Origin of the sequence: Mycolicibacter icosiumassiliensis, from assembly GCF_900078685.2 — a bacterium.
Classification (GTDB): Bacteria; Actinomycetota; Actinomycetes; order Mycobacteriales; family Mycobacteriaceae; genus Mycobacterium; species Mycobacterium icosiumassiliensis.
Genome location: NZ_LT546170.1, coordinates 714677 through 767555, shown reverse-complemented (window position 1 = coordinate 767555; position 52879 = coordinate 714677). Strand labels below are relative to the sequence as shown.

46 protein-coding genes and 3 pseudogenes (1 of these 49 only partly in view) are annotated in these 52879 nt (G+C 67.1%); 30 read left to right on the top strand and 19 right to left on the bottom strand.

Translation table 11 applies throughout. From position 1 onward, the window contains the following. Positions 1-830: pseudogene (locus tag BN4346_RS48335) on the bottom strand (hypothetical protein); the annotation flags it as partial. Positions 831-1165: 335 nt separating this feature from the next. Here BN4346_RS48335 and BN4346_RS46240 point away from each other — a divergent pair. Further along, positions 1166-1435: a hypothetical protein gene (locus tag BN4346_RS46240; RefSeq protein ID WP_407695160.1), complete on the top strand. Its 270-nt coding sequence runs from the start codon at positions 1166-1168 to the stop codon at positions 1433-1435. On the opposite strand, the gene BN4346_RS46235 is transcribed toward BN4346_RS46240, so the two are convergent. Both BN4346_RS46235 and pheA read right to left on the bottom strand, forming a co-directional pair. Then, positions 1432-2121, bottom strand: a complete 690-nt coding sequence (locus BN4346_RS46235) for a histidine phosphatase family protein (RefSeq protein ID WP_067976990.1) — start codon at positions 2119-2121, stop codon at positions 1432-1434. The genes BN4346_RS46240 and BN4346_RS46235 overlap by 4 nt on opposite strands. Next, positions 2118-2984, bottom strand: a complete 867-nt coding sequence (gene pheA, locus BN4346_RS46230; RefSeq protein ID WP_067976966.1) for a prephenate dehydratase — start codon at positions 2982-2984, stop codon at positions 2118-2120. The genes BN4346_RS46235 and pheA overlap by 4 nt, the downstream gene beginning before the upstream one ends. 199 nt (positions 2985-3183) lie before the next feature. Between pheA and BN4346_RS46225 the strand changes: the two genes are divergently transcribed. After that, a complete protein-coding gene (locus tag BN4346_RS46225) occupies positions 3184-4023 on the top strand; it encodes a DUF2470 domain-containing protein (protein ID WP_067976965.1) in 840 nt (279 codons plus the stop codon). An 85-nt stretch (positions 4024-4108) separates the two neighbouring features. Further along, on the top strand, positions 4109-4861 hold the full coding sequence (locus tag BN4346_RS46220) for a CPBP family intramembrane glutamic endopeptidase (protein WP_067976964.1): 753 nt from the start codon (positions 4109-4111) through the stop codon (positions 4859-4861). Between the two features lie 127 nt (positions 4862-4988). On the opposite strand, the gene BN4346_RS49590 is transcribed toward BN4346_RS46220, so the two are convergent. Then, entirely contained in the window at positions 4989-7991 is a 3003-nt protein-coding gene (locus BN4346_RS49590; RefSeq protein ID WP_154677683.1) for a glycoside hydrolase family 5 protein, read from the bottom strand. Between the two features lie 194 nt (positions 7992-8185). On the opposite strand from BN4346_RS49590, the gene BN4346_RS46210 reads away from it, so the two are divergent. Together BN4346_RS46210 and BN4346_RS46205 are read left to right on the top strand one after the other, a co-directional pair. Continuing rightward, positions 8186-9364, top strand: a complete 1179-nt coding sequence (locus tag BN4346_RS46210; RefSeq protein WP_067976962.1) for an LCP family protein — start codon at positions 8186-8188, stop codon at positions 9362-9364. Between the two features lie 126 nt (positions 9365-9490). Beyond that, on the top strand, positions 9491-10027 hold the full coding sequence (locus BN4346_RS46205) for a ferritin (protein ID WP_067976961.1): 537 nt from the start codon (positions 9491-9493) through the stop codon (positions 10025-10027). Positions 10028-10043: 16 nt separating this feature from the next. Here the strand turns inward: BN4346_RS46205 and BN4346_RS46200 are convergent. Both BN4346_RS46200 and BN4346_RS46195 read right to left on the bottom strand, forming a co-directional pair. After that, positions 10044-10854: pseudogene (locus BN4346_RS46200) on the bottom strand (glycerophosphodiester phosphodiesterase). A gap of 4 nt (positions 10855-10858) precedes the next feature. Continuing rightward, a complete protein-coding gene (locus BN4346_RS46195; protein WP_067976960.1) occupies positions 10859-11938 on the bottom strand; it encodes a DUF4328 domain-containing protein in 1080 nt (359 codons plus the stop codon). Positions 11939-12495: 557 nt separating this feature from the next. Here BN4346_RS46195 and BN4346_RS48330 point away from each other — a divergent pair. The 12 genes from BN4346_RS48330 (at position 12496) to BN4346_RS49335 (ending at position 19537) form a co-directional block, all read left to right on the top strand. Next, positions 12496-12654 (top strand): hypothetical protein, encoded by a 159-nt coding sequence (locus BN4346_RS48330; RefSeq protein ID WP_167666273.1) that lies wholly within the window; start codon positions 12496-12498, stop codon positions 12652-12654. 209 nt (positions 12655-12863) lie between these two features. Then, on the top strand, positions 12864-13484 hold the full coding sequence (locus BN4346_RS46190; RefSeq protein ID WP_067976989.1) for a superoxide dismutase: 621 nt from the start codon (positions 12864-12866) through the stop codon (positions 13482-13484). Between the two features lie 191 nt (positions 13485-13675). Then, the gene (locus tag BN4346_RS46185; protein ID WP_067976959.1) at positions 13676-14221 is read left to right on the top strand and encodes a peptidase; all 546 of its coding nucleotides are present in this window, start codon (positions 13676-13678) and stop codon (positions 14219-14221) included. A 122-nt stretch (positions 14222-14343) separates the two neighbouring features. Then, a complete protein-coding gene (locus BN4346_RS46180; RefSeq protein WP_067976958.1) occupies positions 14344-15033 on the top strand; it encodes a TMEM165/GDT1 family protein in 690 nt (229 codons plus the stop codon). A gap of 341 nt (positions 15034-15374) precedes the next feature. Beyond that, entirely contained in the window at positions 15375-15773 is a 399-nt protein-coding gene (locus tag BN4346_RS46175; protein WP_067976957.1) for a helix-turn-helix transcriptional regulator, read from the top strand. A 65-nt stretch (positions 15774-15838) separates the two neighbouring features. Beyond that, positions 15839-16507 carry a DUF6474 family protein gene (locus BN4346_RS46170; RefSeq protein WP_067976956.1) on the top strand — a complete coding sequence of 223 codons (669 nt, stop codon included), beginning with the start codon at positions 15839-15841 and terminating at the stop codon, positions 16505-16507. Next, positions 16504-17181, top strand: coding sequence for a YcnI family protein (locus BN4346_RS46165; RefSeq protein WP_067976955.1), 678 nt, complete (start codon positions 16504-16506; stop codon positions 17179-17181). Before BN4346_RS46170 ends, BN4346_RS46165 begins: the two co-directional genes overlap by 4 nt. A gap of 44 nt (positions 17182-17225) precedes the next feature. After that, positions 17226-17714, top strand: coding sequence for a copper resistance CopC family protein (locus BN4346_RS46160; RefSeq protein ID WP_078058885.1), 489 nt, complete (start codon positions 17226-17228; stop codon positions 17712-17714). Positions 17715-17816: 102 nt separating this feature from the next. After that, complete coding sequence (locus BN4346_RS46155; RefSeq protein WP_067976953.1) at positions 17817-18290, top strand: hypothetical protein; 474 nt, start codon at positions 17817-17819, stop codon at positions 18288-18290. A gap of 6 nt (positions 18291-18296) precedes the next feature. After that, positions 18297-18770: a ribonuclease E activity regulator RraA gene (rraA, locus tag BN4346_RS46150; protein WP_067976952.1), complete on the top strand. Its 474-nt coding sequence runs from the start codon at positions 18297-18299 to the stop codon at positions 18768-18770. A 12-nt stretch (positions 18771-18782) separates the two neighbouring features. Beyond that, positions 18783-19166, top strand: coding sequence for a type III PLP-dependent enzyme domain-containing protein (locus BN4346_RS49340; protein WP_235653806.1), 384 nt, complete (start codon positions 18783-18785; stop codon positions 19164-19166). Then, positions 19145-19537 carry an alanine racemase gene (locus tag BN4346_RS49335; RefSeq protein WP_235653805.1) on the top strand — a complete coding sequence of 131 codons (393 nt, stop codon included), beginning with the start codon at positions 19145-19147 and terminating at the stop codon, positions 19535-19537. Before BN4346_RS49340 ends, BN4346_RS49335 begins: the two co-directional genes overlap by 22 nt. On the opposite strand, the gene BN4346_RS46140 is transcribed toward BN4346_RS49335, so the two are convergent. Next, the gene (locus BN4346_RS46140; protein ID WP_067976951.1) at positions 19534-21006 is read right to left on the bottom strand and encodes a flavin-containing monooxygenase; all 1473 of its coding nucleotides are present in this window, start codon (positions 21004-21006) and stop codon (positions 19534-19536) included. The two genes, BN4346_RS49335 and BN4346_RS46140, sit on opposite strands and share 4 nt — an antisense overlap. 76 nt (positions 21007-21082) lie before the next feature. On the opposite strand from BN4346_RS46140, the pseudogene BN4346_RS46135 reads away from it, so the two are divergent. Further along, positions 21083-21717 (top strand): annotated as a pseudogene (locus BN4346_RS46135) (TetR/AcrR family transcriptional regulator). Between the two features lie 7 nt (positions 21718-21724). Here BN4346_RS46135 and BN4346_RS46130 read toward each other — a convergent pair. Next, positions 21725-22147, bottom strand: a complete 423-nt coding sequence (locus BN4346_RS46130) for a hypothetical protein (protein ID WP_067976950.1) — start codon at positions 22145-22147, stop codon at positions 21725-21727. Positions 22148-22246: 99 nt separating this feature from the next. On the opposite strand from BN4346_RS46130, the gene BN4346_RS46125 reads away from it, so the two are divergent. Continuing rightward, on the top strand, positions 22247-23095 hold the full coding sequence (locus BN4346_RS46125) for an LLM class F420-dependent oxidoreductase (RefSeq protein WP_067976949.1): 849 nt from the start codon (positions 22247-22249) through the stop codon (positions 23093-23095). A 352-nt stretch (positions 23096-23447) separates the two neighbouring features. On the opposite strand, the gene BN4346_RS46115 is transcribed toward BN4346_RS46125, so the two are convergent. Further along, positions 23448-24056, bottom strand: coding sequence for a TetR/AcrR family transcriptional regulator (locus BN4346_RS46115; RefSeq protein ID WP_067976948.1), 609 nt, complete (start codon positions 24054-24056; stop codon positions 23448-23450). Between the two features lie 87 nt (positions 24057-24143). Here BN4346_RS46115 and BN4346_RS46110 point away from each other — a divergent pair, with 87 nt between their 5' ends. Genes BN4346_RS46110 through BN4346_RS46090 form a run of 5 tightly spaced genes read left to right on the top strand, consistent with a single transcriptional unit; the run spans position 24144 to position 28423 of the window. Then, positions 24144-24677 (top strand): DUF4242 domain-containing protein, encoded by a 534-nt coding sequence (locus BN4346_RS46110; protein ID WP_067976947.1) that lies wholly within the window; start codon positions 24144-24146, stop codon positions 24675-24677. Beyond that, positions 24674-25720, top strand: a complete 1047-nt coding sequence (locus BN4346_RS46105) for an acyl-CoA dehydrogenase family protein (protein ID WP_067976946.1) — start codon at positions 24674-24676, stop codon at positions 25718-25720. Before BN4346_RS46110 ends, BN4346_RS46105 begins: the two co-directional genes overlap by 4 nt. Continuing rightward, positions 25696-26436 (top strand): ABC transporter ATP-binding protein, encoded by a 741-nt coding sequence (locus BN4346_RS46100; RefSeq protein ID WP_067976945.1) that lies wholly within the window; start codon positions 25696-25698, stop codon positions 26434-26436. Before BN4346_RS46105 ends, BN4346_RS46100 begins: the two co-directional genes overlap by 25 nt. Then, entirely contained in the window at positions 26433-27599 is a 1167-nt protein-coding gene (locus BN4346_RS46095) for an ABC transporter substrate-binding protein (RefSeq protein ID WP_067976944.1), read from the top strand. The genes BN4346_RS46100 and BN4346_RS46095 overlap by 4 nt, the downstream gene beginning before the upstream one ends. Continuing rightward, complete coding sequence (locus BN4346_RS46090) at positions 27596-28423, top strand: ABC transporter permease (protein WP_067976943.1); 828 nt, start codon at positions 27596-27598, stop codon at positions 28421-28423. Before BN4346_RS46095 ends, BN4346_RS46090 begins: the two co-directional genes overlap by 4 nt. A gap of 6 nt (positions 28424-28429) precedes the next feature. Here the strand turns inward: BN4346_RS46090 and BN4346_RS46085 are convergent, their stop codons facing one another. Beyond that, on the bottom strand, positions 28430-29881 hold the full coding sequence (locus BN4346_RS46085) for a glutamate synthase subunit beta (protein WP_067976942.1): 1452 nt from the start codon (positions 29879-29881) through the stop codon (positions 28430-28432). Then, complete coding sequence (gene gltB, locus BN4346_RS46080) at positions 29874-34499, bottom strand: glutamate synthase large subunit (RefSeq protein ID WP_067976988.1); 4626 nt, start codon at positions 34497-34499, stop codon at positions 29874-29876. Before gltB ends, BN4346_RS46085 begins: the two co-directional genes overlap by 8 nt. A 263-nt stretch (positions 34500-34762) precedes the next feature. Between gltB and glnA the strand changes: the two genes are divergently transcribed. Continuing rightward, positions 34763-36187, top strand: a complete 1425-nt coding sequence (gene glnA / locus BN4346_RS46075) for a type I glutamate--ammonia ligase (RefSeq protein WP_067976941.1) — start codon at positions 34763-34765, stop codon at positions 36185-36187. Positions 36188-36287: 100 nt separating this feature from the next. Continuing rightward, positions 36288-37355, top strand: a complete 1068-nt coding sequence (locus BN4346_RS46070; protein WP_407695167.1) for a MinD/ParA family ATP-binding protein — start codon at positions 36288-36290, stop codon at positions 37353-37355. Here the strand turns inward: BN4346_RS46070 and BN4346_RS46065 are convergent. Further along, complete coding sequence (locus BN4346_RS46065) at positions 37343-37798, bottom strand: MaoC family dehydratase (protein ID WP_067976939.1); 456 nt, start codon at positions 37796-37798, stop codon at positions 37343-37345. The genes BN4346_RS46070 and BN4346_RS46065 overlap by 13 nt on opposite strands. 17 nt (positions 37799-37815) lie before the next feature. Then, complete coding sequence (locus tag BN4346_RS46060; RefSeq protein WP_067976938.1) at positions 37816-39039, bottom strand: CoA transferase; 1224 nt, start codon at positions 39037-39039, stop codon at positions 37816-37818. Between the two features lie 200 nt (positions 39040-39239). On the opposite strand from BN4346_RS46060, the gene ag85C reads away from it, so the two are divergent. Continuing rightward, positions 39240-40232: a diacylglycerol acyltransferase/mycolyltransferase Ag85C gene (ag85C, locus tag BN4346_RS46055; protein WP_067976937.1), complete on the top strand. Its 993-nt coding sequence runs from the start codon at positions 39240-39242 to the stop codon at positions 40230-40232. A gap of 78 nt (positions 40233-40310) precedes the next feature. Here the strand turns inward: ag85C and BN4346_RS46050 are convergent, their stop codons facing one another. Both BN4346_RS46050 and BN4346_RS46045 read right to left on the bottom strand, forming a co-directional pair. Further along, positions 40311-40988 (bottom strand): YoaK family protein, encoded by a 678-nt coding sequence (locus BN4346_RS46050; RefSeq protein WP_067976936.1) that lies wholly within the window; start codon positions 40986-40988, stop codon positions 40311-40313. 14 nt (positions 40989-41002) lie between these two features. Continuing rightward, positions 41003-42049, bottom strand: coding sequence for a S1C family serine protease (locus BN4346_RS46045; protein WP_067976935.1), 1047 nt, complete (start codon positions 42047-42049; stop codon positions 41003-41005). A 221-nt stretch (positions 42050-42270) separates the two neighbouring features. Here BN4346_RS46045 and BN4346_RS46040 point away from each other — a divergent pair, with 221 nt between their 5' ends. From BN4346_RS46040 to BN4346_RS46030, 3 genes are read left to right on the top strand one after another with little or no spacing between them, the layout of a single operon-like run. Beyond that, the gene (locus BN4346_RS46040; RefSeq protein WP_067976934.1) at positions 42271-44370 is read left to right on the top strand and encodes an elongation factor G-like protein EF-G2; all 2100 of its coding nucleotides are present in this window, start codon (positions 42271-42273) and stop codon (positions 44368-44370) included. A 20-nt stretch (positions 44371-44390) separates the two neighbouring features. Continuing rightward, positions 44391-44873, top strand: a complete 483-nt coding sequence (locus BN4346_RS46035) for a hypothetical protein (RefSeq protein WP_067976933.1) — start codon at positions 44391-44393, stop codon at positions 44871-44873. Between the two features lie 39 nt (positions 44874-44912). Next, a complete protein-coding gene (locus BN4346_RS46030; RefSeq protein WP_067976987.1) occupies positions 44913-45677 on the top strand; it encodes a L,D-transpeptidase in 765 nt (254 codons plus the stop codon). Here BN4346_RS46030 and BN4346_RS47925 read toward each other — a convergent pair. The 4 genes from BN4346_RS47925 to BN4346_RS46015 all read right to left on the bottom strand — a co-directional run. Next, on the bottom strand, positions 45674-45913 hold the full coding sequence (locus BN4346_RS47925) for a hypothetical protein (protein WP_154677682.1): 240 nt from the start codon (positions 45911-45913) through the stop codon (positions 45674-45676). The two genes, BN4346_RS46030 and BN4346_RS47925, sit on opposite strands and share 4 nt — an antisense overlap. Positions 45914-46291: 378 nt before the next feature. Next, on the bottom strand, positions 46292-49828 hold the full coding sequence (car, locus tag BN4346_RS46025; protein WP_067976932.1) for a carboxylic acid reductase: 3537 nt from the start codon (positions 49826-49828) through the stop codon (positions 46292-46294). A gap of 152 nt (positions 49829-49980) precedes the next feature. Further along, on the bottom strand, positions 49981-52056 hold the full coding sequence (locus BN4346_RS46020) for an acyltransferase family protein (protein WP_078058884.1): 2076 nt from the start codon (positions 52054-52056) through the stop codon (positions 49981-49983). Positions 52057-52202: 146 nt separating this feature from the next. Further along, positions 52203-52879, bottom strand: partial view of a rhomboid family intramembrane serine protease gene (locus tag BN4346_RS46015; protein ID WP_067976931.1) — the 3' portion only. Its footprint extends 124 nt past the window's final position; the window shows 677 of its 801 coding nt (coding positions 125-801); the start codon falls outside the window, past its right edge; it ends in the stop codon at positions 52203-52205.

Below are 52879 nucleotides of genomic sequence, written 5' to 3'. Positions count from 1 at the left end.
GTTCCCGCGGCACCGGTGCCGCCGTTACCACCGACGCCGCCCGCTCCACCGTCACCGAACAAGAAGCCCGCCGCGCCACCGACGCCGCCATTACCACCCGAGGTGTAGGCCGCGAGGGCGCCATCAAGGCCGTTGCCGCCGAGGCCACCGACACCACCGTTGCCCATCAGGATGCCGCCGTTACCGCCGCCGAAGCCGGCTGCAGCCGCCGTGCCGGCCTCACCGTCGAAGGTCGCGTTAGCGCCAGCACCGCCGACGCCGCCATTACCGATCAGGTACGCAGTGCCACCTTCAGAGCCGGCCAGCTGGCCGAGCGAATGGTCGTCGGGGTTGGCCCAGACAATGCCGCTGCCACCATCACCGAACAACCAACCACCGTTGGTCGCCGCCACCAGGTCGCCGTCGCTGTTCAGGTAGGCGCCGGCGCCGTCGCAGACCAGGCCGCACGCGCCACCGAAGGCAAAGAGCGGGTTGACGATGTCGAACAGCGGCATCACCATGTCGCCGATGCTGTGAATGCCGCCGTAGATGCCGCCGTAGATCTCCCACACGGTTTCGTTGATGAAGCCGAACGGGTCATCCGGGAAGCCGTAGTCGGCGGCGGGCATCGGAACGTCACTCAGCGTCAAGTCGCTGATGTCAAAACCCAGCGGCTGCAAGAGCGCGTCGAACATCGTGTCGAGCCCGAAGTCGAAGTCGACCTCCGCGTGCGCCGCCGGCGTAACGGCCAACGGGGTCATCCCCAGTGCCAGAAATGCCCCGACTGCGGTGCCTGCGGCAGCTGCGCGCCGACGGATCTTGCTCGAACGAGCGCCGTGACCTTGAGTCATTTGCTGATTACTCCCCTGTTTGTTTCTTCGGCCGACGTGCGACTGGCCTTTCTCAGCAAGCATTAAACCAGTAGCTAGGTGGGTTGGCCGCCTTAAGGTGGCCAGTTTCGGTCGCGATCACGGCCTCAACCTGGACCAAAGCGCACGGCTTCCTGCGGATATAAGAAATTTAAAAAATTTTCGTGCGAGCAAGATCACTTCTCAAGCTCTCAGGAAACCTGGGAGGTCCGACCTATCCCGCGGCCAAACAGTAATGATTACCTATATATTGACGTGCGGAATCTATGCCGGAGAGGCGGCAGGACGCCCGGTAAAATGAACTAGGGAGCGCCCAGGTGGAGCAGCGTCGGGTGCCCGACACGCTTCGAGAACAGGCCGCGAACAACGATCCGTGGTGGATGATGGCGCTGATGACCAACACCGTCGAATGCCGAGACTGCCGGGCGGGGCTGGAGCACTGCCACGGCACCCTCATCCACCACGTACAGCAGGCTGCGGAGTGCACCGAGGACGGTTGCCCGGGCGAGGTACTGCCACACTCGTTCGCGCTGGACTGCGAGGCGGTCGGGTGCCGCTGCGCGCAGGTGTACGCGCTGGCCGTCTAGCCCATCGGGTCGGTGTCAGACCGCAGCGCGTCGCCGACGGGATCCGGGTGCGGTTCGGGATAGAACGGCGGCGTCAACGAGCCCCACTGCACACAGCTCCACCGGCCGTCGGTGATCGGGGCCAGCACCACGGCGGTGGCGTTCTCCAGGTGGTTCTCCAGCACGAAGCTGCCGTCCACACCCGCCAGCGTCGCTGCCGCCAGGCGAATCGCCGCGCCGTGGCTGACGACGACGATGTCCCCGGTCCAGTCGTCATCGTCGAGGTAGCGCATCCGCAGGTCGGTGACGACCGGTAGGTAGCGGTCGAGCACCTGTTCGGCCGACTCGCCGCCGGGCAAGGCGACTCCCGGCTCGCCGGAGTGCCAACGTTGATAGATCGCGTTGAACTCGGCGATCGCTTCGTCGTCGCTGCGGTTCTCCAGCTCACCGGCCTGTACCTCGTGGATGCCGTCGAGCGCGCGGGCGGTCACGCCGAGCCGGCCGCTGATCTCCGCGGCGGTCTGAACGGCGCGGGTGGCCACCGAATGGGCGACCAGAATCGGACGGTGGATGCCCTCGGCGGCGAACGCCCTGGCCTGGTCACGGCCGAGCGGGGTCAGCTCCGAACCCGGTGGGCGGGTGTCGAGTCGACGGTCGACGTTGCCGTAGGACTGCCCGTGGCGCAGCAGCACCAGCCGCCCGCTCACGAGACCGCCCCGCATCGAGCCGCGGGCCCGATAGGCCAGGAGCCCAGGTAACGGACGTCGGCGCAGCTGCGGCGCAGGGCCTGCAGCGCCTCGGCGACCGCTTCGTCGTCGATGTGTCCGACGCAGTCCAGGAAGAACAGGTAGGTGCCCAGCTCGGTGCGGGTCGGCCGGGACTCGATGCGCGTCAGATCGATTCCTCGACTTCCGAACTCGGTCAGGGCTGCCGCCAGCGCTCCGGGCGCGTTGTCGAGGCGCAGCACCACCGACGTTCGGTCGGAGCCGGTGCGCGCCGGCGGCGACGCCGGGGGGCCCACCAGCACGAAGCGCGTTCGGGCGTTGGGTTCGTCGATGACACCCTCGGCCAGCGTCACCAGCCCGCGCTGCCGAGCAGCCAGCGCGGTACTCACCCCGGCATCCACCTCACCGTCGTAGACCTGCTGCGCCGCAGCGGCATTGGAGTTGGCGGGTACGATCTGAGCCCCGGGTAGGTGCTCGGCTAGCCAGCGCCGCAGCTGGGCGCCCGCCACCGGATGGGCGGCCACCGTACGAATGTCCGCCTCGCCGCGGCCCGGCGCGACAACGACCGAGAACGAGACGTCCAGGGCGGTTTCGGCGAATATCTGTAACGGCGACCCGACCGCGAGCCCGTCCAGGGTGGGCGTCACCCCGCCCTCGATCGAGTTCTCGATCGGCACACACGCGTAGTCGGCGGCGCCGGAGCGCACCGCCTCGAGCGCGGCCGGCGTGCTCTCGGCCGGCACCGGTTGAAGGTCGGCGCCGGGAACCCGTCCGGCGCCCGTCAACGCGAGCAGCGCCGCTTCGGTGAAGGTCCCCGCCGGGCCGAGATAGCTGATGCGGGTCACCGGACAACCCTATCGGCCGCGGCCCGCCGACGCGCTCACCGGCGGTGCGAGCGCGAAGTCAGCTACACGTTCGCCCCTCGAAGGTGCCGCCACCGTCACGTTCGGCGGGAGGCGGCAGCGCGATCGGATTCCGCCATTCCTGTTGCGCCCATCGGGGTCATTAATTAAGTTAGGCTTACCTCACTTCGAAAGGTGATTGATGGCCCCGACTACAGCAGCAACCGTCCCGACGTCCGCCGAGCGGATTCGCAGCGCCTGTATCCGGGGTCAAGCCCTCTTGGCGATCGCCGACGCCGCAGACGCCGCACCGGTCAACGCACCGGTCTGCCACCTGCTGCGGGACGGATCTCTGGTGGTCGCGGTTCCCGTCGAGGACCCGGTCGCGCAGGCCGCGGCTGAGTCCGGCGTGCAGGCGATGCTGGAGCTGACCGATCATGCACCGCTGCAGCTGCGCGAACGAGTGCGTGCGCTGGTGTGGATCCGGGGCCTGCTGCGCCCGGTGCCCGACCGCGAGATCTCCATACTCCTTGACCGGATCGCGGCGGTGGACCCGAATCCTGCTCTGCTCCAGGTGGTCTCGCCGCGCTCGGTATCTCACTGCCGCGATGGGGGCGCACCGGACAGCAGCGATTCCGATGTCGACTACGCCCTGCTGCGGCTGACGCCCGAGTCGGCGGTGCTGGCCGACGCCTCGGGAGCCGAGGCGGTCGACGTGCATGAGCTGCTGGCCGCCCGCCCCGATCCGTTCTGCGCGATCGAGGCGCATTGGCTGCAGCACCTGGACTCGGCGCACCCCGACATGGTCGCCCGACTCGCCGCCGCCAAACTGCCGCCGCAGCTGCGCCGCGGACAGGCCCGCCCACTGGCCGTGGACCGCTACGGCATGTGGTTGCGGGTGGAGGCCCCCGACGGGGACCGCGACGTCCGGCTGAGCTTCCCGCGGCCGGTCGAGGATGTGCTGAGCTTGAACCGGGCGGTGCGCGCACTGATGGGCTGCCCGTTTCTCAACGGGCTGCAGGCCCGCCGCCAGGAGCAGTAGCGGCGATTGCAAGCGTGGCGAAGCCGGGCGAAGCAGGTCGCCGCCATAAGCCCAGCCATCAACCCGGCGGCTACCGTGGCTCAGTGTGACCGAGCCCCAGGCCCCGCGGCGTGCCCTGCGCCTGGAGATCATCCTGGTACTGGCGGTCACCTACGGACTCAGCGCCGTCACCGCGATTCTGCAGCTCGCCGACGCGGTACTGCGTGACCTCAGCGCCCAGCGGATCGCCCTGAACCCGCGCCGGTCCTACTTCGACCTGATCGACCTCGGCCTCAATGCCGCCTGGGCCGTACAGCTGATCGCCTGGGGTGCGCTGGCTATCTATCTGTTGTGGCGCAGCGGCGTCGGGCCCGCCCGCATCGGGCTAAGCAGTCGGCCCAGCCGCACCGACCTGGCCGGCGCACTCGGTCTGGCGGCTCTGATCGGACTGCCCGGCCTGGGCCTGTACCTGCTGGCACGGAGCCTGGGCCTCAACGCCGACGTCATTCCCGCGGCGATCAACGACACCTGGTGGCGCGCTCCGATGCTGATCGTGATCGCGTTCGCCAACGCGTTCGCCGAGGAAGTGATCGTGGTCGGCTACCTGCTGACCCGGCTCCGGCAGCTACGGGTTTCGCCGCGCGTGGCGCTGGCCTGTTCCGCCCTACTCCGCGGCGCCTACCACCTCTATCAAGGTTTCGGCGCCGGGCTGGGCAATGTCGCCATGGGCCTGGTGTTTGGCTACACCTGGCAGCGCACCGGACGGCTGTGGCCGCTGGTCCTGGCGCACGCGCTGATCGACACCGTGGCGTTCGTCGGGTACGCGCTGCTCGCCGACCATTTGAGTTGGCTGCATTAGCCGCGCGGTCGGATGCGGCGGTCCAGCTTCGGCTCTCCTGCGTCGAGCCAGCTAACCGCTCGGTCGGATGCGGCGGTCCAGCTTCGGCTCTCCTGCGTCGAGCCTCGCTAACCGCCGGCGACCGGGCTCACGGGGCCATCGCCGTGGAGTAGCTGAACGAGAAGACACCACCCGAGAACGACCAGCTGTTCGGGATTCCGGCGATCACCTGCGGGTACGGCTGGGCCAGCGCCGCCACGATCGGCTCGTCGACGTTGCTGCCGGTCGGCGGCAGGTTGGTGTTGTGCACCAGCGAGCCCGCCTCGTTGGTGTAGCCCCAGTACAGCCAGCCGAACATGTGGGGGTTGATCGAATTCAGCTGGCTGGCAATGGTCGGGATGTTGTGGGTGGCGCCGAATTCGGTGACCACTGCGGGGACGTCGTAGCGGTCGCTGTACTGCTGTGCGCCGTCGTTGATCCAGCCGTCCCACAGTGAGCAGCCGGTGGCGCTGCCGCCGCCGAGGGCGTCGAAGATGCAGTAGTCGTGGAACGCGAAGACGGCGTTGTCGTCGTCGACCTTGCCTAGGTGGGTGAACCCGATTGCGTTGCCGAACAACACGTTCGGCTCGTAGTACACCGTGGTGCTGGAGTCCACCGACCGGATCGCCGCGATCACCTGGTCGTAGAAGGGCGTCAGCGTCTGGGTGTCGAAGTGCGAGTCGCCGAGCAGGCTGCCCAACCACGACGCGCCGGGCCACGGCTCGTTCATGATCTCGTAGCCGACCACGCCGGGGGTGCCGCCCAGGTAGTCGGCGACGGTCTGCCACATCCGGGCATAGGCGTTCTGCAGCCCGATGCCGTCCGCCTTCTGGTTGTTCCAGAACGCATCCCAAGCCTGATTCTGCGCCGGGTTGAGGGCGTAGACGAACGGGAACGGATGGCCGGTATCGCTGTCCTTGGGGTTGAACAGTGTCGCCCAGTCCGGCGCGCCCTGGCCACCGATCTCCTGGTTGTAGAGGTCCTGGTGCATATCGATGACGCTGACGATGCCGTGCGCCTTGAGAGCGGCGATGGTCTCCCTGACCGATTCCAGGTAGGCGAAGTCGTACACCCCGGGCTGCGGCTCAATCTCAGACCAGTACACGCCCAGCCGCACCGAGGTGAAGCCGTTGGCAGCCAGGAATGCGGCGTCGTCGTCGCCGAAGCCGTTGCCGCCGGGGGTGAACGGAGGCGACTTGTACACCTGGTTGACACCGTGCAGGATCACCACCCGGCCGTCCATATCCACGATCCATTGACCGGCGGTGCCGAGTTCTGCCGGAGCCTTCGCCGGGGAGCCCTCCAGCGTGCCGAAGTGGCCAACCGCGCCGTGAGTGCCCATCGAACCGGCGACGCCGCCGGCCCCACCCAGGGCGGGCAGATCACCCTGTGCTTGGTAGACGCCGTTTCCGGCATCTCCGCCGTCCCCGCCGCTGCCGAACCACATCGAGCCGTTGCCGCCGTCACCACCGTTGCCGCCGATGTGGCTGCCGTCGCCGCCGTCACCACCGGCGCCACCGATACCCAGCATCCAGCCGATCCCAGCGCCGCCGGCGCCACCGACGCCGCCGTTCAGTCCGTCGCCACCGTCACCACCGGCGCCACCGACGCCCATGTACCAACCACCGGTCCCGCCGACACCACCGGCCCCGCCCTCGCCGCCGGCACCGCCAGCCCCGCCGATGCCGAAGAAGCCGCCCGCCCCCCCGGCACCACCGCCACTGGCGCCGTTGCCGCCGTCGCCGCTGGCCCCCCCAGATCCACCGTTGCCGGCGTTGCCGGCACCGAGTGCGTTCCCACCCTTGCCACCGTTACCGCCATCTCCCCCATTGCCGCCGTATCGCCCATCCACATACTTCTGGTCACTGGTACCGTTCCCGCCTGCGCCACCCCTACCCCCTGAGCCACCGGCGCCGCCACTACCCGATCCTTCGGCGGTACCACCGTCGCCGCCGGCACCGCCTTTGCCACCGTTACCTCCGTTGCCGTATGCGGTCCCATTTGTGCCGCCCGCTCCACCCCGGCCGCCGACACCGCCGGCACCAGCGTTACCGGAGCCCGTTGAGCCACCGCCGATTCCGCCTGCCCCCCCTTGGCCTGCAGCACCGCCGTCTCCATTAGCGCGGCCTACACCACCGGTACCGCCGCCGCCTCCGACACCTCCGGCGCCGCCATTGCCGGCATTTCCTGATCCGGTGGTCTGGCCACCGGCACCGCCATTGCCGCCCAAGCCGCCGGTTCCTCCGGCGCCACCGCTGTTGCTGGTAACGCCTTCAGCCACGCCGCCGGTTCCCCCGACGCTCCCAGCGCCCCCGGCGCCACCATTTCCGGCATGCCCTGTTCCCGTAGCGGCACCGCCATTACCGCCGGTACCGCCGGCACCGCCGATTCCTCCGCGTCCTCCGGTTCCGCCAACATGGCTTACATACTCATGCCCGATGCCACCGATACCTGCGGCACCGCCTGCGCCTCCCGCGCCGCCGTCCCCACTATTTCCATCAAGCCCAGCGCCCACTGCCCTGCCGCCAACACCGCCGTTGCCGAAGAATCCGGCCGCTCCCCCGGCACCACCGACACCGTTGACCTCGGTGTTGTCCCAGCCGGCCCCGCCATCACCGAACAGCCAGCCCCCCGCGCCACCAGCGGCAGACTCCGCTGTACCCGCCGCACCGTCGCCGAGCATCTGGCCCAACCCCAGCGCCTCACTGAAGTGGTTGGCCCCGTCGACGATCGGCGCCAACCAAGAGCTGTTGACCAGCCAATCGATACCGGCGTACAGCGGGGTGTACACCCAGTTGTCCATCAACGTCGTCGGGTCCGGGAGGACGAAGCTCGCCGACCCCACAGCCGCGCCGGCCAGCACGTCGTCCCAGTGGGCCGGGTCGAAGAACGCGTCCCAGGCCGCCGGGCTGAACACCGCATCCCAATCCAGCGCGCCAGTAGTCGCATCCACAAAGGGCGCCACCGCCATGTCGAACACGTCGCCGAAGCCCTCGGCGGACGCCACCGGCGCCGATGCCAGCGGCGTCACCCCGAACGCCAGAAATGCCCCCACCGCCGTGCCCAGCCCGGCAACCCGACGATTCCGCTTCGTGCCGCACTGACGAGTCATCTGCGGGTAGACCCCTCTCCATGGTCGCTTCGGCGACTGATGTGGCCAAGATAACGATTTCTTCGGAGAATTACTAATAACAACTGAGAAAAATGCGGAATGGAGGTTGCGGGCTGCGGATCTTCGGCGTCCACGACACACCTGGACTGGCCGCGGAGATCGCCCTGCCGCCGCTCGATACGTAGATTGGGCAGGTGAACGGCGATCGCGGGCCGGGCCAGCCCTGGCACCTTCCACCGCCGCCGCGTCGTGAACCGCCGCCGTTGTTGTACCGCGACCCCCGTGGCCGGCCGGTGACGCCGGCGCCAGCGCCGCGGGTCATCCAGCGACCGGCACCCCCGCCGGCACCGCGACCGTCGGCGCCGCGTCCTCCCACGCCGCGTCCCCGCGCCACGCGGCAACCCGCCTCGCGCCGACGGCGATCTTGGCCACGCCAACTGCTGGCGCTCGCCCTGCTGGTGGGCTTGTTCGGCACTGCGTCCCTGGTCGGCGCCGCAGCCTGGCTCGACACCGCGCTACAACGGACCGCGGCATTCTCCGATTACGCCGACCGCCCGACACCGGGTCTCGGCACGACGTGGCTGCTGGTCGGTTCGGACAGCCGCGCCGACCTCACAGTCCAGGAGCAGCAAGACCTGAGCACCGGCGGGAACATCGGCGACGGCCGCACCGACACCGTGTTGCTCGTCCACCTGCCCAGTCCGGGATCGGAGTCGCCGGCCACCGTGGTTTCGCTGCCGCGCGACTCCTACGTCACGATCCCCGGCTACGGCAAAGACAAGATCAACGCCGCGTACCCCCTCGGCGGCGCTCCCCTGCTGACCCGGACGGTGGAGCAGGCCACCGGCCTGCGGCTGGACCATTATCTCGAGATCGGATTCGGCGGTTTCGCCGCGCTCGTCGACGCCCTCGGCGGCGTCACCCTGTGCCCGGACGAACCGATCGACGACCCACTGGCCGGACTGAATCTGCCGGCCGGCTGCCAGAACCTGACCGGTGCGACCGCCCTGGGCTATGTACGCAGCCGAGCCACGCCGCGCGCCGATCTGGACCGGATGGCCCACCAGCGACTGTTCCTGTCGGCACTGCTGGCCCGCATTGCCGATCCGGTCGTCTGGCTCAATCCGCTGCGCTGGTACACCGCGCCACACGCCGCCGCACGGGCGGTGACGATAGACGACAGCTCCGGCGTCATCGACCTGGCGGCCCTGGGCTGGGCGCTGCGCGGCACCACCACCACGCTGACCGTACCCATCGGCGAGTTCGTCTGGACCGACGTCGGTGACGCGGTGGTTTGGAACCACGCCGAAGCCGCCCAGTTATTCGACGCATTGCGTCGCGATACACCACCCACCCCGAGCACCGACAATTAAGTCAAACCTAATTTCGTCGCGCGATTGCGCAATTTCAGCGTACCCTATCTTTACTTAGGCAACGCTGACCTGAGTAAGCCAGACCTTGGATGCGGACCCCCGCTGACCAGGGGTAGCATCGCGTTCATGATCGAGACCGACAGCCATAAGACGAAATTTCACGCGCTGCTTCAAGAGCAGATCTACCACGAATTCACCGCCGCGCAGCAATACGTCGCGGTCGCGGTTTATTTCGACGGCGAGGATTTACCACAATTGGCGAAATTCTTTTACGCCCAGGCCGTCGAGGAACGCAACCACGCCATGATGCTGGTGCAGTACCTGCTCGACCGTGACATCCGCGTCGAGATTCCCGGCGTCGACTCGGTACGCAACCACTTCGACGCCCCGCGGGATGCCCTGGCGCTGACGCTTGAGCAGGAGCGGACCGTCACCGAGCAGATCAGTCAGCTCACCAGCGCAGCGCGCGACGAGGGCGACTACCTCGGCGAACAGTTCATGCAGTGGTTCCTGCGCGAACAGGTTGAGGAGGTGGCCGTGATGACCCAGCTGCTGCGGGTCGCCGAGCGTGCCGGGCACAACCTGTTCGAGTTGGAGACCTTCGTCGCACGGGAGATCACCGTGGGCCAAGAAGCCGGCGCACCGCGTATCGCCGGCGGGTAAACCTCTCGCCCGCCGATCAGCCCGCCCGCAACCGCGCCTTGGTTCGGGCGGGCTGATTCGTCGCAATCCACGCAACCCCGACATCCCTACAGAAGTCGACGTCCTCGCTGCGGTCGACGGTCCAGCAGTACAGCGCGCGGCCCCGCGCGGCGGCCTGGTCTACCAACTCCGGATGTTCCCGCAGCGTCGCGATCGACGGGCCGATCGCGGTGGCACCGACCGTGGTCGCCGCGCCCCTGCTGCCGACGGTGTTGCTCGGGTCGGGTGCCCGTTATCTGGGGCGCGGCCCGGCGAATCCGCCACACCGCCGCCGCGGAGAACGACATGACTACTGCCCGCGACCGCGAGGCCGATGCCGGCGCGGCGAGCCCAAATCGATGCAACAGCGCGAGCACCTCGCGCTCCACCATCGAGCCGTAGCGCACCGGGTGCTTCGTCTCGATGAAGATCTTCACCGGCCGATGCCAGTCCAGCACCAGCGCAACCAGCGCGTCGAGAGTAAGTAGGCCGGTGTCGCCGATGCTGCCGGCCTCAGGTGAATTGGTTTGCCCGCCACTGTGCCAGGCGCCGTAGTCGAGGCGCTGCAATTGCAACAGTGTCATCTCGCTGACCACCCCGGCACCACTGGAGGTCCGATCCACCCGCCGATCGTGCACACAGACCAGGTGCCCGTCACTGGTCAGCCGCACATCACACTCGACGCCGTCCGCCCCCTCCTGCAACGCCAAGTCGTAGGCAGCCAGGGTGTGTTCCGGGCGGTCGATGGAGGCACCGCGGTGCGCGACCACAAACGGGTGCTCCGAGACGACATCGCCGGCCGGTGTCATGGGCTTATGCTGCCGGTTCCCGTCCGTCGGACTCAAGGACCGGGGCCGGTGTCGTGGCATCTTCCGGCTTTGGCGCGACGGCAGGATCCGGCGGCGACACCGCGGCGGTATCGCGGCCGTCGGCCACCACCACCCAGTGGTGGGCTGGCCGGCCCATCGACCGCCGCTCAAATCCCTCGACTACCCGGGCCGCCGTCACCACAGCTGCCAGGCCGAGGAGGTAAGCCACCACGGTCGCGACCATGTTATTGGCAATGCCCTGGGCCCCGCCGGCCCAACTGGTGGCGGTGGCGAAGATAGCGACCGCAGTGCTGGCCGCCCACACGGCCCACCACACAATGATGGGTTTGCGCAGCCGCTCCAGCCGGTCCTCCCGCTTGGCCAGCTCCATGACAAAGACTGGCGCCCAGGCCAGGTTGACCACCGGCACCAAGCACCCCGCCCACACCGCCCAGGCCGGGCGCGTCTCGGGCAGATGCAGTCGAGCGAAGGCCACCGAACGCCGGGCGAGCAGCCACCTGGTCAACACCACGGCACAGCTGACCACCGCCGCGATCGCGGCCAACCCGGCCAGCCGGCCCAGCCACACCGCGCCACCGGCGATCAGGGGGTTCAGCAGCATGGTGCGGTTGATGATCATCAGCACATAGATCAGGGCGTGCACCAGGGCCGCGACACCAAGCGCGGCGACCGCAGCAGCGAGCGTCTTCTCCAGTGAGCGCGCCGTTGGCGCCTGTCGCTCCCCCGGTTTCGACTGCGCCGCAGCGCGAATCGGCCCGCCCATCAGCGTCCAGCGGGGCATCACCGAGTAGCGCGGGGTGGGGCCGAGCGGGCGCCGTACCGGCGATTGCGGAGGCGGCGGGCCGGGCCGCACCGCGATCCAGCGGTAGCCGGGACCCAGCCGTGGCGGCGCTTCCCCCGATGCTGGAGGCGGTGCGGGGGGCCCGGGTTGGGTCCACTGCAGCTCGGCTTCTTGCTCGGGTGTGAGCGGCGCCCACAGCGCACCGTTGCAGCGTGGGCACCAGGCCCGCTGGCGGTCGCGCACGTTCCACCGCGTGTTGCAGCGGGAACACACCTGAATCACCGCCCCAGCCTAGCGGCGACCGCAAGGTCAGCGGAGCCGACCGCAGTCGGGTCGACGCCCTCAGTCCTGCGGCGACCGCAAGGTCGGCGAGCATCCTCAGGCACGCGGCGACCGCAAGGTCAGCGCAGCCACGGCCAGAGCCCTCGGTAAACGGTGTCGAAGACCATCCCTATGGCCCGCTGGCGATCCGGCAGCTACCTCCGGCTATCCACAGTTTCCACAGGTTTATCCACATACCCGTCGACGGTCACACGGGGCGTGATGTGCTTTTTACATACCGAAAGACGCATCGGTTGTGGATAACGCAGCGTGATCGACACGGACCGACTAACAGTGTCGAGCGAAATCGCTTGATCGGCTAAGCAGCGACTTACCACCCACACTCAACGGCCGGCATGCCCCGGAACGCATCAGTGCAGGTAAGTCGGGTTATCTCAGTGAATTTTTCCACTGGGCGGACAAAGCGCTATGATCGCCGTCACAGAACGGATGTGATGCGCCTCACGTAGGTGGGCGCACGGTGAAGTTGGGGGCACAGGGATGCTGAGGACAGGGGAATGACGGCACGGCCGATCGGACCCGGGCCCGTCGCAGCGGCGTCGGGCTGGCATGCGGGATCGTCCACTTATAAGCGCGCCTACTTACTGGCGTCGCTGCGCGCCGGCGTGATCGCACTGGTGCTGCTGACTTTCCTGCTTGTGCTCGTCCTGACCTGAACCGCTGCCTGAGCATGGTGAGCGGCTGACGCCTTGCGTTAGCTCCACCCGTTGTTGCGGTACACCCGGCGTTGGAGCAATGTGGTTGAAGGTGGCCCCACCACACCGCGACCGTGCTGGGAGTGGGGTGCCGCTAGACCGTGAACGCCTGTCGACAATGATCAACGGTGATCGACACCGGATCAGTACTGACCGAAGGAAGGAACCCCGTGGCCGACTACACCTTGCCGGACTTGGACTGGGATTACGGAGCCCTTGAGCCGCATATCTCGGGTCAGATCAACGAACTGCACCACAGCAAGCACCACGCTGCATACGTGGCTGGCGTCAACTCCGCAGTGGAGAAGCTCGCGGAGGCTCGAGCCAACGACGACCACGGCGCGATCTTCCTGAACGAAAAGAACCTGGCCTTCCATCTCGGCGGACACGTCAACCACTCGATCTGGTGGAAGAACCTGTCCCCCAACGGCGGTGACAAGCCGACGGGCGAACTGGCCGCGGCCATCGACGACGCCTTCGGCTCGTTCGACAAGTTCCGTGCGCAGTTCACCGCGGCCGCCAACGGCCTCCAGGGTTCGGGCTGGGCGGTGCTCGGCTACGACACCCTGGGCGGGAAGCTACTGACCTTCCAGCTCTACGACCAGCAAGCCAACGTGCCACTGGGCATCATTCCGCTGCTGCAGGTCGACATGTGGGAGCACGCCTTCTACCTGCAGTACAAGAACGTCAAAGCCGACTACGTCAAGGCGTTCTGGAACGTAGTCAACTGGGCCGATGTGCAGTCGCGTTTCGCGGCCGCCACCTCGAAGACTTCGGGGCTGATCTTCTAGCCGCACTGCCGGCATGGTGGGGTGTCGCGCCGTTGGCGTGGCGCCCCACTTGCTTTTCACCGTTTCGTTATCCGCCACTTCGCCGTGTCACCTTGAATCCGCTGTGCGGGTGCCGCATGCTGCCAGACAACCCACCCGCTGAAATGCGAGCAGGCTCAGCCGATAAGCCAGAATGTCGCGGAGGGTGCGCGATGGAGACGACAGGGTCCGGAGGGTCCGGCCGGGCGATCGAAGTCGCCCCGTTTCACTCCCGTGGCGAGCTGCACGGCTTCGTGATCTTCGGCCGCTGGCCGGATTCGACCAAGGAATGGGCACAGCTGCTCAGCATCGCCGTGCGAGTCGCTTCGATGCCCGGATTGCTGCCCACCACAACAGTGTTCGGCACGCACGAGGAACTCCCCGACAATCCCGGTCCAGGCACTGTCGGATTGTTGCTGGCCGAAGGCACCGTCACCGGTGAATCGGCGATCGCACCGGGGTACTTCGCCGGCCGCCAACCCTCCGCGCTGCTGATGCTGCACCCGCCGTCGGAGACCGTTCCCTCACTACCCGAATGCCGAGGCGCGGCTTCTGGCTGCATATTGCTGCCCGGTCTGCCCTACCTGGGCCTGGAGCACCGGGCGGCCTGGGTCGAAGCCGAATCCGACGGCACCGTCACCTCGATGGTGAGCCGGGTCGGTGTTGACCCGGTCAGCCATCCCGACACCGCGATATTGGCCATGCTGCTTGCCGCATAAAGCAATTCACGGTGGTTTGTGCGGTCACCGGATCATAGAATTCGGGCCGCCGAAATCCCTTGTCGGCTGGCGGCCGGGCCTGGGAGTCACTAGCCTCGGCAGCTGACGAAAGGGCGTCTCGCATGCTTGCCGCCATGCTGATCAGCCTGGGCGTGGTCTTCCTCGCCGAACTCGGCGACAAATCGCAACTGATCACCATGACCTACGCGCTGCGGCACCGCTGGTGGGTGGTTCTCAGTGGGGTGGCTATCGCGGCTTTCGCCATCCATGGCATCTCAGTCACGGTGGGGCACTTTCTCGGGCTGACATTGCCGGCCCGCCCGATCGCCGCCGTCGCCGGCGTCGCCTTCATCGGTTTCGCGGCGTGGACGTGGCGCGAGGGAACCAACTCCGCGCCCGGCGAAACCGCCGTCCGCGAGCCTCGATTCGCACTGTTCGCGGTGGTGTCTTCGGTGCTGTTGGCCGAACTCGGGGACAAGACGATGTTGGCGACGGTCGCGCTGGCCAGTGACCGCAACTGGCTGGGCGTGTGGCTGGGCGCGACGATCGGGATGGTGCTGGCTGACGCGGTCGCGATCGCGGTCGGGACGGTACTGCACCGGCGATTGCCCGAACACTTGCTGCACGCCGCGGCAGGACTGCTCTTCCTGGCATGCGGCTTGTGGATGTTGTTCGACGAAGCGCTGGGATGGCGTCCGGTGGCCATCGCCTCGGTCGCCGTATTGGTGTCGGTGGCATTGGGGTCCGCGCTGTGGCGGGCTTCCCTTCCCCGTTCCGGACAGACCGCCGGAGACGATTCCACCACCCGTTAGCAAATCCCGCCGTCAGCTCAACACACGGTGGAAACTTCACTTCACCGGAGGGCCGTCCAGCAGTGAGGACCAACGGACCGGTGTTCGTGGATCTCTTCGTTCGCCGACGCCGACGCAATAGTGCTTGGTACGACACGAAAATCCGGCCACAGCGATCTCTACGGTGAGCCGAATGAACTGCACCCAGCCCGATCTCGTGGCCCAAGGTCGAATTCGCTACGGAAACACCCTTGGTTGTGTCGGTAACTATCGCTACGATGATCAGCAAATCATCAGGCGCTACCGCTCGCCCCTCGCGGAGCGCCTGTCGGCCGCCTGCCTACCCCCTGGAGGTCCTATCGATGAGCGCGACGTTCGCTGTCCGCTTGAATCGCCTTTTCGATGTGGTCTATCCACCCGGCCGCGGACCGCATACGTCCGCCGAGGTAATCGCGGCACTCAAAGCGGAGGGCGTCACGATGTCGGCCCCCTACCTCTCTCAGTTGCGCTCGGGTAATCGGACGAACCCCTCCACCGCCACCATGGCAGCGCTGGCCAACTTCTTCCGAATCAAACCGGCGTTCTTCACCGACGACGACTACTACGCCAAGCTTGACGCCGAGTTGTCGTGGCTGGACAGCATCCGCGACGCCGGGGTACGGCGCATCGCGACCCAGTCCGTCGGGCTCTCGCCCGAGGCCCAGGAGGACATCTTGGCCCGCATCGATGAGCTCCGCCGCAAGGAGCACCTCAGCGACTGAGGCGCCGGCACCGCGGATTAGGGTGGCTTGATCGGTTCCAGCGAGACACCGGGGAGGCGGCCGCGATGGGCCTGTTCAGAAAACGAAAGAGCCGCGCGACCCGGCGTGCCGAAGCACGGGCGCTGAAGGCCGGCGCCAAGCTTGAGGCACGACTGGCCGCCAAGGGTGAGGCGAAACGCTTCAAGGCCAGCCAACGCGCGGAAGCCCGTGCACTCAAGGCCCAGATCCAGTCGGACCGCAACCGCGACCGCACCGCGCGCAAGGCCGCTGAAAGCCAGCTCAAAGCTGCCCGCGACGGCCGGATCCTCTCGCCCGCCCGCATCCGCCGGACGCTGGTGGTCAGCAGAATGCTGGCGCCGGTCGTAGTACCGCTGGTGTACCGGGCCGCGATGGCGGTGCGCGGCCTGATCGACGAGCAGCGAGCCGCCCGGCTCGGGGTCCCGCTCGCTCGTATCGGCGAGTTCTCCGGACCCGCAAGAAACACAGCCCACCTCTCGGCGCGTATCGCCGGAGCAGAGAAGACCATGCGCCTGGTGCAGGACCGCAAGCCCAAGGATTCCGAGACCAAGCAGTTCGTCTCGGCGATCACCGAACGGTTGTCGGACCTCTCGACAGCCGTGACCGCCATTGAGACTATGCCGGGAGATCGTCGCCGAGTCGCCTCCGCCTCGATCAGCGACCAGCTCGATGGGATCGATGCCGACCTGATGGCCCGCCTGGGACTGCCCTCATGAACGCCCGTACGTGCGCCACAGCACTGGCCGCGGCGATCACCGCAGCGTCCTTGGTCGGCGCCGCGCCGGCCTGGGCACATGTGCACGCCAGCAGCCCCGGCGCGGTGCGCGGCGGCGTTGCGATGGTCACTTTTGAGGTCCCCAATGAGTCGCCGAGTGGTTCTGCCACAACGGAACTCACCGTGACGCTGCCCGACGTGGCCTCGGCTCGCACCGAAACCAAGCCCGGCTGGACAGCGCGCCTGGACCGCGACCCGAAATCCGGGGCGGTGCGCGCGGTGACCTGGACAGCCACTGCTGGCGCCGGCATCGGCGCCGACCAGTTCGGGCTGTTCCGGATCGCGATGCGACTGCCCGACACCGAGACGGTGAACTTCCCGTCGGCACAGCGGTACGCCGACGGCACCGAGGTGCGTTGGGACCAAATCCCCCCACCCGGCGGCGGTGAGGCGCAGCACCCGGTGCCCACTCTGCAGCTGGGGACCGGCCCGGCATCGGCAGCCGAACACCACGCGCAGCACCCGGAGCCGGCGGTCTCCGCCGGCCCGGCGCCAGAGGCGGGATCGGAGGCCGGCGAGCAGCGCGCCGACAATGCGGCTCGGCTGCTGGGCGGCGCCGCACTGCTGGTCGCTGCGCTGGCGGCCACGATCGCCCTGGGTAGGCGGCGGGCGTGAGGCGGGCGCCGCGCGTCGTACTGGCGGGCGTCTTTGTGCTGGGGATGCTGTTCGCGGCCACCGGGGTGGCCGCCGCGCACGCCGTGCTGGTGTCGACGGACCCGGCGCGTGGCGCGGAACTGTCGCGTGGGCCGGAGCGGGTCAGCGCCACTTTCAATGAGCAACTGCAGTCCGACTTCGCGGCCATGACGGTGGTGGGGCCCGACGGGCATCTGTGGTCCACCGGGGACACCCGGGTGGACGGCGCGGTCGCCAGCGTCGCCGTGCGTCCGTTGGGGCCCACCGGCACCTACACGGTCCACTATCGGGTCACCTCCGCCGACGGGCATGTGGTGTCCGGTTCGTGGCCGTTCCAGCTGACGGTGGCCGGCACTGGGGAGCCCGGCCCCGCGGTCACCGACCGCAACGACGCGCCCCCTGCCATCCCGCGCCGCTACGCCGACCCCCAGGGTGACCTGCCGATTTGGCCGTTCGTTGCCGGTGCGGTGGCGCTCGTCGGGGCCGGTGTGTGGTTCAACCGGCCTCGATCCTGACTTTTGGCTAGCAGTCACCGCTGGCAGATGCTGGCATGATGGGAACGTTGCCGGTGAAGCCCAGTTGATCTGAGACGAGAACCCCGCCAGAGGAGCAGCCGTATGACCGAACCGCAAGGCCAGCCCGACCACGAATCCGCCGCTGCGGCCGAGCCGGTTGCGCCGGCTGGAGCTGACCTGCCGGCCGAGTCGCCGGCGCCGGCGCCGCAGAAGACTCCCGCTAAGAAGGCACCCGCCAAGAAGGCCCCGGCTAAGAAGGCCACTGCTAAGAAGGCTCCGGCCAAGGCCGCCAAGAAGGCACCCGCGAAAAAGGCACCCGCCAAGAGTGCTCCCGCGGCGCCTGCCCCGGCCCCCACGGTCCCCACTCCGTCGGCGGTCGCCGCCAACGGCTCGGGCCACCTCGCCGAGGGCGCCAAAGAAACGGCCGCCCAAGCGAAGTCCACGGTGGAGACGGCGCGCAACCCGCTGAGCCCGCCGGCGTCAGGCCGTTCGCCCGGTCCGCTGCTGGCCGCTGGAATCCTTGGCGTGTTCGCACTGCTGCTGCTTCGCCGGCTGCGGCGTGCGCGCCGAGGCTGACCGGCGGTGACCGCACGCTTCCGACCCACCGCCGACCTGGTCGACGAGATCGGTCCCGGCGTCCGCAGCTGCGACGTTCAGTTCCGCCAGCTCGGCGGCCGTACGGAATTCGCCGGTCGCATCAGCACCGTGCGCTGTTTCCAGGACAACGCGCTGCTCAAATCGATGCTCTCTGAGCCCGGCGACGGCGGGGTGCTGGTGATCGATGGCGGCGGCTCGCTGCACACCGCGCTGGTCGGTGACGTCATCGCCGAGCTGGCCCGAAGCAACGCCTGGGCAGGGCTGATCGTGCACGGCGCGGTACGTGACGCTTCGACCCTGCGCACCCTCGACATCGGTATCAAGGCGCTGGGCACCAATCCCCGCAAGAGCACCAAGACCGGCGACGGCGAGCGCGACGTCGTCGTCGAGTTCGGCGGCATTGCCTTTGTGCCCGGTGCGATCGCCCACAGCGACGACGACGGCATCGTCGTCGTCTAGGCCAGCACACCGATGGACGCCACCTTGCGGGCGCGCTGGGAACATCTCCGCGCGCGCGTCGACGACGCGTGTCGCGCCGCGGGGCGTTCGCCCGAGGAAGTCGCCGTGCTGCCGGTGAGCAAGACCTTCGGTCCCGAGCTGATCCGAGAAGCCTTCGATCTGGGCTTGCACCGGTTCGGCGAGAACAAGGTCCAAGAGATCAAGGACAAGGCGATGGCTTTGGTCGGCCAGGTGCCCGACCCGGGGATCGACTGGGTGATGATCGGACACCTGCAGACGAACAAGGCCGGCGTGGTGGCGCGGCTGGCTGCCGAGGTGCAGTCGCTGGACCGGTCCAGACTGGCCGTGGCGCTGGACCGACACCTGCACGCCCGGTGTCGGGGTCAACTGCGTTGATCGCCAGCGTCATCGACGTGCTGGTGCAGGTCAAGACCTCCGATGAGCCGAGCAAGTACGGTCTAGATCCCGACCAGCTGCTGCCGTTCCTCGACGAGCTGGCCGGCTACTCCACCATGCGGGTCCGAGGTTTGATGACGCTGGCGATCAACGCAGATGACCCCGACACCGTCCGCGGCTGCTTCCGCCGGCTGCGCCAGCTACGCGATACCGCGGCCGAACATGGCCACGACGTGCCGCGCTTGTCGATGGGCATGAGCGGCGACTTTGCCCTGGCGATCGCCGAGGGCGCTACCGAAGTACGGATCGGGACCGCGCTGTTCGGGTCCCGACCCTACCCCGACTCCTACTATTGGCCGGAAAACGGCTAGACGCTCACCGGCGCCCGGTGCTTGCTGAACTTCAGCGACTTCTCGTCCACCTTGCCGCGCCGGATGATCCGCACGTCCAGTAGATAGTTCTGCTTGAGCCGCCACGGAAAGCGGTCGCCGGCCTGAGGCAGATAGTCCAGCGCCCGCAGCACGTATCCCGGGGTGAAGTCCATCAGCGGACGCTCCTCCACTGTATTGCCGGGATGCTGCGGCACCACGGTGTCGAAACCGTTGGTGTCCATGTAATTCAGCAACCGGCAGACGAACTCGGAGACCAGGTCCGCCTTCAGGGTCCAGGACGCATTGGTGTAGCCGACCGTGAACGCCATGTTCGGCATCCCGGTCAGCATCAGGCCCTTGTAGCACATGGTGTCGTGCAGTTCTATCGGCTCACCGTTACGCCGGATCTCCGCGCCACCGAACAGCTGCAGGTTCAAACCCGTTGCGGTGATGATGATGTCGGCGTCCAGCTCCGCACCCGAGTTCAGCTTGATACCGGTCTTGGTGAACGTCTCGATGGTGTCGGTGACGACGTCTGCCTTGCCGCTGCGGATGGTCTTGAACAGGTCGCCGTTGGGCGCCAGGCACAACCGCTGATCCCACGGCTTGTAGTCCGGGCCGAAGTGCTTTTCGACGTCGTAGCCCTCCGGCAGCCGACGCTTGGCCATCGTCAGCAACGTCTTACGCATGAATGCGGGGAACTTCTGGGAGAGCTGGTACTGGCTGGTGGAGAAGCCGATCGCCTTCCAGCGGTTCACGAAATGTGCCGCCCGCGCCGGCAGCAGCTTGTTGGTCTGCTCGGCGATTGGGTCCACCAGAGGCAGCGATCCCACGTAGGTCGGCGTCCGCTGCAGCATGGTCACATGGCCCGCGCCGGCGTTCACCAGCGACGGGATCAGCGTCACCGCGGTGGCTCCGGAACCGATGACGACGATCTTCTTGCCGGCGTAGTCCAGGTCCTCCGGCCAGTGCTGCGGGTGCACGATGGTGCCGCCGAAATCGGCTGCGCCGGGGAACTCCGGCGAGTAGCCCTCGTCGTAGTTGTAGTAGCCGCTGCACGCGAACAGGAACGAACAGGTGATCTCCCGGGTCCCCCCGTCCGCCTGTGCCACGGTCAGCGTCCACTGATTGTCGGCGTCGGACCAGTCTGCCGCCACCACCCGCTGGCCGTAGCGGATGTGCTGGTCGATGCCGTTCTCGGTGGCAGCTTCGCGGATGTAGTTCTTGATCGACGGTCCGTCGGCGATCGCCTGAGCTGAACGCCACGGCTTGAACCGGAAGCCCAGGGTGAACATGTCGGAGTCGGAGCGGATTCCCGGGTACTTGAACAGGTCCCAGGTGCCGCCGAGGTCCTCGCGACGCTCCAAGATCACGTAGCTCTTGTTCGGGCAACGGTTCTGCAGGTGCCAGGCCGCGCTGATACCGGAGATGCCGGCGCCGACGATCACAACATCGTGGTGTTCAGTCATGGCGCCAGGTTATCAACGGTGTGTTGAGTCAGTCAACACCCTGTTGATTAAGTCGACATCGTGTAAAGTGGCCCCCATGACCAGCCCAAATGCGACCCGCCATGGACGCCGCGGGACGCGGCCGTCCGGGGACGATCGCGAGCAGGCGATCCTGGCCACCGCCGAACGGCTGCTGGAGCAACGTCCGCTGGGCGAGATCTCCGTCGACGACCTGGCCAAAGGTGCCGGAATCTCGCGGCCCACGTTCTACTTCTATTTCAAGTCGAAGGACGCGGTGCTGCTCTCGCTGCTGGAGCCGCTCATCGCGGCGGCCGACTCGGAGTTCATCGGGGCGGTGCAACGGCTGCCGACCGACCCGCGCCGGATCTGGCGCAACGGCATCAAAGCGTTCTTCATCGCGTTCAGCTCGCACCGGGCGATCGCCGGGCCGGCACCGAGGCGCTGTCCACCAGCCCGGAGTTCCGGGCGACGTGGAACGCTTTCATGCAGAAATGGATCCGCCAAACCGCCACGATGATCACCGCCGAACGCGACCGCGGCGCCGCCCCAACGACCATCGACGCTCTGGATCTCGCGACGTCACTGAATCAGATGAACGAGCGCACGATGATGGCCGCGCTGATGGCCGAGCAACCGTCGGTGCCGCACGATCAGGTTGTCGACACGCTGACTCACGTCTGGGTCAGCAGTATCTACGGCCAGGCGTGCTGAGGCACCCTCAGAACTGGGCAGCGCCGAATCCGGCCAGCAGCACCGAGAAGCCACCGATCTCACCCAGGATGAGCAACACCATGCCGATGCGCAGGAACCAGCCGCCTGACTCGAATTGGTTGGTGGTGTCGCGTAAGGCGCCGTGCAGCATGTAGCTGCCTATCGCGGTGACAAAGAAATACACCACCACCATCGCCGCGGTCAGGTTCACCCAGGTCGGCCAGCCGCTGAGTTCGACGAACACCGCGACCAACAGGGTGGCGAAGGAGTACATCAGCGCCGCCCGATGTGCGATGTCGACGTAGACGTGCGCCCTGTGATCCTTCGACGTGGCGATCTGCTGGTACTTCCATACCCCCAACAGCAGGGCCAGTAGAAATATCAGGCCGGCCGACAACAAGGTCACCTTGGTGTCGATGCCCAGATTCATAACCACCGGGTGAGCCTACTGCCCACCGCCAGGGATTTCGCAGCTCCCACAAAGAATCGCCCGCTGGGTTCATGGCGGCGACCCGCTAAGCTCGGCGGGATGCGCTTTGCGTTCAAGACGTCACCGCAGAACACCACCTGGGCCGACATGCTGGCCGTCTGGCAAGCCGCGGACGACATCGACGTCTACGAGTCCGGCTGGACCTTCGACCACTTCTACCCGATCTTTTCCGATCCGACCGGACCGTGCCTGGAGGGCTGGACCACCCTGACCGCCTTGGCCCAGGCGACCACCCGGCTGCGAGTGGGCACGTTGGTGACCGGCATCCACTACCGCCATCCCGCCGTGCTGGCCAACATGGCTGCCGCGCTCGACATCATCTCCGGCGGACGATTGGAGCTGGGCATCGGCGCGGGCTGGAACGAAGAGGAGTCGGGCGCCTACGGGATCGAGCTGGGCAGCATCTCCGAGCGCTTCGACCGCTTCGAGGAGGCCTGTCAGGTCCTCATCGGCCTGTTGAGCGCGGACACCACTACCTTTTCCGGCAGCTATTACCAACTCACCGACGCCCGCAACGAGCCCAAGGGACCGCAGCGCCCACACCCGCCGATCTGCATCGGAGGCAACGGCGAGAAGCGCACGCTGAAGATCACCGCGAAATACGCCCAGCACTGGAACTTCGTCGGCGGAACACCTGCCGAGTTCGCCCGCAAGCGCGACGTGCTGGCCGCGCATTGCGCCGACATCGGGCGCGACCCGAAGCAGATCACCTTGTCGGCGCATCTGCGGTTGCAGCCGGATCTCGATTACGGCCGGGTAATCGAGGAAGCCGCAGCGCTCGGCGCCGAGGGCTTGGATCTGGCGATCGTCTATCTGCCGGCGCCCCATGACCCGGCAGTTCTGGAGCCCTTGGCCGACGCGATCCGTGCATCCGGGTTACTGGCGTAGATTACGAACTGATAACGGTCAGCAAACTCTTCGCGGAGACCCACGCCCGCGGGCGTGAGCAGACCTATGTCGCGAAGCGCAAGAGTTCGTCGGAGGTGATCAAGCGTTCGTGTTTGGCCGGGAACTCTCGACTTCGACGCGGATGTCGCAGCAGTGACCAGGCCATACGGCCCATTCGATATCGGTATATCGGGTTGATGTACACGGCGCTGACCCCCGCCCCGGTTCGGACCAGATTGGAATAATGCGGACCATGTTAACACGTTGTTAACGCGGATCACATAGCTGTCCATTAGACACCCGCCGCATGGCAAACAAAACCCGACTCGCCGAAGCTTGATACAAAAGTTGCTTAAGTGATATGTGGGACTGTTGACGTGATTCCCTCGGCCGCCAATCGGCGAGCCCGGACGATCGGCGCGACAGACCGTTCGATTTTAGAGCCGACCAGCGCGCCGTCATAGAGCAACTGAAGGTCACCTGCCCGCTCCGACGCATCGGCAACGCCGACTTGAGCGAGTAGCCCCGCCAACGTCGTATGCATCCAGCGGCGATGAGCCACCACCGGCTCGAGGTCGGTACCGGCATACGCGCCGGCCGCGTTGACGTACAGGCATCCGCGGTAGCGGCGCTTCTTGGCAGCCGCCGCGGCCAAGTCGAAGAACAGCAGGATCTGCTCGACGGGGTCGTCCAGCCGCGCCGCGGCCCCGTGGTATCGCTTGCGATCAGCCAGATCCAAAGCAGTCAGATAGGCCAGCACGAGCGCTTCCTTCGAGCCGTAGAGACTGTAAAGACTCGCCTTCGCCACCCCGGCTTCGGCCAAGATACGGTCGATACCTACTTCTCGAATATCTTGTGCTGCAAAGAGTTCCGTTGCCGTTTCGAGCAGACGCTGCGCGGGAGGCGCAGTGCGCGTGGCGCGCGGGGCCTGCTCTCGGCCCGGTCCCGTGGTGCGCGTCATGGCAGCAGAGTAGCCCAGTCGCTTCGATAGACAGGGTTGTCTATCGCTGGCACCGTCGTAGTCATCCGACGGCGAAAGGACAACCCCATGACTTTGTACCTCTACGAGATCGCTCCGCTGCGTCTCGACCGCTCCGACGCCGACCGCGTGATCAAGGAACTCGACGCTGTCATCCATCAAGACGGCGGTGAACTGATCGAGGCCCAGGTGACCGGTGAGGCACACCGGATCTTCGCGATCGCGGAATTCGGCTCCTGTCAGGCACCTTCGGTCGACGCCGCAACATTGTCGGTGGCCGAGGTCAGCGGCCCGCACCCGGTCCGGCTGGTCGGTGCCGAGCTCGCGCAACTCAAGGCGGCCCGCCCCGCCGCCGGTTATCTCGTCGAATGGGACCTGCCCGCCGATCTGGACATGGACACCTACCTGGCTCGCAAGAAGGCCAAGTCACCCAGGTATGCCGATGTTCCCGAGGTGACCTTCTTGCGCACCTACGTACGTGAAGACATGGACAAGTGCCTGTGTTTCTACGACGCCCCCGACGAAACCGCGGTCCGCCGGGCTCGGGAAGCCGTCACCACCCCGATCGACCGACTGCACCGCCTGGAAGGCGAGCAGCGGTGAGCGCTCCGGTACACCTCGTGCATACCGCGCTGGCCGACCTGACCGCGATCGTGGCGGACCGCGCCGAGGCGCTCGACACCGGTGGCCTCGACGTCCGCGCCGACCTGGCTCGGTTCGGGGCGGCGGGATTCTTCGAGGCGGCACTGCGCGACGACGGTCTGCCGGAGTTGGTCTCCATGATCGAACACACCGCGGCGGCGAGCCTGGCGGTCGGATTCTCGTTGTGGGCGCACACCATGGCGGTGACCTACCTGGCCCACGCACCGGCACCGGTACACCAGGACCGCCTGGACTCGCTGAGCAGCGGTGCCCGCGCCGGAGTGACGGCGATGGCGGCCGGACTCAAGCAGGTCGCCGGCCTGGGGCCGGTTCCGCTGGTCGCCGAGGGCTCCGGTGACGACCTGCGGATCACCGGACCGATTCACTGGGCGTCCAACGTCTTCGACGATTCCCTGATCGTGTTGCCGGCCCGCCGCCCCGACGGCACAACCCTGGTTGCGGTGGTCGATGCGAATCTTCCGGGCATCACGGTCAACCCGGCGCCCGACCTGATGGCGCTGGGGGCCACCGCCTCGACCTCGCTGCGCCTCCACGAGGTCCCGGTCTCACCGGAGCAGATCCTCACCGACGACCTGGCATCCTTCGTGAGCACGATCCGACCGACATTTCTGTTGCTGCAGACCGCCTTCTGTGTCGGGGTGGCCGCCGCTGCGCTCGAAGGCGCCCGCCAAGCCAGCGGCCGGCTGGCCGAGCAGTTCGGTACCGAGCGCACGGAACTCGGCCAACAACTGCACGGGCTGCGCGACAAACTGTTCACGCTGGCCGGCCGCTCGCACGTGGCCGGCCTGGCCGAGATCATTCGGCTGCGCCTGGACGCCGCGACGACCGCGGTGGACGCCACCCGGCTCGAATCGACATTGGCCGGCGGGGCCGGCTACGCCACCCGCAGCGCGGCCAACCGACGCTTCCGGGAAGCGGCTTTTCTCCCTATCCAATCACCATCGGAAGGACAACTGCGGTGGGAACTGAGTCGGTACGGGTAGCTCAGGGCAGCAAACGGTTTGGGTCCGTCACCGTCTTGCGCGATATCAATATCTCGGTCGGCGATGGTGAATTCGTCGCGGTCCTGGGCAGCAGTGGCAGCGGCAAGTCGACGCTGCTGCGGGTGCTGGCCGGGCTGGAGCCACTGGATGGCGGCACCGTCACCTGGAATTCCGACGGCAACCGGCCCCGCACCGGTGTGGTGTTCCAGCGGCCGTTACTGATGCCCTGGCTGAACGTCGCCGAAAATGTGGCCTACGCAAGGCGATTCGCTGCCCACCGGGCCGACTTCGACCAGGCGCGCGCCACCGACTTGATGGCCCGTTTCGGTGTCGACCAGCTGGCCGATCGCTATCCCGATCAGTTGTCCGGAGGTCAGGCGCAACGCGTCGCCATTCTGCGGGCGGTGGCCACCAACCCGCGACTGTTGCTGCTCGACGAACCGTTCAGCGCACTGGATCCGACCACCCGTACCGACTTACAGGGCTGGCTGGCGCAGTTGGCGGCCGAGCTGCAAGTGACCGTTGTCCTGGTGACGCACGATGTCGACGAGGCATTGCGGCTGGCCCAGCGAGTCGTGCTACTCGGCGTCGACGGGCGGCTGCGCAACCAATGGGCGGTCGCCGGGGCCACTCCCGAAGGTCACGTCGGCCTGCATCAGGAGATCCTGGCGCACTACGACGCCGACCGCGTCGACGTCGCCGGAGTGCGGTCGTGACCACGCTGACGCGACGCGGCTTGCTGATCGGGGCGGCGGCAGCCGCAGCGGCCGGCGGCGTCTTCGGGATCGGTGACCTGGCCCGCAGCTCCACCAGCCGCGCGGCCGATACCGGCGGCCCGCTGCGGATCGGTTACCTGCCGATCACCGACGCGGCGCCGCTGTTGCTGGCGCACAGCGCCGCGCTGTATCCGGCGGGGCTGGTCAGTTCGGCCAAACCGGTGCTGTTCCGCAGCTGGGCTTCACTGGGTGAGGCCTTCGTGACGGGCAAGGTGGATGTGGTGCATCTGTTGATGCCGATGGCCGTCCAACTGCGCTACGCCTTGGGCGGTGGCGTTCGGGTGTTGGGCTGGAATCACACCAACGGCTCGGCGCTGACCGTGGCACCGCACATCAAGGACCTGGCAGACCTGGCCGGTACCCAGGTGGCGATCCCGTTCTGGTGGTCCATCCACAACATCGTGCTGCAGCAGCTGCTGCGGGCACACGGCCTGCGACCGGTGGTGCGGCGCAGCGCTTCACGTGCCGCCCGCACCGTGGAGCTGATCGTGATGAGCCCGTCGGACATGGTGCCCGCGCTGGCCAACCGCTCGATCGGTGGCTACGTCGTCGCCGACCCATTCAACGCGGTCGCCCAGATCAAGAAGATCGGTCGCATCCACACCTTCCTCGGCGACATCTGGCGGGACCACGCCTGCTGCGTGCTCATCACCCGCGACGACGTGATCGCCCAGCGGCCCAACGCCATCCAACAGCTAACCGATGCCGTGGTCGGCGCGCAGTTACTGCTGAACGATGACCGTGTCAAGGCGGCCAAAGCCCTTGGCGGGGGCCACTACCTACCCCAACCGGTGCCTGCGGTGCAGCTGGCCCTGACCTATCCCGATCCCCCGTATCCCCTGGCGCATCCGGACTGGCAGCCGCAGCGGCTGGGCTTCACCCCGTTTCCCTTTGCCAGCTTCACCCACCGCCTCGTGGAAGCCATGGGCGAGACGGTCATCGACGGCGATCGTCGCTTCCTGGAGGGTTTGGATCCCGCCCGGGTGCACGCGGACCTCGTCGACGACCAGTTCGTGCGATCCGCCCTGGCACACCACGGCGGGCCCGCAGCGTTCGGCTTGGCCGCATCACTCACCCGGGAAGAACAGGTACACGCCTTATGACGACCATCGCAGTGCAGCGCAGTGACCAGCCCGCCCCCGATGCCGATGCGGGCGTGCGGTCTCGGTGGTGGCCGCGGGTATGGCCCCCGATCGCCAGTGTCGGCGTTGCCATCACGCTGTGGTGGGCCGCGACGTCGACACTCTGCGCCCCGCAATCACTGCTGCGACAGACCTCGCCGCCGCATGTCCTTGCGGCGCTGGCGGATCTGATCGGCCGGGGTGTGCTGGTATCCGATACCGCCGTCAGCCTCTACCGTCTGCTGATCGGCCTGCTGATCGCCGCGCTGGTCGGCGTCCCGGCCGGCCTACTCATCGGCTTGAGCCGCACCGCGGAGCGCGCGGCCGGGCCGGTGGTGGGTTTCCTGCGAATGATCTCTCCGCTGTCGTGGACCCCGATCACCGTGGCGGTGTTCGGCATCGGCAGCCAGCCGGTGATCTTCCTGATCGCCGTCGCGGCGGTCTGGCCGGTGCTGCTCGGAACGGTCGCCGGAGTCCACGCGATCGACCCCGGCTACCTGCATGTCGCACGGTCTTTGCACGCCAGCCGGTTCGAGCAGTTGACCGCCGTGGTGCTGCCGGCGGTCCGCGTACCGATACAGAACGGTTTGCGCCTGGCCCTCGGCATCGCCTGGGTGGTGCTGGTGCCCGCCGAAATGCTCGGCGTGCGATCAGGTCTGGGGTATCAGATTCTCAATGCCCGCGATCAGCTCGCTTACGACCAGGTCGTCGCCGTGATTGCCGTGATCGGCGTCCTCGGCTACCTGCTCGACCTGGCGGCCCGTCGCCTGCTCGCGCCGCGCCGTAGCGCCGCGAGCCGACCGTAAGCCGACTCAGCGAAGCTGTGTCGCTGTCGCGGTGATCGGCGACGGCAACGCGGTCCGGCCCATCAGGTACCGGTCGACGCTCGCCGCGGCACCGCGCCCTTCGGCGATGGCCCAGACGATCAGGGACTGACCTCGCCCCATGTCCCCGGCAACGTAGACACCCGGCACCGCGGTGGCGTAGTCGGCATCGCGGGCCACGCTGCCGCGTTCGGTGAACTCCATGCCCAGATCGGCCAGCAGCGGCGAACGTTCCGGCCCGACGAATCCCATCGCCAGCAGCACCAGATCGGCTTCGAGCTCGAAGTCGGTGCCTTCCACCTTCTCGAAGCCACCGCCCTGGCGGCGCACCTCGTGGGCCCGCAACCCGGTCACCCGGCCGTCGCGGCCGATGAACGCCTCGGTGTTGACCGAGAACACCCGGTCACCGCCCTCTTCGTGCGCAGAGGTGGTCCGCATGATCAACGGGTATGTCGGCCACGGTGTGGAGGGGTCACGGATCTCCGGAGGACGCGGCATGATCTCGAACTGGTGCACGCATGTCCCGCCCTGGCGGTGCACCGTGCCCAGACAGTCGGCGCCGGTGTCACCCCCGCCGATGATGACCACCTTCTTGCCGTGCGCGGTGATGGGCGGCTCGGCCAGATCACCGGCCTGCACCCGGTTCGCCCACGGCAGGTATTCCATCGCCTGATGAATGCCGTCGAGCTCCCGGCCCGGGACCGGCAGGTCCCGCCAGGCGGTAGCGCCGCCGGCCAACACTACCGCATCGAAGTCTTCGCGCAGCTGCTCGACCGTCAGATCCACCCCGACGTTGACACTCGTCTTGAATATTGTTCCCTCGCCGGCCATCTGCTCCAGGCGCCGGTCCACGATGCGCTTCTCCATCTTGAATTCCGGGATGCCGTAACGCAGCAGCCCACCGATACGGTCATCGCGTTCGAAAACCGTGACCGCGTGGCCACCCCGGGTGAGTTGCTGGGCAGCGGCCAGGCCGGCCGGCCCGGATCCCACCACCGCGACCGACTTCCCGGTGCGGACAGACGGCGGGATCGGTTGCGCCCAGCCCTCGGCGAAGCCGCGCTCGACGATCTCGTACTCGACCTGCTTGATGGTCACCGGCGGCTGGTTGATGCCCAGCACACAGGCCGGTTCGCACGGCGCGGGGCAGAGCCGCCCGGTGAAGTCCGGGAAGTTGTTCGTGGCATGCAGCCTGTCGAACGCCTCACGCCAGCGCCCGGTACGCACCAGATCGTTCCACTCCGGGATGAGATTTCCCAACGGACAGCCGTTGTGGCAGAACGGAATACCGCAGTCCATGCAGCGTCCGGCCTGCTGACGCAGGGTGTCCTCGGCGAACTCCTGATACACCTCGTTCCAGTCGCCCACCCGCTCCGAGACCGGGCGGCGCAACGGCAAGATGCGCTTGGTGTTGGTGATGAATCCTCTCGGGTCAGCCATGAGCCGCCGCCATAATTGCCTCCTCCGGATCTGTGCCGCTGGCTTTCGCCTCGGCGACCGCGGCGAGCACCCGCCGGTAGTCGCGCGGCATCACTTTGACGAAGTCCCTTCCGCGGTTGGCCCAATCGACCAGGATCGCGCGGGCCGGCACCGAGTCGGTGGCGGCGACGTGTGCCGCCAGCACGTCCCGCAGCCAGGCCACATCGTCGGCGTCGAAAGCGTCGAATGTGTCCAGGTCCACCATCTCGGTGTTCAGCCGGTCACCCAGCTGCCGGTCCGGGTCGTAGACGTAGGCCACCCCCCCGGACATGCCGGCGGCGAAGTTGCGCCCGGTCGGGCCCAACACCACCACTTTGCCCCCGGTCATGTACTCACAGCCGTGGTCGCCGACTCCCTCGACCACTGCCACCGCACCGGAGTTGCGGACCGCGAATCGTTCTCCGACCACCCCGCGCAGGAACACCTCGCCGGAGGTGGCGCCGAACAGGATCACGTTGCCGCCGATGATGTTTTCTTCGGCGACGTAGCCGTCGGGTGCGTCCAGCGGCGGGCGGACCACGATCCGGCCACCGGATAGGCCCTTGGCGACGTAGTCGTTGGCATCGCCAAAGACCCGCAGGGTGATCCCCGGCGGCAGGAATGCCCCGAAGCTGTTGCCGGCCGACCCGGTGAAGGTGATGTCGATGGTTCCGTCCGGCAACCCCTGCGCACCATAGGCTTTGGTGACCTCATAACCCAGCATGGTGCCGACGGTCCGGTTGACGTTGGATATCGCGCTGGTGAACTTGACCGGGATTCCCGCATCGAGAGCCTCGCGGCTCATGGCGATCAGCTGCTGGTCCAACGCTTTATCCAGACCGTGATCCTGACCGGAGGTGCAGTACAGGCCCTGGTTCATGAATGCTGACTCCGGTTCGTGCAGGACCGGCGCCAGGTCGAGCTTGTGGGCCTTCCAGTGGGCGCGGGCCAGCGTGGTGTCCAGCGCATTCACTTGCCCGACTGCCTCGTTGATGGTGCGGAATCCGAGTGCGGCAAGGTACTCGCGAACCTCTTCGGCGATGAACCAGAAGAAGTTCTCGACGAACTCCGGTTGACCGCTGAACCGTTCACGCAGCTCCGGGTTCTGAGTTGCCACCCCGACCGGGCAGGTATCCAGGTGACAGACCCGCATCATGATGCAACCCGACACCACCAACGGCGCGGTGGCGAAGCCGAATTCCTCGGCTCCCAGCAGTGCCGCGATCACCACGTCGCGACCGGTCTTGAGCTGGCCGTCCACCTGCACCACAATCCGGTCCCGAAGTCCGTTGAGCAGCAAGGTCTGCTGGGTTTCGGCCAGCCCGAGCTCCCACGGCGCTCCGGCGTGCTTGAGCGAGGTCAACGGAGCCGCCCCGGTGCCCCCGTCGTGGCCGGAGATCAACACCACGTCGGCGTGTGCCTTGGACACTCCCGCTGCCACTGTTCCGACACCGTTCTCGGCGACCAGCTTCACATGGATGCGAGCCTCCGGGTTGGCGTTCTTCAGGTCGTGGATCAGCTGCTTGAGGTCCTCGATGGAGTAGATGTCGTGGTGCGGCGGCGGAGAAATCAGGCCGACACCCGGGGTGGCATGCCGGACCTCGGCGATCCACGGATACACCTTGTTGCCGGGCAGCTGACCGCCCTCGCCGGGCTTGGCCCCCTGCGCGATCTTGATCTGCAGGTCGGTGCAGTTGACCAGGTACTCACTCGTCACGCCGAAACGCGCCGAGGCGACCTGCTTGATGGCACTGCGCCGCCAGGACCCGTCGGCGTCGGGAAGGAAGCGGTCGGCATGCTCGCCGCCCTCACCGCAGTTGGAGCGGCCGCCGATCCGATTCATCGCGATCGCGAGGGTTTCGTGTGCCTCCGCGGAGATCGAGCCGTAGCTCATCGCGCCGGTCGCAAAGCGTTTGACGATCTCGGTGGCTGGTTCCACCTCGTCCAGGGGCACCGGTGGCCGCTCCCCGGCCTTGAATCGCAACAGCCCACGCAGCGTGGCCAGACGCTCGCTCTGGTCGTCGACCAGTTTGGTGTACTCCTTGAAGACCGTGTACTGGCCCGTTCGGGTGGAGTGCTGCAGTTTGAACACCGTCTCGGGGTTGAACAGGTGGTGTTCGCCCTCGCGGCGCCACTGGTATTCCCCGCCCACCGGCAATTCGCGGTATGCCCGCTCTTCCGGGCGATCCAGGTAGGCCAGCGCGTGGCGGGCTGCGACATCAGTGGCGATGTCGTCGAGGGTGATCCCACCGATCGGGCAGTACAGGCCGGTGAAGCATTCGTCGAGAACGTCTTGGGAGATACCGATCGGCTGGAACAGCTGCGCTCCGGTGTAGGACGCCCGCGTCGAGATCCCCATCTTGGACATGACTTTCAGCACGCCCTTGCCGGCGGCCTTGGCGTAGTTGGACAACGCCTTGTCACGGTCTTGGGGTTGGTTCAAGCCTTCGATCAGGCCCCGGTCGAGCATCTCCTCGACGGACTCAAACGCCAGGTACGGGTTGACCGCGGCGGCCCCGAACCCGATCAGCGCCGCCATGTGGTGCACCTCGCGGGCGTCACCGGACTCCACCACTAAGCCCACCTTGGTACGGGTTCGCTCGGCAACCAGATGGTGGTGCACCGCGGCCGTGGCCAACAGCGACGGAATGGGGGCCATCGTCTCGTCGGACTCCCGGTCGGAGATCACCAAGAAGCTGGCACCCTCGGCGATCGCCGCCGAGGCCCGTGCGCACACCTGCTTGAGCGCTGCCCGCAACCCGGCACCGCCTGCCGCGGGCGGATACAGGCAGCTGATGACGGCAGTGGACAGTCCGTGCGGGCCCCGGGAGCCGATCCGCTGCTCCGGGCTGAGCTTCAGCAGCTTTGCCAGGTCGGAGTTGCTCAGGATCGGCTGCTGCAACACGATCTGCCGCCAGGTGGGTTCGTCGGTGTTGAGCAGGTCGCCTTCCGGCCCGAGCGCACCTTGCAGGCTGGTGATCACCTCTTCGCGGATAGCGTCCAACGGCGGGTTGGTGACCTGGGCGAACAACTGCTGAAAGTAGTCGAACAGCAGCCGGGGTCGCGCCGAGAGCACCGCCACCGGGGTGTCGGTACCCATCGACCCGATCGGCTCAGCGCCGGTGCGTGCCATGGGCGCGAGCACCAGATTGAGCTCTTCGTAGGTGTAGCCGAACATCTGCTGCCGCAACAGAACCCGGTGACGCTCCATCCGCGGCGCATCACCGGGGGGAAGCTCGCTGATTCCGATCAAGCACTCGTCGATCCACTGCTGGTACGGCCGTTCGGCGGCCAGCGTCGACTTGATCTCGCGATCGGAGATGATCCGCCCGGCGGCGGTGTCCACCAGGAACATCTTGCCGGGCTGCAGCCGCTGCCGGTGCACCACGGTGGCCGGGTCCAGGTCGAGAACCCCAGCCTCGGACGCCATCACCACCAGCCCGTCTTCGGTGACCCAGATGCGCGAGGGACGCAGACCGTTGCGGTCCAGCACCGCGCCCACCACGGTGCCGTCGGTGAAGGTCATCGAGGCAGGGCCGTCCCAGGGCTCCATGAGCGAGTCGTGGTACTCATAAAAAGCTCGGGTTGGCGCATCCATATTCTCGTGCCGTTCCCAGGCCTCCGGAATCATCATCAGCACCGCGTGCGGCAGGCTGCGGCCCCCCAGATGCAGCAGCTCGAGCACCTCGTCGAACCGAGCCGTGTCGGAGGCGCCCGGTGTGCAGATCGGAAACAGCTTGTCAGCTGTGCTTTTCGCGCTCCTGGAGCGTCCGTCGCCGAAGACGTCGGTTCGGATCAGCGCCTCCCGGGCGCGCATCCAGTTCTCGTTGCCGGTGACGGTGTTGATCTCGCCGTTGTGCGCGATACGACGAAACGGGTGGGCCAGCGGCCACGACGGAAACGTGTTGGTGGAGAACCGAGAATGCACAAGGCCCAGCGCGCTCTGCATCCGCTCGTCGGCCAGGTCGGGATAGAACGCCTTGAGCTGCGGCGTGGTCAACATGCCCTTGTACACCATGGTCCGACTGGAAAGGCTTGGAAAGTAGACGGATTCCCGTCCTGGCCCATCCTGGCCAGGCCCCTTGCTGCCCAGCTCGTGTTCGGCGCGCTTGCGCACCACGTAGGCGCGGCGCTCCAGAGCCATGCCGGATGCCCCGCCGATGAACAGCTGCCGGAAGGTCGGCATCGCATCACGAGCCAGCGCGCCCAACGACGAGTCGTCGATCGGCACCTCGCGCCAGCCGAGCACCGTTAGTCCCTCGGCCTCGACGATCTTCTCCAGGCCGACACATGCTGCCGCCGACTCTTTGGCCGACTGCGGCAGAAATGCGATCCCGGTGGCATAGCTGCCTTCGGGCGGCAGGTCGAAATCGGTTACGGCACGCAGGAACTCATCCGGAATCTGGATCAGGATCCCTGCGCCGTCACCACTGTTCGGTTCGGCTCCGGCAGCGCCGCGGTGCTCCAGGTTGAGCAGTGCCGTGATCGACTTATCGACGATGTCGCGACTGCGCCGGCCATGGATATCGACCACCATGGCCACCCCACACGCGTCATGTTCGAACGCGGGGTTGTAGAGCCCCACCCGACTGGGTGCCATCGCCACCTGACCCTTCGCACGTCCTTGCCCGTTGCCCGATCGGACAGGCGGTCAAGGGTATTGGTCCGTGCGACATTGAACGGCGCTGCTGCCTGAAAAGTTTCACAGGCAACGCCACGATATACCCCGACCTAGCAAACGTGCTAGTTCGCTGGACAGCGAGCTTGCCGTGAGGTTTGTGTTACGCCAACGCAATAACTGGATGATGTCCAGGAAATGTGTACTGCCTATCGTTTGGCTGTCTGCACGCGAAGGAGACCAATATGGCCGTCGATATTTTCAAGCTCGTCGCCGACGAGTCCGTTGAGTACGTCGACATTCGATTCTGCGACCTGCCGGGGGTTATGCAGCATTTCTCGATCCCGGCCACTGCGCTCGACGAAAGCGTATTCGAGGACGGGCTTGCGTTCGACGGGTCGTCGATCCGCGGTTTCCAGTCCATCCACGAGTCGGACATGCTGCTGCTGCCCGACTCCGAAACCGCCCGCATCGATCCGTTCCGGGCCGCAAAGACGCTGAACCTCAACTTTTTCGTCCACGACCCGTTCACCCGCGAGCCTTATTCGCGCGACCCGCGCAACATCGCCCGCAAGGCCGAGAGCTACCTCACCAGCACCGGCATTGCCGACACCGCCTACTTCGGCGCCGAAGCCGAGTTCTACATCTTCGACTCCGTGAGCTTCGACTCACAGATCAACGGCTCTTTCCACAAAGTGGATTCGATCTCCGGCTGGTGGAACACCGGCCGGACAACCGAACCCGACGGCAGCCCCAACCTCGGATACAAGGTTCGCCCTAAGGGCGGCTATTTCCCGGTCGCGCCGACTGATCAATACGTCGATCTGCGCGACGCAATGGCGACCAACCTCACCAATGCCGGATTCACTGTCGAACGCGGCCACCACGAGGTCGGCACCGGCGGGCAAACCGAGATCAACTACAAGTTCAACACCCTGCTGCACGCCGCTGACGACCTGATGTTGTTCAAATACCTCATCAAGAACACCGCCTGGGCCAACGGCAAGACCGTCACGTTCATGCCCAAGCCACTGTTCGGCGACAACGGCTCCGGCATGCACGTCCACCAATCTTTGTGGCAGGACGGTGCTCCGCTGTTCTACGACGAGATCGGCTATGCCGGACTCTCCGACACCGCCCGGCACTACATCGGCGGCATCCTGCACCACGCGCCGTCGCTACTGGCGTTCACCAACCCCACCATCAACTCCTACAAGCGGCTGGTCCCGGGCTATGAGGCGCCGATCAACCTGGTCTACAGCCAGCGCAACCGCTCGGCTTGTGTTCGGATCCCGATCACCGGCACCAACCCCAAGGCCAAGCGGCTGGAGTTCCGCTGCCCGGACTCCTCCGGCAACCCCTACCTGGCGTTCTCGGCCATGTTGATGGCCGGCATCGACGGCATCAAGAACAAGATCGAGCCGGCCGCGCCGGTCGACAAGGACCTCTATGACCTTCCCGCCGACGAGGCGGCCGCGATCTCGCAGGCCCCCACCACGCTGGCCGAGGTGATAGACAATCTCGAGGCCGACCACGAATACCTCACCGAAGGTGGGGTGTTCACCCCGGACGTGATCCAGACCTGGATCACCTACAAACGGGACAACGAGATCACCCCGATCAACCTGCGCCCGCACCCCTACGAGTTCGCGCTCTACTACGACTGCTGACCCCGAGCGAGGCCCAGCTCGACTCACGCTTCTCGGCTGGGCTGATCGGTGCTGGGCACCTCCACGACTAGGCTGCGGTGTTATTGGGCCACCTGGCCGTATCGCTGCCGTATGCCTCGAGGAGCCGATGAACGCAGACGACGACTTTCTGCGGCCGCGGGTGCCGCCGCAGCAACAACAGCCGGGGCCCTGGACGCCGCCTCCGCAGCATCGACCGCCCCCGCCCTACCCCCCGCCGGGTCCGATGCCGCGGCCGCAGCCGGCCCGGGGCTGGCGGCGCGTGGTCCTGTCCGCGACGCTGGGGCTGGTCAACCTGGGTCCCTCACCGGCTGAGCGGGAGGAAATGGCCTACCAAACGGTCATCCGATCCCTGCCCAACGGCGGCTACAAGGTCGGCGTACTCGGTAAGGGCGGGGTCGGCAAGACGACGGTGGCGGCCAGCGTCGGGTCGGTGTTCGCCGCATTGCGCCGGGCCGATCACGTGGTGGCCGTGGACGCCGACACCGCGTTCGGCCGGCTCGGCAGCCGCATCGACCCGCACGCCACCAGCTCCTATTGGGATCTGGCCGCCGATCAGGGCATGCAGTCGTTCGCCGACATCAGCAGCCGAGTGGGCGCCAACGCGGCGGGACTCTACGTTCTGGTGGGCGAGCCGGCTGCCGGGCGTCGCCGGATCCTCGACGCGGCGTTGTACCGGGAGGCCGCGCTGCGCCTGGACCGCCATTTCACCATCTCGATCATCGACTGTGGTTCGACGATGGACTCTCCGGTGACCCAGGAGGCGCTGCGCGACCTGGACGCCCTAATCGTGGTCTCTTCGCCGTGGGCAGACGGTGCGGGCGCGGCCGCCAAGACCATGGAGTGGCTGGCCGACCGCGGCCAGGGCGGGCTGCTGCAGCGCACCGTAGTGGTGCTCAACGACTCCGACGGCCATGCCGACCGGCGCACCCGGTCGGCATTGACCGCGCAGTTCCTGCGGCACGGCCAAGCCGTGGTGGAGGTGCCGTTCGACCCGCACCTGCGCCCGGGCGGGGTGATCGACGTCATGACCGAGATGGCACCGGCGACCCGGCGCCGATTTCTCCAGATCGCGGCGATCGTCGCGCATTACTTCGCGTCCCGCCCCCGAGGCCGGGACGCGAAGCCGGGCCGCGCTCAGAGCACGTAACGCACGACGCTCTCGGCGACGCAGGCCGGCTTGGCGCTGCCATCGATGGACACCGTGGTCGAGAACGTGACCTGGTGGGCACCCCCGCCCACATCGGCGACCTCGACCAGGGAGGTCTCGGCCCGGATCTTGGAGCCGACCGGTACTGGCGCCGGGAAGCGCACCTTGTTCAGCCCGTAGTTGATCGCCAGCTTGACCCCGTCGAGGCGGCTGATCTGCGCCATCAGCTGCGGCAACATGGCCAGGGTCAGGTATCCGTGAGCGATCGTGGTGCCGAAGGGCCCGGTGGCCGCACGCTCGGGGTCGACGTGAATCCACTGATGGTCACCTGTGGCGTCGGCGAACAGGTTGACGGCGTCTTGGGTGATGGTCACCCAGTCGCTGTGCCCGATTACCTGGCCCTGGCATGCGGCAAGTTCGTCGATCGATCCAAAAGTACGCACGTGCTTTCGCTCCTTTGCTAATCCGTTGCCACCGAACCGCTTTGGCGCAGCCGGTCGATTTCGTCGGTGCTCATACCCAGACGGGCGGCCAGCACCTGTTCGGTGTCGGCTCCCAGCGCTGGGGCCGCGACGGCAGGCGGGTGGGCACCGTCGATCGACGCCGGCAGCCCCGCCGCCAAGTACTCCCCCACCCGGGGCTGATGCAGCGGCGTGAACATCGGGTTGTCGTATAGACGCTCGTCTGCGACCACCTCGGCAAAGCTGCGGTACCGGTCCCAGAGCAGCGACGTTTCCGTCAAGGCGGCTTCGATCTGCGCCGCGGGCCGCTCGGCAAACCAGCCGCTGAACAGTCCGGTCAGCAGGTCGCGGTGACGATAGCGCTGTCCTTCGTCGCCGAAGTCGATGCCGCGCGCTTGAGACAGTGCCGCAAGGACTTTCGTCGAGCCGGTCAGCTCGGCCAAATCACGGAAGTGCCGATCGGTCAGGGTGACGACCATGAACGTCGCCCCGTCACCGCTGGCAAAGCTCTGCCCGTACTGCCCGTAGACCGCATTGCCGATGCGTTCCCGCCGGTCGCCGTTCACCATGGCCTCGGTGAGGAAGCCCAGGGCGCTGGCGGTACCCAATGCGACGTCCTCCAGCGCCAGCCGAATCCGGCAGCCCTCGCCGGTGTGATCGCGGCGGTACAGTGCGGCGGACACCGCCAGCGCGGCGTGCAGCCCGCAGGCGATGTCCCAGGCCGGCAGCACGTGGTTGATCGGTGCGGCGTGGTCGCTGGGCCCGGTGACCAGCGGAAAGCCGACACCAGCGTTGATCGTGTAGTCCACCGCGGTGGAGCCGTCGGCCCGCCCGAGCACCTCAAGGTGGATCAGGTCGGGACGCTCTGCCACTAGCGTGTCGTAGGAAAGCCATTGCCGGCCAGCCATATTGGTCAGCAACACGCCACTGTCGGCGATCAGTTGCTGCACCACACGCTGGCCCTCGGGCGCGCGCAGATCGGCGACCACCGAGCGTTTGCCCTTATTGAGGCCTGTCCAGTAGATCGAGGTGCCGTCTTCGGTGACGGGCCAGCGCCGGTAGTCGGCCGCACCGCCGATCGGGTCGATGCGCACCACGTCGCAGCCCAGTTGTGCCAGCGTCATTCCAGCGAGCGGGACGGCGACGAAGCTGGCGATCTCGACGACACGCACCCCGGCCAACGGAGCCCCAGCGGTCCCCCAGACCCGAGCACTCGCCTGCATGACCAGCCCTTCGTCGATGATTACGTCGACTATATGCCTACCCAAACGCCCACTCGGTCGGTGGCGAGTCCGCGCTGAATCTCAATCGTTGCCGAACCGCGATATGAAAACCCGTGGCGGCGAACAGGTCACGGCGGCGGCCCGTGTTTGACTCCGTTCAGAAGGGCTAGACCGCACGACATTGGGATGGGACAAAGGCTATGAAGAGCGTTGAGAAGTTGCGTAACGCGGCGAGTCGGCTGCCGCGCCGGCTGACGGTCGCGGCGGTGGGGGCCGCGCTGCTGAGCGGCCTCGTCGGGGCTGTCGGTGATGCGGGTGACGCGTCCGCATTCTCCCGCCCGGGCCTGCCGGTGGAGTACCTACAGGTGCCCTCGGCCGCGATGGGCCGGGACATCAAGGTGCAGTTCCAGCCGGGCGGCACCCACGCGGTGTACCTGCTCGACGGGCTGCGCGCCCAGGACGACTTCAACGGTTGGGACATCAACACCCCGGCGTTCGAGGAGTACTACCAGTCCGGGTTGTCGGTGATCATGCCGGTCGGCGGGCAGTCCAGCTTCTACTCGGACTGGTACCAGCCGTCGCAGGGCAACGGCCAGAACTACACCTACAAGTGGGAGACCTTCCTGACCCGGGAGCTGCCCACCTGGCTGCAGGCCAACAAGAGCGTCTCGCCCTACGGCAACGCGGTGGTGGGCTTGTCGATGGCGGGCGGTTCGGCGCTGATCCTGGCTGCCTACTACCCGCAACAGTTCCCTTACGCAGCAGCGCTTTCGGGCTTCCTGAACCCGTCAGAGGGCTGGTGGCCGACGCTGATCGGGCTGGCGATGAACGACGCCGGCGGTTACAACGCCAACAGCATGTGGGGCCCGTCGTCCGACCCGGCCTGGAAGCGTAACGACGCGATGGTGCAGATCCCGCGGCTGGTGGCCAACCGCACCCGGATCTGGGTCTACTGCGGCAACGGCACCCCGAGCGACCTCGGCGGCAACAACCTGCCCGCCAAGTTCCTGGAGAGCCTGACGCTGCGCACCAACCAGCAGTTCCAGCAGAACTACGCCGCGGCCGGCGGCAACAACGGCGTGTTCAACTTCCCGGCCAACGGGACGCACGACTGGCCGTACTGGAACGAGCAGCTGGTCGCGATGAAGCCCGACATCCAGCGCACGCTGGGCGTGGGCATCGACCCGACCTGATCGACCCCCCAACACGTCGGCGGCAGTGCAATCCAGCACTGCCGCCGACGTGTTGGTAGGCCTAAAGCGGACGAGCGGTCAGCGCCACAACCCGCGACGGTCGACGTAGCGGTGGCTGTACCAGGTGGCCAGCACGCAGATCACCGTGGCGGTAGCCAGCATCCAGGTACCACCGACGAACAGGCTGATAACGCCACCGACGGCCGCCCCGGAGATGTATCCGGTCAGCAGCATGAAATTGAAGAACCAATCGTGAATCGTTCCGCCGCTGATGTGGCGCTCAATGCCTTGGCCCAGCTTCACCACCGTGCCGGTCACATAGCTCAACGGAATCGACACTTCGCCGTCCCGGACGAACGTGGTGTTCAGCGCGCCGACCCCGAACGCAACAAGCAGAATCGGCAGCAGTGGCACCGGCAGCGCGGGCCCGCCCTCGATCCAGTCGGTCACGGTCGCGGCCAGCAGCGACACCGCGGTCAGCCGCAAGGCGCCGTGCGGCCGGCTGCGCCACACGTGACGGTGGCACAGCGAAGCGATCACCACACCGGAGATGAAGGACACCAGCAGGGCTGCAGCCGAAATCGACATCCACTGGCTGTCCGTGAACAAGCCCAGCGCCGCACGCCCGGCGTTGCCGGTCATGAAGGTGACGAAGTAGCCCTCGGAATGGGTGTAGGCCGTGGCAGCCAGCACACCGGCCAGCCCAGCAAGAACCCACGACAGTCTTGCTTCACTGCCATAGCGCTTGGCTAGCACGCGCGCCTAGTACGTCAGCCGACCGGACCGGGAACCAACGTCACGTTGGCACTGTGGTCGCCGCCGGTCGCACTGCGCCACGTCAGCGTGACGCTGTCGCCCGGGTGGCACTGGTCGAGCACGTCGGTCAGGTCGGTGGCCGAGTTCACCGGCCGGCCGTTGACCGAGGTGATGATGTCGTCTCGGGCGATACCACTCGCGGCGGCCGGGGTGCCGTCAAGTACCTGGGCGACTCGCGCGCCGCCGTTGTTGTCCACCACGCCGACACCCATGAACGCCGTTTCACCGATGTGCACGGTGTTCGACGAGACACCGGACCGGATCTGGCCGGCGATCGCCATCGCCTGGTCGATCGGGATCGCGTAGCCTTCGCCGCCGGGCTGGGCGAACTTGTAGTTGTCCGACGCGGCGGTGTTCATCCCGATCACCTGGCCGGCAGCGTTCACCATCGGACCGCCCGAGTCACCGGGACGGATAGCGGTGTCGGCTTTGATCATGTTGGTCAGCGTTTCGGTGCTGCCGGTCAGCTCGTCGGCGGCCGAAACGGTCTGGTTCAGGCCGATGACGCGCCCCGGGACCGCACTCGGCGTACCGCCGTGGCCGCCGGCATTGCCCATCGAGACCACTGGGTCACCGACGGCGACTCGCGACGAGTTGCCGATGTTGGCAGCCGGCAAGCCGTCGGCACCGCGCAACTGCAGCACCGCGACGTCGTGGCTGCGGTCGAAACCGAGCACGTCAACGTCATAGGTCTGGCCGTTGGCGACCGAGACCGCCGTGAGGCTGGTGGCGCCGGCGACGACGTGGTTGTTGGTCAGCACCACGCCGCTGGGGTCCAACACGATGCCGGTTCCGGCCCCGACCGCGCTCTGGTAGTTCATCTGGGCGTCGATATTGACCACTGCCGGGCCGACCTGGGCAACCATCGCCGACGGGTCGAGCGGGAAAGCGGGCAGGCTGGGCGACGCCTGGGCCGGCACCGTTACCAGCGCCGTGGTGGCCATCGCTGCCGTCATCGCACTGAGCAGCCGCCACCGGCCGGGGCGATGCGCTCCGCTCATACGTCATTCCTCCTGCAGTCAGAGCCACGGTCCAGGCATCGTTGACCCGGCACGTCCCGGGACGTCGCAGACGCTGGACTCGCGAAACAAGAATGCCTAGCTTACCGGAACCGCCAGTCCGGCTGGCAAACGCTATACGCCAGCAGGGCGAATGCCGTCGGGGCGCAACTCTTGTGCTCAGCGCCTGTTGAGGGAAGGCTGAACTCTGCGAGGAGGCTGCCATGGCGGACAAGACCGGAACCTCACGGGGCGGCGGCGCCGCCCCGACCGCGGCCACGCCGGCCGCCATCCGCAATGTCGTTCTGGTCGGTCCGCCAGGCTCCGGGAAAACCACGCTGGTCGAGGCGATGCTCGTGACGGCAGGGGTGTTGTCCCGGGCCGGCTGCATCACCGAGGGCAGCACGATCTGCGACTACGACGAGGCGGAGATCCGTCAGCAGCGTTCGGTAGGGGTCGCGTGCGCCTCGCTGGCGCACCACGGTGTCAAGGTCAACCTGATCGACACCCCGGGCTACGCCGACTTCGTCGGAGAACTGCGGGCCGGGTTGCGGGCCGCTGACGCGGCGCTGTTCGTCATCGCGGCCAACGAGGATGTCGACGACACGACCGCGGCGCTGTGGCAGGAGTGCAGCCGGGTCGCCATGCCGCGTGCGGTCGTCGTCACCAAGCTGGACCACGCCCGGGCCGACTTTCCGGCCCGCCTGGCCGCCGCCCAGGCGGCATTCGGCGACACCGTGCTGCCGCTGTATCTGCCTGCGCCGGCCGCGGACGGCGGCCTGGTCGATCTACTGGCGGCTGCCTCCTTTCCCGGCACCGAGCAGCAGCGCGGCGCGTTGATCGAGGCCATCATCGAGGAGTCCGAGGACGAGTCGCTGCTGGACCGCTACCTGGGCGGCGAGCAGATCGACCCAGCGCTGCTCACCGCTGATCTGGAGCGGGCGGTGTCGCGCGGGTCGTTCTTCCCGGTCATCCCGGCATGCAGCGTCAGCGGCAGCGGCATTCCCGAACTGCTCGATGTCGTCACCACCGGATTCCCGGCCCCTCCCGAACATCTGCTTCCGGAGGTGTTCAACCCCGACGGTGTGGCGCGTACCGGGCTGAGATGCGATCCGGACGGGCCACTGCTGGCCGAAGTCGTCCGGACGACATCGGACCCGTATCTCGGCCGGGTCAGCCTGGTGCGAGTGTTCTCCGGAACCATCAAGCCCGACAGTGGAATCCATGTCAGCGGTCATTGCGCCGGATTTTTCGGCGACAGGACCGGTCGCTCCGACCACGACGAAGACGATCGGATCGGGACCCTGGCGTTTCCGCTCGGCAGACAGCAGCGCCCGGCCACCGAAGTGATGGCCGGGGATATCTGTACCGTCGGCCGACTCAGCCACGCCGAGACCGGAGACACCCTGTCCGGCAAGGACGAACCCCTGGTGTGCAAACCCTGGTCGATGCCGGATCCGCTACTGCCCGTGGCGGTCATTCCGCACGCCAAGACCGACGAGGACAAGCTGGCGGTCGGGCTGGCCCGGCTGGCTGCCGAGGACCCCAGCCTGCGTATCGAGCGGAACCCGGAGACCCATCAGACCGTGCTGTGGTGCATGGGCGAGGCGCACTCCGGAATCGTGCTTGACGCACTGGCGCACCGCTATGCGGTATCGGTGGACACCGTCGGCCTGCGCGTGGCACTGCGAGAGACGTTCTCTACCAAGGCCAAAGGCCACGGCCGTCATGTGAAGCAGTCCGGCGGACACGGCCAGTACGCGATCTGCGACATCGAAGTGGAGCCGCTGATGCAGGGCGCCGGCTTCGAGTTCGTCGACCGCGTGGTCGGCGGCGCCGTGCCCCGCTCGTTCATCCCCAGCGTGGAGAAGGGCATTCGTGCCCAGATGGAGCGCGGGCTGACCGGCGACGCCGGCGGCGGTTATCCGGTGGTCGACATCCGGGTCACCCTGATCGACGGCAAGGCGCACAGCGTCGACTCCTCAGATTTTGCTTTCCAGATGGCCGGCGCAGCCGCATTACGTGATGCCGCGACCAACGCGGCGGTGCGACTGCTCGAGCCGATCGACGATGTCACCGTGCTGATACCCGACGAACTGGTCGGTGCGGTGATGGGCGATCTGTCCGCCCGCCGCGCCCGGGTGTTGGGCACCGATAAAGTCGGGGCCGACCGCACCTGCGTGAAGGCCGAAGTACCGCAGACCGAGCTCATCCGGTACGCGGTCGACCTGCGATCGTTGACCCACGGCGCCGGTTCGTTCACCCGCGGCTTCGCCCGCTACGAACCGCTGTCGGCGGCCGCGCACGCTGCCGGCGCCACCTGATCGCCGCAGAGAGGACGTCCATGTCGACAATCGCCGGGTTGCCCGCCCACGTCGTGCTGCTGCATGTGGTGGTGTCGCTGGTTCCCCTGACCGCGGTCCTGCTGATCGTGTGCGCGGTGTGGCCGGCGGCTCGACGGCGATTGGTCTGGCTGGTGGTGACATTTTCCGCCATCACGCTGCTGGTGACACCGCTGACGGTCACCGCCGGCGAGTGGCTGGCCGACACCGGCAAGATCGCCCCGTCTCCCAAGCTGGACGCGCACATGGCTGCCGGCGAGTACGGCCTCTACATGGCCGTGGGCCTAGCGGTCGCCGCGGTGTTGCTGGCGGGGCTGCACGTGGCGCTGTCGCGCGGCAGCAAAGTCGGTTCACTGCTGCGGCTGGGGATCGTCACCGTGGTGATCGCGCTGGCCGGCGGCTCGATGTTCGCGATCCACACCATCGGCTCGACCGGGACCGAGGCGGCCTGGGGAGACCTGCTCAGCGCGTCAGACGACGGCTAAAACTGCGCTGATGGCGTTGCAGTTGGCACAATGGATGCCATGCGCAATGTGAGGCGGGGAATTGTGGCGATTGCCGGGTCGGTGACCCTGGCTGTCGTAGCTATAGGGGTGTCGGCCGGCATCAGCGAAGCGGCTCAGACATCGCCGGCACGGGGGCTGGCCGTGGCGGCGATCGAGCCGGCTGCCGGCTCTGTCGTGGGGGTGGCCTACCCGGTGATCGTGACCTTCAACGGACCGGTCGTGGACCGGGCGGCCGCCGAACGTGGGATCCACATCAACTCCACGGGCAACAATGCCGGTCACTTCGAGTGGACCAGCAGCGATGTCGTGCAGTGGGTCCCGGACGGCTACTGGTCACCGCACAGCAAGATCAGTGTCGACGCCCACGGGATGTCAACGGGTTTCGATACCGGCGACGCGGTCGTGGGGCTCGCCGACATCTCCGACCACACCTTCACCGTCAGCGTCAATGGCGAGATCCAGCGGATCATGGCGGCGTCCATGGGTAAACCCAAGCGCCCCACGCCAATCGGCTCCTTCACTGCACTGTCGAAAGAGCGCACCATCAAGTTCGATTCGCGCACCATCGGCATCCCGCTCAATGACCCGGAGGGCTACCTGCTCAACGGCGAATACGCCGTTCGGGTTACCTGGAGCGGCGTCTACGTGCACTCTGCCCCCTGGTCGGTGGGCTCGCAGGGCTACTCGAACGTCAGCCACGGCTGCATCAACCTAAGCCCCGACGACGCCGCGTGGTACTTCAACTCGGTACACCTGGGCGACCCAATCATCGTGCAGGCCTAAAGGCTTGGGCGATCGTAAACGCGGCGACCCGCGGTTACGATCGCCCAAACCTTTAGGCCTGCACAGGCGCCGAGGACCGCCGTGGGCATGTGCGCCACGTAGCGCTGAGCACGCAGCTCACGACGCAGTTCACGACGAGCGGCCAGGCGGTTACGCAGTCGGCTCACCATGCGGTTACCCGCCTGGTGGTCCGTCGAGCCGTCGAGAGCCAGAACACTGATGGTGATGAAAGCCATGATTTTCTCCTGCCGGGAAACTCACCGGCCGACACAACCCTTAGGGGTCGGCGGAACTCGTGGTTCAGGCCTTCAAAAAAACCGAAAAAACTTGAGCGGAGGCGCCGGAACCGGTGAGGAACAGATCGATCGTGGAACACGGATACGGATGCGGACCGTCACTAGAACTCACTTCGCCCTCACCTCCTTCCGGTCGGGACACACGGGCATGTCGTGGCATTGTCCACCATGGTGGCATCGAAATACGGGACCGTCAAACGCAAACGTGCGAGAGCCCTTAAGCGCGAGAGCCTTTAAGCGCAAGCAGTCGCGAAAGCCCGCTGCGGAGGCTCCGTCAGGGGCTTTCGCGACTGCTCGCGGCGAGAACATCCCGCCGGGTCAGAGCAGCCCGAGCAGTTGCAGATCGGTGACGTACTTGACGATCACCGCCGGCGTGACATGCGGAATGTCGGGATGCTTGGGGTCAGGCCCAATCCCGGCCGACTGCACCGCAGCCCGGAACCTGTCCGTCGGTGCGATCGATCCGCAGATCGGCTGCTGCGGCTTCTGGTAGTTGTGCAGCAGCGGCAGCAGCGACGCCTGGCGCTGGTTTTCCGGCAGCGCACGCAGCGTGGTCTCGAACCGCTGCAACCAGTCGCCGTAGTCGGCGATCCGCCGGATCGGATAGCCGGCCTCGATCAACCAGTCGACGAATTCGTCCATCCCCAGACCGTCGTCGTACGGGTTCATCACGTGATAGGTGGTGTACCCGCCGGTCGCAAAGGACCCCAGCGTGGTGGAAGCCTCGGCGATGAACTCCACCGGCAGGCCGTCGTAGTGCGCGCGCTGCCGCTGTCCGTCAGCGCTGAGTTCGTAGAACGAACCGGGCGCCACCCCGGCCGCAACCAGGCTGAAAATCATCCGGGTGAACATGTCGGGCAGGTTCAGCTGGCCGGCGTAGCTGGTGTCGGCCAGGATCATGTCGCAACGGAACACCGCAACCGGCAAGCCGCACAGATCGTTGGCCTCACGCAACAGCACCTCGCCGGCCCACTTGCTGGTGCCGTAACCGTTGGCGTAGCCGTCGTTGATCGCCCGGACCGCACTCATCACCCGCACGTCGGCGTCCTCGGTGAACTTTCCCGGCGGAATCTGGTCGCCCACACCAATAGTCGAGAAGTAGGTGAACGGCTTGATCTTGCTGGTGAGCGCGACCCGGAGCAGCTCGGCGGTACCGAGCGCGTTCGGTCCGAACAACTCGCTATAGGGCAACACGTGGTTGACCAAGGCGGCCGGGTCGACGATCACGTCGACAGTGTCCGCCAGCCGCTGCCAAACCTCTTGATCCAGACCAAGGTTCGCTTCGCCCTTGTCACCGGCGATGACTTCGAGGTGCTTGGCGGCAAGTTCGGTGTAGTGCGCCAGCAGCCGCTCGTCTCCGCTGTCGAAGACACTGTCCAACCGCCGGCGGGCATCGGAGTCGGACTTCGCACGCACCAGGCAGATCAGCTGTCCGCCCACCGGGGCCAGCCGCTCCAACCACTCCAGCGCCAGGTAGCGACCGAGGAAGCCGGTCGCACCGGTCAACAGCACGGTGCGGACCTGCTCGGAGGGGCCGGGCAGTGACGGAGCCGCGGCCAGCGTCGCCTCGTCGAGGAACTTGTCCAGGGTCAGGTCGGCCGCCGCCACTTCGACTGCGTCACGGCCGTGCACAGACGCGAAGGTCGGCCGCTTGCGGGCGCCTTCAGCGCCGTTGCGCTCAGCGGTGATGTAGTCGGCGATCGCCGCCAGATCGTTTGCCGGGCTGACGATCACGCCCACTGGCACGTCGACGTCGAAGATGTCACGTAGCAGGTTGCCGAACGTCAGCGCCGACAGGGAGTCGCCACCCAAATCGGTGAAGTGGGCCTCTGGGGCCAGGTCACTGGCCGAGGCCCCCAATAGCGCCGCAGCGGCGCGACTGACCGTCTCCAGCGCCGGGCGCTGCGCTCCGTGTTGACGCAAGTCACTCAACTCACTGGCTTGCCCTTCGGCCAGCTCGGCGTAGCGACGCTCAAGGCGGTCGCCATAGTGCGCCTTCAGCTTCGGCCAGGCCAGCTTGCGGATCCCGGTCAGCAGTCCGTTCTCCAGTGTGAACGGCTCGGTCTCCACGATGAAGTCACGCGGAACTTCGTAGGACTGCAGATCGGCGTCTTTGGCCACCTGCTGCAGCGACTCGGCGATACTGGCTTTGAGGGCGGCATCGGAATCGAAGCGGGCCTGAGCTTCTGGGGTCGGGACCACCACGGCCAGCAGGTAGGGCTGCGCACTGTTGCCGTAGACGTAGATCTGGCGCACCAGTGGACTGTTGCCGAACACCGCCTCCAACTTGGCCAGGGTGACGAACTCGCCCTGGGCCAGTTTGAGCACGTTGTTGCGCCGGTCGACGTAGACCAGGTGGTCCGGTGCGATCTCGGCGACCACGTCGCCGGTCCGGTAGTAACCGTCGGCGTCGAACACCTCGGCGGTCACCTCGGGACGCTTGTAGTAGCCGGGGAACAGGTTCTCGGTCTTGAGTAGCAGTTCGCCGCGCGGGTGCGGGGTGTCGGTGCCGAAGTAGCCCAGATCCGGCACGTCGACCAGTTTGTAGTCGAGCACCGGCGGCCGCTGCACTTCGCCGTCGAAGAGCACCATGCCCGCTTCGGTGGAGCCATAGCCGTTGAGCACATGCTGCTCGGTGAGCTGATCGACCCAGGCCCGCAGCTCATCGGAGATCGGCGCCGAGCCGGTCATCGCGAAGATGCACCGTCCGCCGAGCAGCTCGGCGCGCATCTGCGCCAAGACCTGCGCTTCGGCGGCTGCCCGGTCTCCGCTCACACCATCGACTTCGCTGCGGAAGTGCTGGTAGAGCATCTCCCAGATCCGGGGGACGAAGTTCAGTTCGGTCGGGCGAACCAGGGCGAGGTCTTCGAGGAAGGTGGACAGGTCGCTGCGTGCGCTGAAGTAGGCGGTACCGCCGTTGCCGAGGGTGCCGTACAAGATGCCCCGGCCCATGATGTGGCTCATCGGCATGAAGTTCAGCGTGATCGAGACGGCGGTCGGGCCGAACCAGTTCTTCCTCGACCGCACCCACATCCGGGCCACGTTGCTCGCCGGGTACATCGCGCCTTTGGGGGCGCCGGTGCTGCCCGAGGTGTAGACCAGCAGTGCCAGCGGGTTGGTGTCGTCGCCGGAGTCCGGCAAGTCCGCTAAAGACAGCGCGTGACCGCGGGCCAGCAGATCGGCCAGCGGCTCGACAACCACCTCGACACCGGCCAGTCGCGCCCGAGCATCGGCAAGCGCATCGCGGTGATCGTCGACCTGCTCGTGGTAGTCGAACACCACCAGGCGAGTGGGGGCCGGACCCGTCAGCACCAACTCGACCGCATCGGGCAGCGAGTCGACACTGGTGGCGATAACCCGCGGCTCGGTCTCGGCCACGATCGGCACCAACGTGCTGATCGCCGCCGAGGTCTGCAGCGGCACCGAGACCGCACCGATCTGACCCAGCGCCACATCGATGACGGTGTAGTCGACGCTGGTGAACCCCAGCACCGCAACCCGGTCGCCGGGCCGCACGGCGCCGGCGGACAGGGCGGCAGCCGCGGCGCGGACTCGCTCCCCCAGCTCGGCGTAGGTGATGGTGTCGTAGTGCGGCAGTAGTGCGGTGGCGGTACGGCCGGTAGCCGGATCGGTGACGTACTCGACGGCGCGCTGTCCGAGCGCCGGCCGCTCGGCGTAGCCGTCGAAGACAGTCCGGGCGATCTGCGCCAGCCGCGACTGTCCTGCCGATCCTTCCAAAGCGGCGGCGACGGCCGGGTCGGGACGGGCAGCGGCAAACTGGGGGTCGGTGGCGACGAGATCGGCGATGCGGCGGGCGAGTTGCTCCTCGTCAGCGGTGGTGGAAACAGTGGACATGTTCAACCTCTAATGAATATCTCGCGAAAGTGATTTTTCTGGCTTTCAAGGGCACGGTCTGCGCCGATGTAAACTACGTTAGCAAAACTAATTTAATTTGAGATCCCTGAACGGGTGTGACGTTGCCCTCACGGCGCGCTGGCCCGCGAGGGTCAGCTCAGCGACTCCTCCAGCCACGGGAGCAGCCACTTCACCCCTTCGGGGGTGAGGTGAATGCCATCGCTGCGGACCTTGATGCCGTCGACTTTGGCGGTGTAGGTGCCGGCCGGCCCCAGCTTCTTGTTCAGGTCCATCACCGTGACGGCGGCCCGTCCGGAGACCTCCCGGCGCAGCAGGGCATTCCAGCGGTCCACGCGCTCCGGATTGTCCTCCGGCCACAGACTGCCGTCGGGCCGCTCACCGTAACGGCTGTAGGGCACGGTCGTCACCACAACCCGACTGCCGGCGGATTCCAATACGTCGAGCGCACGGCGAAGCTCCGCGGTCAGATAGGCGTCGAAGGTCGGGTCGCCGATGTGCGACCACTGACCCTCGTTGACTCGGTCCACGGTCTCCCAGCGGCCGACGAACAACAGCACGACGTCGGGCTGATCGGCCTTGACCTGCCGGGTCCAGCGGGCCGGCCATCCGTCGCACTCCTTGCCCTGATCGATGGTCTTGCCGGCCCAGCGGTACGGACCGGCCCGCACGATGCTGCAGCCGACGACGGTGTGATCGATGAAGTCGTAGCCGGGGGTTTCCGGCAGATAGTGCATCAGGGTCCAGCCGATCGAATCACCGAACACCGACACGGTGCGCGGCCGACTCGGGTCGCGCCGCACGGGCTGCGGTCGTGGCTTCTTGGACTCCGAAAGCCGGGCCGGGGGTGAGGGGGACACGGCCGCGGCCGCGGCCACTTCGGGGGTCACGCCGTTTTCGGCCGTGGGCAGCTCGACGACCGGGACCACCAGCAACGTGACCGCCACCGCGGTGCCGCTGACCGCTGCCCCCAGTGGCAGCAGCGACACCCGTGCCGGCCGCCACCGGCGGATCGGTTCCTCGATGGCCCACCATGACACCGCCGCCAGCAGCAGCGTGGCGGCGCACCGCACCCCGAACAGCGCCCACCCCGACCATCCGGTGCGCTGACCGTTGAGGACCAGGAAGACCGGCCAATGCCACAGGTACACGCCGTAGGAGATGGTCCCCAGCCACACCAGCGGAGACCAGGCCAACGCCCGGGCGAGCAGGCCGCTCTGGTGCAGGGCGACCGGGGCGATCACGGTGATCGCGGCGACGGCCACCAGGGTGAGCAGGCCGCCGTGGAACTCCGCGGCGGTGCCGGTAGCGCGGTGGGCCGCCATCGCCAGCACGGCCAGCCCAACCAGCGGCAGCAGGCGAGCGACCCACAGCGCGCGGCGGGTCCGCACCACCGACCAGCCGGCGGTCAGCGCCGGCCAGTCCCCCACCAGCAGGGCCGCGGCCGCGGCACCGATCAGCAGGGCCTGCGCACGAGTGTCGGTGCCGAAGTAGACGCGATCGCGGGTGGCCTCCGAGGCCAGCATCTCCGCGGCCGTCGCCGACGCCGCCGCCCCGGCACTGGCCAACAAGAACACGGTCAGCCGCACCCCGCCGACGGTGGCCCACCCGCCGCGGCGCCGGGCGCGGGCCCCCAGCAGCAACGCGATCGCGATCAGCAGCAGCGGCCAGAGAAAGTAGTACTGCTCCTCGACGCCCAGCGACCAGGTGTGCTGCAGCGGCGACGGGGTGCCGGCTTCGGTGAAATAGTCCGTGCGCTGAGCGACGAACCGCCAGTTGGCCACCCAGAAGAAGGCGGCGATCGCATCCTCACGCAGGCCCACCACCGCCTCCGACGGCAGCAGCTCGTGAGCTATCGCGACGGTCAGCACCATGAGCACCAGAGCGGGCAACAACCGGCGGATGCGCCGGATCCAAAAGCCGGTGAGGTCGATCCGGCCGGTTCGGCCCAGCTCGTCGATGAGCAGCGAGGTGATCAGGAATCCACTGAGCACAAAGAACAGGTCCACACCCAGGAACCCACCCGAGAGACCGGGGATGCCACCGTGGTCGGCCAACACCAACGCGACGGCCAGCGCGCGCAGGCCGTCCAGGGCGTGAATGCCCGGGCGTCGTCGCTCCCGCCGAACCCGGTCCGCGGCGCGCGCCGTGGTCAACCGGGCGGCACGCGGGGCCGGCGCAACCCAGCGGGATTTACCCGAGGTGCGCATCGAGGTGGCCCGGCGAGTCCGGTTCCCGGCCGGTCGACTCATGTCATCTTGGTCGCCGTTGGCGCCGATTGGTCGATCCTCTCGCTGGTGGACCACCGAAAGCTTAGGGGGCGAGCAGGCGTCTCAGCCGGATGACACGCTCGCGATCAGTAGACCAATTCGGCAGTGCGCCACCAGATCAGCGCGATGAACAGTGCCAACAGCGCAAGGCTGGTCACCGCCTGAATCCGGGTCCGATTCGCCTGCGGTGGATAGACGTAGGCGAACGCGACCAGCACCCCGGTGATCAGACCACCGACGTGGCCCTGCCAGCTGATGTGCGGAATGGTGAAGGTGAAGATCAGGTTGACCACAATCACCGCGCCCACCGCCCGGACGTCCATCCGCAGCCGGCGCCCGATGACCAGCGTGGCGCCGAACAAGCCGAAGATGGCGCCCGAAGCGCCGGCGGTCGCGGTGGTGATCGGCGCCAACAGGTAGACGGCAACCGAGCCGCCCAGTGCGCTGAGCAGGTACAGCGCGCTGTACCGCACCCGACCCAGCAGGCCCTCGAGTTGCGGGCCCACCACGTACAGCGCCCACATGTTGAGCAGCAGGTGCATCGGCCCGTAGTGCAGGAACGCCGACGTCAGCAGGCGGTAGATCTGCCCATCGGCCACCGCCGGTGTCCAGAGCACCAACTCGGACTCCAACTCATGCGACGACAGCTGCGCCAGGAAGGCCAGCACGCTCAGCGCGATCAGCCCGTAGGTGACCACCGGTGTTCCCGAGGCGGCCCGGACCAGCGGTCGCGCGGCCCGGTGCACCGGCGTTCCGCCCGCCT

Bases quoted from the DNA above. Each gene is read 5' to 3' on its own strand.
- BN4346_RS46225 (WP_067976965.1), top strand. From the start codon at position 3,184: ATGGCCCCGACTACAGCAGCAACCGTCCCGACGTCCGCCGAGCGGATT.
- BN4346_RS49590 (WP_154677683.1), bottom strand. From the start codon at position 7,991: ATGACTCGTCAGTGCGGCACGAAGCGGAATCGTCGGGTTGCCGGGCTG.
- BN4346_RS46205 (WP_067976961.1), top strand. From the start codon at position 9,491: ATGATCGAGACCGACAGCCATAAGACGAAATTTCACGCGCTGCTTCAA.
- BN4346_RS48330 (WP_167666273.1), top strand. From the start codon at position 12,496: ATGACGGCACGGCCGATCGGACCCGGGCCCGTCGCAGCGGCGTCGGGC.
- BN4346_RS46185 (WP_067976959.1), top strand. From the start codon at position 13,676: ATGGAGACGACAGGGTCCGGAGGGTCCGGCCGGGCGATCGAAGTCGCC.
- BN4346_RS46180 (WP_067976958.1), top strand. From the start codon at position 14,344: ATGCTTGCCGCCATGCTGATCAGCCTGGGCGTGGTCTTCCTCGCCGAA.
- BN4346_RS46175 (WP_067976957.1), top strand. From the start codon at position 15,375: ATGAGCGCGACGTTCGCTGTCCGCTTGAATCGCCTTTTCGATGTGGTC.
- BN4346_RS46170 (WP_067976956.1), top strand. From the start codon at position 15,839: ATGGGCCTGTTCAGAAAACGAAAGAGCCGCGCGACCCGGCGTGCCGAA.
- BN4346_RS46165 (WP_067976955.1), top strand. From the start codon at position 16,504: ATGAACGCCCGTACGTGCGCCACAGCACTGGCCGCGGCGATCACCGCA.
- BN4346_RS46160 (WP_078058885.1), top strand. From the start codon at position 17,226: ATGCTGTTCGCGGCCACCGGGGTGGCCGCCGCGCACGCCGTGCTGGTG.
- BN4346_RS46155 (WP_067976953.1), top strand. From the start codon at position 17,817: ATGACCGAACCGCAAGGCCAGCCCGACCACGAATCCGCCGCTGCGGCC.
- BN4346_RS49340 (WP_235653806.1), top strand. From the start codon at position 18,783: ATGGACGCCACCTTGCGGGCGCGCTGGGAACATCTCCGCGCGCGCGTC.
- BN4346_RS46140 (WP_067976951.1), bottom strand. From the start codon at position 21,006: ATGACTGAACACCACGATGTTGTGATCGTCGGCGCCGGCATCTCCGGT.
- BN4346_RS46130 (WP_067976950.1), bottom strand. From the start codon at position 22,147: ATGAATCTGGGCATCGACACCAAGGTGACCTTGTTGTCGGCCGGCCTG.
- BN4346_RS46125 (WP_067976949.1), top strand. From the start codon at position 22,247: ATGCGCTTTGCGTTCAAGACGTCACCGCAGAACACCACCTGGGCCGAC.
- BN4346_RS46115 (WP_067976948.1), bottom strand. From the start codon at position 24,056: ATGACGCGCACCACGGGACCGGGCCGAGAGCAGGCCCCGCGCGCCACG.
- BN4346_RS46110 (WP_067976947.1), top strand. From the start codon at position 24,144: ATGACTTTGTACCTCTACGAGATCGCTCCGCTGCGTCTCGACCGCTCC.
- BN4346_RS46090 (WP_067976943.1), top strand. From the start codon at position 27,596: ATGACGACCATCGCAGTGCAGCGCAGTGACCAGCCCGCCCCCGATGCC.
- BN4346_RS46085 (WP_067976942.1), bottom strand. From the start codon at position 29,881: ATGGCTGACCCGAGAGGATTCATCACCAACACCAAGCGCATCTTGCCG.
- gltB (WP_067976988.1), bottom strand. From the start codon at position 34,499: ATGGCACCCAGTCGGGTGGGGCTCTACAACCCCGCGTTCGAACATGAC.
- glnA (WP_067976941.1), top strand. From the start codon at position 34,763: ATGGCCGTCGATATTTTCAAGCTCGTCGCCGACGAGTCCGTTGAGTAC.
- BN4346_RS46060 (WP_067976938.1), bottom strand. From the start codon at position 39,039: ATGCAGGCGAGTGCTCGGGTCTGGGGGACCGCTGGGGCTCCGTTGGCC.
- ag85C (WP_067976937.1), top strand. From the start codon at position 39,240: ATGAAGAGCGTTGAGAAGTTGCGTAACGCGGCGAGTCGGCTGCCGCGC.
- BN4346_RS46045 (WP_067976935.1), bottom strand. From the start codon at position 42,049: ATGAGCGGAGCGCATCGCCCCGGCCGGTGGCGGCTGCTCAGTGCGATG.
- BN4346_RS46040 (WP_067976934.1), top strand. From the start codon at position 42,271: ATGGCGGACAAGACCGGAACCTCACGGGGCGGCGGCGCCGCCCCGACC.
- BN4346_RS46035 (WP_067976933.1), top strand. From the start codon at position 44,391: ATGTCGACAATCGCCGGGTTGCCCGCCCACGTCGTGCTGCTGCATGTG.
- BN4346_RS46030 (WP_067976987.1), top strand. From the start codon at position 44,913: ATGCGCAATGTGAGGCGGGGAATTGTGGCGATTGCCGGGTCGGTGACC.
- BN4346_RS47925 (WP_154677682.1), bottom strand. From the start codon at position 45,913: ATGGCTTTCATCACCATCAGTGTTCTGGCTCTCGACGGCTCGACGGAC.
- car (WP_067976932.1), bottom strand. From the start codon at position 49,828: ATGTCCACTGTTTCCACCACCGCTGACGAGGAGCAACTCGCCCGCCGC.
- BN4346_RS46020 (WP_078058884.1), bottom strand. From the start codon at position 52,056: ATGCGCACCTCGGGTAAATCCCGCTGGGTTGCGCCGGCCCCGCGTGCC.